At 69.3% G+C, this 55,168-nt stretch carries 55 protein-coding genes and 6 pseudogenes (2 of these 61 only partly in view); 29 read left to right on the forward strand and 32 right to left on the reverse strand.

Features of this window, described 5'->3' with window-relative positions; all coding sequences use genetic code 11:
* From AS97_RS44795 to AS97_RS44830, 8 genes are all read left to right on the forward strand, one after another.
* Positions 1-45, forward strand: partial view of an NAD-dependent malic enzyme gene (locus tag AS97_RS44795; protein ID WP_247204706.1) — the 3' portion only. Its footprint begins 1,422 nt before the window's first position; only the last 45 of its 1,467 coding nucleotides appear in the window; the start codon falls outside the window, past its left edge; the stop codon is at positions 43-45.
* Positions 38-1,648 (forward strand): malate synthase A, encoded by a 1,611-nt coding sequence (aceB, locus tag AS97_RS44800; RefSeq protein ID WP_059147339.1) that lies wholly within the window; start codon positions 38-40, stop codon positions 1,646-1,648. Before AS97_RS44795 ends, aceB begins: the two co-directional genes overlap by 8 nt.
* A 104-nt stretch (positions 1,649-1,752) precedes the next feature.
* Positions 1,753-2,142 (forward strand): gamma-glutamylcyclotransferase, encoded by a 390-nt coding sequence (locus tag AS97_RS44805; protein ID WP_059147338.1) that lies wholly within the window; start codon positions 1,753-1,755, stop codon positions 2,140-2,142.
* A 223-nt stretch (positions 2,143-2,365) separates the two neighbouring features.
* Complete coding sequence (locus AS97_RS44810; protein WP_059147337.1) at positions 2,366-3,193, forward strand: TIM barrel protein; 828 nt, start codon at positions 2,366-2,368, stop codon at positions 3,191-3,193.
* 22 nt (positions 3,194-3,215) lie between these two features.
* Positions 3,216-4,130, forward strand: coding sequence for a 2-hydroxy-3-oxopropionate reductase (locus AS97_RS44815; RefSeq protein ID WP_349017647.1), 915 nt, complete (start codon positions 3,216-3,218; stop codon positions 4,128-4,130).
* Position 4,131: 1 nt separating this feature from the next.
* Positions 4,132-5,913, forward strand: a complete 1,782-nt coding sequence (gene gcl, locus AS97_RS44820; RefSeq protein WP_210566936.1) for a glyoxylate carboligase — start codon at positions 4,132-4,134, stop codon at positions 5,911-5,913.
* A gap of 180 nt (positions 5,914-6,093) precedes the next feature.
* On the forward strand, positions 6,094-7,308 hold the full coding sequence (locus AS97_RS44825) for a glycerate kinase (RefSeq protein WP_210566937.1): 1,215 nt from the start codon (positions 6,094-6,096) through the stop codon (positions 7,306-7,308).
* Positions 7,309-7,713: 405 nt separating this feature from the next.
* Positions 7,714-8,070 carry a hypothetical protein gene (locus tag AS97_RS44830; protein WP_059147334.1) on the forward strand — a complete coding sequence of 119 codons (357 nt, stop codon included), beginning with the start codon at positions 7,714-7,716 and terminating at the stop codon, positions 8,068-8,070.
* A 101-nt stretch (positions 8,071-8,171) separates the two neighbouring features.
* Here the strand turns inward: AS97_RS44830 and vph are convergent, their stop codons facing one another.
* Genes vph through AS97_RS44845 form a run of 3 tightly spaced genes read right to left on the reverse strand, consistent with a single transcriptional unit; the run spans position 8,172 to position 9,940 of the window.
* Positions 8,172-9,035: a viomycin phosphotransferase gene (gene vph, locus AS97_RS44835; protein ID WP_210566938.1), complete on the reverse strand. Its 864-nt coding sequence runs from the start codon at positions 9,033-9,035 to the stop codon at positions 8,172-8,174.
* A 54-nt stretch (positions 9,036-9,089) separates the two neighbouring features.
* Positions 9,090-9,299: an integrase gene (locus tag AS97_RS44840; RefSeq protein WP_346160076.1), complete on the reverse strand. Its 210-nt coding sequence runs from the start codon at positions 9,297-9,299 to the stop codon at positions 9,090-9,092.
* A 38-nt stretch (positions 9,300-9,337) separates the two neighbouring features.
* Complete coding sequence (locus tag AS97_RS44845) at positions 9,338-9,940, reverse strand: TetR/AcrR family transcriptional regulator (protein WP_055554935.1); 603 nt, start codon at positions 9,938-9,940, stop codon at positions 9,338-9,340.
* Between the two features lie 90 nt (positions 9,941-10,030).
* Between AS97_RS44845 and AS97_RS44850 the strand changes: the two genes are divergently transcribed.
* A complete protein-coding gene (locus AS97_RS44850) occupies positions 10,031-11,170 on the forward strand; it encodes an acyl-CoA dehydrogenase family protein (RefSeq protein WP_210566939.1) in 1,140 nt (379 codons plus the stop codon).
* 60 nt (positions 11,171-11,230) lie between these two features.
* Positions 11,231-11,992, forward strand: coding sequence for an SDR family NAD(P)-dependent oxidoreductase (locus AS97_RS44855; RefSeq protein WP_210566940.1), 762 nt, complete (start codon positions 11,231-11,233; stop codon positions 11,990-11,992).
* A 633-nt stretch (positions 11,993-12,625) separates the two neighbouring features.
* On the opposite strand, the pseudogene AS97_RS49150 reads toward AS97_RS44855, so the two are convergent.
* Positions 12,626-13,024 (reverse strand): annotated as a pseudogene (locus AS97_RS49150) (hypothetical protein); the annotation flags it as partial.
* Between AS97_RS49150 and AS97_RS44860 the strand changes: the two are divergent.
* Together AS97_RS44860 and AS97_RS44865 are read left to right on the forward strand one after the other, a co-directional pair.
* Positions 12,942-13,523: a TetR/AcrR family transcriptional regulator gene (locus AS97_RS44860; protein WP_210567422.1), complete on the forward strand. Its 582-nt coding sequence runs from the start codon at positions 12,942-12,944 to the stop codon at positions 13,521-13,523. The pseudogene AS97_RS49150 and the gene AS97_RS44860 sit on opposite strands and share 83 nt — an antisense overlap.
* 148 nt (positions 13,524-13,671) lie before the next feature.
* A complete protein-coding gene (locus tag AS97_RS44865) occupies positions 13,672-13,908 on the forward strand; it encodes a hypothetical protein (RefSeq protein ID WP_210566941.1) in 237 nt (78 codons plus the stop codon).
* A 477-nt stretch (positions 13,909-14,385) separates the two neighbouring features.
* Here the strand turns inward: AS97_RS44865 and AS97_RS44870 are convergent, their stop codons facing one another.
* Positions 14,386-15,621 carry an epoxide hydrolase gene (locus AS97_RS44870; protein WP_210566942.1) on the reverse strand — a complete coding sequence of 412 codons (1,236 nt, stop codon included), beginning with the start codon at positions 15,619-15,621 and terminating at the stop codon, positions 14,386-14,388.
* Positions 15,622-15,744: 123 nt separating this feature from the next.
* Positions 15,745-16,203 carry a nuclear transport factor 2 family protein gene (locus AS97_RS44875; protein ID WP_059147329.1) on the reverse strand — a complete coding sequence of 153 codons (459 nt, stop codon included), beginning with the start codon at positions 16,201-16,203 and terminating at the stop codon, positions 15,745-15,747.
* Positions 16,204-16,680: 477 nt separating this feature from the next.
* Here AS97_RS44875 and AS97_RS44880 point away from each other — a divergent pair, with 477 nt between their 5' ends.
* Positions 16,681-17,031 carry a transposase gene (locus tag AS97_RS44880; protein WP_210566943.1) on the forward strand — a complete coding sequence of 117 codons (351 nt, stop codon included), beginning with the start codon at positions 16,681-16,683 and terminating at the stop codon, positions 17,029-17,031.
* 24 nt (positions 17,032-17,055) lie between these two features.
* Here AS97_RS44880 and AS97_RS44885 read toward each other — a convergent pair whose 3' ends face one another.
* Both AS97_RS44885 and AS97_RS48800 read right to left on the reverse strand, forming a co-directional pair.
* Positions 17,056-17,493, reverse strand: coding sequence for a GFA family protein (locus AS97_RS44885; RefSeq protein ID WP_210566944.1), 438 nt, complete (start codon positions 17,491-17,493; stop codon positions 17,056-17,058).
* A 153-nt stretch (positions 17,494-17,646) separates the two neighbouring features.
* A complete protein-coding gene (locus AS97_RS48800) occupies positions 17,647-17,775 on the reverse strand; it encodes a hypothetical protein (RefSeq protein ID WP_260613790.1) in 129 nt (42 codons plus the stop codon).
* 79 nt (positions 17,776-17,854) lie between these two features.
* Here AS97_RS48800 and AS97_RS48225 point away from each other — a divergent pair.
* Positions 17,855-18,106: pseudogene (locus tag AS97_RS48225) on the forward strand (transposase); the annotation flags it as partial.
* Positions 18,107-18,387: 281 nt separating this feature from the next.
* Here the strand turns inward: AS97_RS48225 and AS97_RS44890 are convergent.
* The 3 genes from AS97_RS44890 to AS97_RS44900 all read right to left on the reverse strand — a co-directional run bounded on the left by AS97_RS44890 (position 18,388) and on the right by AS97_RS44900 (position 21,167).
* Positions 18,388-19,473 carry an alkene reductase gene (locus tag AS97_RS44890; protein WP_059147326.1) on the reverse strand — a complete coding sequence of 362 codons (1,086 nt, stop codon included), beginning with the start codon at positions 19,471-19,473 and terminating at the stop codon, positions 18,388-18,390.
* A 63-nt stretch (positions 19,474-19,536) separates the two neighbouring features.
* Entirely contained in the window at positions 19,537-20,139 is a 603-nt protein-coding gene (locus AS97_RS44895; RefSeq protein WP_059147325.1) for an NAD(P)-binding domain-containing protein, read from the reverse strand.
* Positions 20,140-20,159: 20 nt separating this feature from the next.
* Positions 20,160-21,167 carry a zinc-binding dehydrogenase gene (locus AS97_RS44900; protein ID WP_059147324.1) on the reverse strand — a complete coding sequence of 336 codons (1,008 nt, stop codon included), beginning with the start codon at positions 21,165-21,167 and terminating at the stop codon, positions 20,160-20,162.
* A gap of 106 nt (positions 21,168-21,273) precedes the next feature.
* Between AS97_RS44900 and AS97_RS44905 the strand changes: the two genes are divergently transcribed.
* Positions 21,274-21,882, forward strand: a complete 609-nt coding sequence (locus AS97_RS44905; RefSeq protein WP_086706727.1) for a TetR/AcrR family transcriptional regulator — start codon at positions 21,274-21,276, stop codon at positions 21,880-21,882.
* 572 nt (positions 21,883-22,454) lie between these two features.
* On the forward strand, positions 22,455-22,592 hold the full coding sequence (locus AS97_RS48235; RefSeq protein WP_247204707.1) for a hypothetical protein: 138 nt from the start codon (positions 22,455-22,457) through the stop codon (positions 22,590-22,592).
* A 258-nt stretch (positions 22,593-22,850) separates the two neighbouring features.
* On the opposite strand, the gene AS97_RS44915 is transcribed toward AS97_RS48235, so the two are convergent.
* The 5 genes from AS97_RS44915 to AS97_RS44940 form a co-directional block, all read right to left on the reverse strand.
* On the reverse strand, positions 22,851-24,035 hold the full coding sequence (locus tag AS97_RS44915) for an IS701 family transposase (RefSeq protein ID WP_210566945.1): 1,185 nt from the start codon (positions 24,033-24,035) through the stop codon (positions 22,851-22,853).
* Between the two features lie 483 nt (positions 24,036-24,518).
* On the reverse strand, positions 24,519-24,902 hold the full coding sequence (locus AS97_RS44920) for an aminotransferase class III-fold pyridoxal phosphate-dependent enzyme (protein WP_210566946.1): 384 nt from the start codon (positions 24,900-24,902) through the stop codon (positions 24,519-24,521).
* 142 nt (positions 24,903-25,044) lie between these two features.
* Positions 25,045-25,953 (reverse strand): helix-turn-helix domain-containing protein, encoded by a 909-nt coding sequence (locus AS97_RS44925; RefSeq protein WP_247204708.1) that lies wholly within the window; start codon positions 25,951-25,953, stop codon positions 25,045-25,047.
* Between the two features lie 138 nt (positions 25,954-26,091).
* A complete protein-coding gene (locus AS97_RS44930) occupies positions 26,092-27,189 on the reverse strand; it encodes an integrase core domain-containing protein (RefSeq protein WP_210566948.1) in 1,098 nt (365 codons plus the stop codon).
* 332 nt (positions 27,190-27,521) lie between these two features.
* Entirely contained in the window at positions 27,522-28,010 is a 489-nt protein-coding gene (locus AS97_RS44940) for a TetR/AcrR family transcriptional regulator (RefSeq protein WP_059147322.1), read from the reverse strand.
* A 202-nt stretch (positions 28,011-28,212) separates the two neighbouring features.
* Between AS97_RS44940 and AS97_RS44945 the strand changes: the two genes are divergently transcribed.
* Positions 28,213-29,748, forward strand: coding sequence for an MDR family MFS transporter (locus AS97_RS44945; protein ID WP_210566949.1), 1,536 nt, complete (start codon positions 28,213-28,215; stop codon positions 29,746-29,748).
* A gap of 658 nt (positions 29,749-30,406) precedes the next feature.
* On the opposite strand, the gene AS97_RS48240 is transcribed toward AS97_RS44945, so the two are convergent.
* Together AS97_RS48240 and AS97_RS48245 are read right to left on the reverse strand one after the other, a co-directional pair.
* Positions 30,407-31,021 (reverse strand): helix-turn-helix transcriptional regulator, encoded by a 615-nt coding sequence (locus tag AS97_RS48240; protein ID WP_247204709.1) that lies wholly within the window; start codon positions 31,019-31,021, stop codon positions 30,407-30,409.
* Positions 30,973-31,596, reverse strand: coding sequence for a hypothetical protein (locus AS97_RS48245; RefSeq protein WP_236669640.1), 624 nt, complete (start codon positions 31,594-31,596; stop codon positions 30,973-30,975). Before AS97_RS48245 ends, AS97_RS48240 begins: the two co-directional genes overlap by 49 nt.
* A 3-nt stretch (positions 31,597-31,599) precedes the next feature.
* Between AS97_RS48245 and AS97_RS49155 the strand changes: the two are divergent.
* Together AS97_RS49155 and AS97_RS44955 are read left to right on the forward strand one after the other, a co-directional pair.
* Positions 31,600-31,704 (forward strand): annotated as a pseudogene (locus AS97_RS49155) (IS5/IS1182 family transposase); the annotation flags it as partial.
* Between the two features lie 140 nt (positions 31,705-31,844).
* Positions 31,845-33,500: an IS1182 family transposase gene (locus AS97_RS44955; RefSeq protein ID WP_210564157.1), complete on the forward strand. Its 1,656-nt coding sequence runs from the start codon at positions 31,845-31,847 to the stop codon at positions 33,498-33,500.
* Between the two features lie 64 nt (positions 33,501-33,564).
* Here AS97_RS44955 and AS97_RS44960 read toward each other — a convergent pair whose 3' ends face one another.
* On the reverse strand, positions 33,565-34,425 hold the full coding sequence (locus AS97_RS44960) for an alpha/beta hydrolase (RefSeq protein WP_125757148.1): 861 nt from the start codon (positions 34,423-34,425) through the stop codon (positions 33,565-33,567).
* A 200-nt stretch (positions 34,426-34,625) separates the two neighbouring features.
* Between AS97_RS44960 and msrA the strand changes: the two genes are divergently transcribed.
* Positions 34,626-35,141, forward strand: a complete 516-nt coding sequence (msrA, locus tag AS97_RS44965; protein ID WP_059147318.1) for a peptide-methionine (S)-S-oxide reductase MsrA — start codon at positions 34,626-34,628, stop codon at positions 35,139-35,141.
* Positions 35,142-35,231: 90 nt separating this feature from the next.
* Here msrA and AS97_RS48805 read toward each other — a convergent pair whose 3' ends face one another.
* The 5 genes and pseudogenes from AS97_RS48805 to AS97_RS45005 form a co-directional block, all read right to left on the reverse strand.
* A complete protein-coding gene (locus AS97_RS48805) occupies positions 35,232-35,477 on the reverse strand; it encodes a creatininase family protein (protein WP_282615715.1) in 246 nt (81 codons plus the stop codon).
* 13 nt (positions 35,478-35,490) lie between these two features.
* Entirely contained in the window at positions 35,491-35,988 is a 498-nt protein-coding gene (locus AS97_RS44970) for a creatininase family protein (protein WP_260613103.1), read from the reverse strand.
* Positions 35,989-36,013: 25 nt separating this feature from the next.
* Complete coding sequence (locus AS97_RS44975) at positions 36,014-37,081, reverse strand: alpha/beta hydrolase (RefSeq protein ID WP_210566950.1); 1,068 nt, start codon at positions 37,079-37,081, stop codon at positions 36,014-36,016.
* A 234-nt stretch (positions 37,082-37,315) separates the two neighbouring features.
* Positions 37,316-39,350: pseudogene (locus tag AS97_RS49160) on the reverse strand (LuxR family transcriptional regulator).
* Positions 39,351-39,501: 151 nt separating this feature from the next.
* Positions 39,502-40,035, reverse strand: coding sequence for a TetR family transcriptional regulator (locus AS97_RS45005; protein ID WP_125757156.1), 534 nt, complete (start codon positions 40,033-40,035; stop codon positions 39,502-39,504).
* Positions 40,036-40,192: 157 nt separating this feature from the next.
* On the opposite strand from AS97_RS45005, the gene AS97_RS45010 reads away from it, so the two are divergent.
* Positions 40,193-41,635 carry an aldehyde dehydrogenase gene (locus tag AS97_RS45010; protein ID WP_086706723.1) on the forward strand — a complete coding sequence of 481 codons (1,443 nt, stop codon included), beginning with the start codon at positions 40,193-40,195 and terminating at the stop codon, positions 41,633-41,635.
* On the opposite strand, the gene AS97_RS45015 is transcribed toward AS97_RS45010, so the two are convergent.
* Positions 41,605-42,201: an SDR family NAD(P)-dependent oxidoreductase gene (locus tag AS97_RS45015; protein ID WP_247204710.1), complete on the reverse strand. Its 597-nt coding sequence runs from the start codon at positions 42,199-42,201 to the stop codon at positions 41,605-41,607. The genes AS97_RS45010 and AS97_RS45015 overlap by 31 nt on opposite strands.
* On the opposite strand from AS97_RS45015, the pseudogene AS97_RS45020 reads away from it, so the two are divergent.
* Positions 42,100-43,302: pseudogene (locus AS97_RS45020) on the forward strand (NAD(P)/FAD-dependent oxidoreductase); the annotation flags it as partial. The gene AS97_RS45015 and the pseudogene AS97_RS45020 sit on opposite strands and share 102 nt — an antisense overlap.
* Positions 43,303-43,543: 241 nt before the next feature.
* Positions 43,544-43,744 (forward strand): hypothetical protein, encoded by a 201-nt coding sequence (locus tag AS97_RS45025; RefSeq protein ID WP_185929787.1) that lies wholly within the window; start codon positions 43,544-43,546, stop codon positions 43,742-43,744.
* A 253-nt stretch (positions 43,745-43,997) separates the two neighbouring features.
* Here AS97_RS45025 and AS97_RS45030 read toward each other — a convergent pair whose 3' ends face one another.
* The 3 genes and pseudogenes from AS97_RS45030 to AS97_RS45040 all read right to left on the reverse strand — a co-directional run bounded on the left by AS97_RS45030 (position 43,998) and on the right by AS97_RS45040 (position 46,126).
* Complete coding sequence (locus tag AS97_RS45030; RefSeq protein WP_059147314.1) at positions 43,998-44,552, reverse strand: hypothetical protein; 555 nt, start codon at positions 44,550-44,552, stop codon at positions 43,998-44,000.
* Between the two features lie 311 nt (positions 44,553-44,863).
* Positions 44,864-45,581: pseudogene (locus tag AS97_RS49165) on the reverse strand (MBL fold metallo-hydrolase).
* Positions 45,582-45,844: 263 nt separating this feature from the next.
* A complete protein-coding gene (locus AS97_RS45040) occupies positions 45,845-46,126 on the reverse strand; it encodes a YbaB/EbfC family nucleoid-associated protein (protein WP_059147310.1) in 282 nt (93 codons plus the stop codon).
* A gap of 168 nt (positions 46,127-46,294) precedes the next feature.
* Between AS97_RS45040 and AS97_RS45045 the strand changes: the two genes are divergently transcribed.
* On the forward strand, positions 46,295-46,693 hold the full coding sequence (locus tag AS97_RS45045; protein WP_059147309.1) for a 6-carboxytetrahydropterin synthase: 399 nt from the start codon (positions 46,295-46,297) through the stop codon (positions 46,691-46,693).
* A gap of 27 nt (positions 46,694-46,720) precedes the next feature.
* Here AS97_RS45045 and AS97_RS48270 read toward each other — a convergent pair whose 3' ends face one another.
* Positions 46,721-46,927: a glycoside hydrolase family 2 protein gene (locus AS97_RS48270; protein WP_059147308.1), complete on the reverse strand. Its 207-nt coding sequence runs from the start codon at positions 46,925-46,927 to the stop codon at positions 46,721-46,723.
* Positions 46,928-47,139: 212 nt separating this feature from the next.
* On the opposite strand from AS97_RS48270, the gene AS97_RS48275 reads away from it, so the two are divergent.
* Positions 47,140-47,514: a hypothetical protein gene (locus AS97_RS48275; protein WP_247204712.1), complete on the forward strand. Its 375-nt coding sequence runs from the start codon at positions 47,140-47,142 to the stop codon at positions 47,512-47,514.
* Positions 47,515-47,528: 14 nt separating this feature from the next.
* The gene (locus AS97_RS45055; protein ID WP_210566954.1) at positions 47,529-47,705 is read left to right on the forward strand and encodes a hypothetical protein; all 177 of its coding nucleotides are present in this window, start codon (positions 47,529-47,531) and stop codon (positions 47,703-47,705) included.
* A gap of 94 nt (positions 47,706-47,799) precedes the next feature.
* Here the strand turns inward: AS97_RS45055 and AS97_RS45060 are convergent, their stop codons facing one another.
* The 3 genes from AS97_RS45060 to abc-f form a co-directional block, all read right to left on the reverse strand.
* On the reverse strand, positions 47,800-48,360 hold the full coding sequence (locus AS97_RS45060; RefSeq protein WP_059147307.1) for a CGNR zinc finger domain-containing protein: 561 nt from the start codon (positions 48,358-48,360) through the stop codon (positions 47,800-47,802).
* 42 nt (positions 48,361-48,402) lie between these two features.
* Positions 48,403-50,064: an ABC-F family ATP-binding cassette domain-containing protein gene (locus AS97_RS45065; RefSeq protein WP_210566955.1), complete on the reverse strand. Its 1,662-nt coding sequence runs from the start codon at positions 50,062-50,064 to the stop codon at positions 48,403-48,405.
* 79 nt (positions 50,065-50,143) lie between these two features.
* Entirely contained in the window at positions 50,144-51,775 is a 1,632-nt protein-coding gene (gene abc-f / locus AS97_RS45070; protein ID WP_210566956.1) for a ribosomal protection-like ABC-F family protein, read from the reverse strand.
* A 335-nt stretch (positions 51,776-52,110) separates the two neighbouring features.
* Here abc-f and AS97_RS45075 point away from each other — a divergent pair, with 335 nt between their 5' ends.
* From AS97_RS45075 to AS97_RS45085, 3 genes are all read left to right on the forward strand, one after another.
* Positions 52,111-52,827 carry a molybdopterin-dependent oxidoreductase gene (locus tag AS97_RS45075; RefSeq protein ID WP_185929786.1) on the forward strand — a complete coding sequence of 239 codons (717 nt, stop codon included), beginning with the start codon at positions 52,111-52,113 and terminating at the stop codon, positions 52,825-52,827.
* Complete coding sequence (locus AS97_RS45080; RefSeq protein WP_079059684.1) at positions 52,781-53,449, forward strand: cytochrome b/b6 domain-containing protein; 669 nt, start codon at positions 52,781-52,783, stop codon at positions 53,447-53,449. The genes AS97_RS45075 and AS97_RS45080 overlap by 47 nt, the downstream gene beginning before the upstream one ends.
* Positions 53,450-53,628: 179 nt before the next feature.
* A protein-coding gene (locus tag AS97_RS45085; protein WP_125757136.1) for a tannase/feruloyl esterase family alpha/beta hydrolase crosses the window boundary here: on the forward strand, positions 53,629-55,168 show its 5' portion. Its footprint extends 74 nt past the window's final position; the window shows 1,540 of its 1,614 coding nt (coding positions 1-1,540); its start codon is at positions 53,629-53,631; its stop codon lies off the right edge, out of view.

The following is a 55,168-nucleotide window of genomic DNA, read 5'->3' on the forward strand; positions in this document are numbered from 1 at the left end:
CAGGACCAGGACCGCGCCGAGCTCTCAGGAGGAAACAATGCCTGACATCGAGGTGACCGGCGCCCACGTCGAGGGGGCCGAGCGAATCCTGACGCCGCAGGCGCTGGACTTCGTGGCTGGTCTGCAGCGCCGCTTCGGCGCGCGGCGCGAGGAGCTGCTGGTGGCGCGCACCGCGCGGCGCGAGGAGATCTCTCGCACCGGCCGGCTGGACTTCCTCCCCGAGACCGCGGAGATCCGCGCGGCCGAGTGGAAGGTCGCCCAGACGCCTGCCGCCCTGCTCGACCGCCGGGTGGAGATCACCGGTCCCACCGACCGCAAGATGACCGTCAACGCCCTCAACTCAGGCGCGCAGGTCTGGCTGGCGGACTTCGAGGATGCCACCGCTCCGACCTGGTCGAACCTCCTCCAGGGCCAGGTGAACCTGATCGACGCCTTCGAGCGCCGGATCGGCTTCACCTCACCCGAGGGCAAGGAGTACCGCCTGCGGCCGGACGCGGAGCTCCCCACCGTCGTGGTCCGCCCACGCGGCTGGCACTTGGAGGAGCGTCACCTGCTCGTCGACGGCAAGCCCGTCGCCGGCGCCCTGTTCGACTTCGGCCTGTACTTCTTCCACAACGCGCAGCGGCTGATCGCCCGGGGCGCGCAGGATCCGAACAGCGGCTCGTACTTCTACCTGCCGAAGACCGAGAGCCACCGCGAGGCGCGGCTGTGGAACGAGGTGTTCGTGCACGCTCAGGAGGCGCTGGGCATCGAGCGCGGCACCGTGCGCGCCACGGTCCTGATCGAGACCATCACCGCGGTCTTCGAAATGGAGGAGATTCTGTACGAGCTGCGCGAGCACGCCGCCGGCCTGAACGCCGGCCGCTGGGACTACCTCTTCAGTGTCATCAAGAACTTCCGCGACGCCGGTGAGCGCTTCATCCTGCCCGACCGCGACACCATCACCATGACGTCGCCGCTCATGCGCGCCTACACCCGCCTGCTGGTGCAGACCTGCCACCGGCGCGGCGCCCATGCCATCGGCGGCATGGCCGCGTTCATCCCCTCGCGCCGCGACCCCGCGGTCAACGAGGCGGCTCTGGCCAAGGTCACGGCGGACAAGAGCCGCGAGGCCGGTGACGGCTTTGACGGCTCCTGGGTGGCTCACCCCGACCTGGTGCCGGTCTGCCGGGCCGCCTTCGATGCCGTTCTCGGCGACCGGCCGAACCAGAAGGACCGGCCCGTCGAGAACGTCGTGATCACCGCCGAGCAACTGCTCGACGTCGCCGGCACCGAGGGCGTCTGCACCGAGCCCGGCCTGCACAGCGCCATCGCGGTCGGCCTGCGGTACATCGAGGCGTGGCTGCGCGGCCACGGCGCGGTCGGCATCTTCAACCTCATGGAGGACGTTGCCACCGCCGAGATCTCCCGCTCGCAGATCTGGCAGTGGGTGCACAACGACGTTGTGCTGGAGGGTGGCCAGAAGGTCACCGCCGAGCTGGTACGCCGCCTCGTCTCCGAAGAGCTGTCCAGCCTGCGTGAGTCGCTGGGCGACGCCGCGTACGACGCCGGCCGCTGGCAGCAGGCCGGCCCGCTGTTCGAGCAGGTCGCCCTTGACGGTGATTTCGCCGACTTCCTCACCGTGCCCGGCTATGCCCTGCTGGACTGACCGGCCGCTTTCGCGACCCATCGGCCACTGCGCCCCGCTCATATCCGACCTCCCCGCCCGACGACGACTTTTTCGTCTCAGCGCAACTCAGAGAGAAGGTCCCCATGGCACACATGTTCCTGAACGGCCAGGCGATGGAGGGTGGCCCGTTCCACCACCACCTCCAGGGCGCCCCTCTGGTGCACAAGACCCGTACTGCTCCCGGCTACCGCTTCTTCTCCATCCGCGAGACCTGCCCGGGTCTGCTCCCCGACGCCTCCGTCGACACAGCCGTCGAGGGCGAGGTCTACGACGTGCCCATGGATGTGCTGCGTGACGAGTTGCTGCCTACCGAGCCGGCCGAGCTGGAGTTCGGCATCATCAAGCTCGAGGACGGCTCTGCCTGCTTCTCGATGATCCTTCGCCGGGGCGAGCTGGAGCGGGGCCTCCACAAGGAGATCACCGAGTTCGGCGGGTGGCGCGCCTACCTGACGGCCCTCGGCCGCGATGCCTGATCCGGGGTTCGCAGTAGCTGACGGCGATCCACGCCGGTGCGGCGCGTCGTGCCAACGCCTGGGGGCGTCCCCGAGCGCTGCCCGAGGGGCGTCCGTCGGTGCCCCCGCGGCATCTTCGGGTTCATCGGGGACATTTCGTGCATGGAATCTCTTGATGGCAGCCCGGATCCACAGATAGTCATTCCAAAAATCAGAATCGCACTTCCAGGAAGCGGAAATAGAGATGCATCAGCTTCGGTATGAGGTCAACCTGTCCATCCTCTTCACCGAACTCCCACTGCTGGAGCGTCCGGCCGCGGCGAAGGCCGCCGGGTTCGAGGCGGTCGAGTTCTGGTGGCCGTTCGCTGGGGCTGTGCCGTCCGACCGGGACATCGACGCGTTCGTCGATTCCGTGCGTAACGCGGGTGTCCAGCTCGTAGGGCTCAACTTCTTCGCCGGCGACATGGCAGGCGGCGACCGCGGCCTGGTGTCGTGGCCCGCCCGGTCCGCCGAGTTCCGTGACAACATCGACGTCACTCTCGGGGTCGGCGAGCAGCTCGGCTGCAAGGCGTTCAACGCGCTGTACGGCAACCGGGTGGAGGGCGTCGGCCCCGAGGCGCAGGACGACCTCGCCGCGGAGAACCTGGCCCTCGCGGCCAGGGCCGCGCAGCGGACCGGCGCGACGGTCCTGGTCGAGTCGGTCAGCGGCGCTCCGGCCTACCCGCTGCTCACCGCGGCGGACTCGATCGCCGTCATCGACCGGGTCGAGCGCGAGAGCGGCGTGGACAACATCGGTTTCCTCGCCGACCTGTTCCACCTGACCGTCAACGGCGACGACGTCGACGCCGTGATCGCGGCTCATGCCGCCCGCATCGGCCACGTGCAGATCGCGGACGCGCCGGGACGCGGCGAGCCGGGCTCCGGCCAGATCGGCCTGGAGGACCGGCTCGCCCGGCTGGAAGCCTCCGGTTACCGCGGCTGGGTGGGTCTGGAGTACAAGCCGACCGTCGCCTCGGCCGACAGTTTCGGCTGGCTCCCCCGGGAGCGCCGCGCTGGCCGAACGGCCCTTTGAAGATCCGGTCCGCACGCAGAAAATCGACCAAGGAGAAGCGTTGAGTACCACCCCTCGGAAGATCGCCTTCATCGGCCTCGGCATCATGGGCAGCCCGATGGCCGCCAACCTCGTCAAGGCCGGCCACACCGTCACCGGCTACAACCGCAGCCAGCCCGCCATCGACAAGCTCGTCGCCGCCGGCGGCAAGGGCGCGGGCAGCGTCGCCGAGGCCGTTGCCGACGCCGAGGTCGTCATCACGATGGTCCCCGCCGACCCGCAGGTCGAGGAGGTCGTCCTCGGTGAGGGCGGTGTCCTGGAGAACGTGAAGCCGGGCACGCTCGTCATCGACATGAGCAGCATCACCCCGCAGACCTCCGTCAAGGTCGCCACCGCCGCCAAGGAAAAGGGCGTGCGGACCTTGGACGCCCCCGTCTCCGGTGGCGAGGCCGGGGCGATCGAGGCTGTTCTGTCCATCATGGTCGGTGGCGAGGCGGACGACTTCGCCGACGCCAAGCCGGTTTTCGACGCCATGGGCACCACGGTCATCCACGTCGGTCCGACCGGCGCTGGCCAGACCGTGAAGGCCGCCAACCAGCTCATCGTCGCGGTGAACATCCAGGTCGTGGCCGAGGCCGTGGTCTTCCTGGAGAACGCGGGTGTCGACCTGCCGGTCGCGCTGGACGTCCTCGCGGGGGGCCTGGCCGGTTCGACCGTGCTGAACCGCAAGAAGGCCAACATGGTCAACCGCGAGTTCGCTCCGGGCTTCCGGATCGACCTGCACCACAAGGACATGGGCATCGTGACCGCCGCCGCCCGCGCCGTCGAGTCGCCGCTGCCGGTCGGTTCGCTGGTCGCCCAGCTCGTCGCCTCGTCCCGCGCAAGCGGCGACGGCTCGCTCGACCACTCCGCATTGCTCCGGGGTGTCGAGCGCCTCGCCGGACGAGAGGTGAACTGACATGGCGCGTATGACAGCGGCCCAGGCCGCGGTGGAGATCCTCAAGCGTGAGGGTGTCACTCACATGTTCGGGCTGCCCGGCGCGGCGATCAACCCGTTCTACGCCGCGATGCGGACCAACGGCGGGCTGACCCACGTCCTGGCCCGGCACGTCGAGGGTGCTTCGCACATGGCGGAGGGCTACACCCGTGCCAAAGCCGGCAACATCGGCGTCTGCATCGGCACCAGCGGCCCAGCCGGCACCGACATGATCACCGGCCTGTACTCGGCCGCCGCGGACTCGATCCCGATTCTGTGCATCACCGGACAGGCGCCGGTGTCCAAGCTGCACAAGGAGGACTTCCAGGCCGTCGACATCGCCTCGATCGCCAAGCCGCTGACGAAGGCGGCGACCACCGTCCTCGAGGCCGCTCAGGTCCCCGGTGTCTTCCAGCAGGCATTCCACCTGATGCGTTCCGGTCGTCCCGGCCCGGTGCTCATCGACCTGCCGATTGACGTCCAGATGACCGAGATCGAGTTCGACATCGACACCTATGAGCCGCTACCGGTCTACAGGCCGGTCGCGACCCGGGCCCAGATCGAGAAGGCCCTGGACATACTCCAGGCCGCCGAGAAGCCTCTGATCATCTCCGGAGGCGGTGTCATCAACGCGGACGCCTCCGACCTGCTGGTCGAGTTCGCCGAGCTGACCGGCGTGCCGGTCGTCCCCACCCTCATGGGCTGGGGCACGATCCCGGACGACCACGAGCTGATGGCCGGCATGGTCGGTCTGCAGACCTCGCACCGCTACGGCAACGCGGCGCTGCTGGAGTCGGATTTCGTCCTGGGTATCGGCAACCGCTGGGCCAACCGCCACACCGGCGCGATCGACAAGTACACCGAGGGCCGCACCTTCGTCCACGTCGACATCGAGCCGACCCAGCTCGGCCGCGTGTTCGCACCGGACTTCGGCATCGCCTCGGACGCCAAGGCCGCCCTGGAACTCTTCGTGCAGGTCGCGAAGGAACGCAAGGAGGCCGGGGCGCTCAAGGACCGTTCCGCGTGGGCGGCCGGTTGCCAGGAGCGCAAGGGCCGACTGTTGCGCAAGACTGACTTCGACAACGTGCCGGTCAAGCCACAGCGGGTCTACCAGGAGATGAACAAGGCATTCGGCCGTGACACCCGCTACGTCACGACCATCGGTCTGTCACAGATCCAGGCCGCACAGCTGCTGCACGTCTACGGACCGCGCAACTGGATCAACGCCGGACAGGCCGGCCCGCTGGGCTGGACCCTGCCGGCCGCGCTCGGTGTCGCCACGGCCGACCCCGAGAGCCAGGTCGTCGCGCTCTCCGGCGACTACGACTTCCAGTTCATGCTGGAAGAACTGGCTGTCGGCGCGCAGTTCAACATCCCCTACATCCACGTCGTCGTGAACAACGCGTACCTGGGCCTGATCCGCCAGGCGCAGCGTGCCTTCGACATGGACTACCACGTCCAGCTGGCCTTCGAGAACGTCAACGCCCCCGAGGTCGACGGCTACGGCGTGGACCACGTGAAGGTCGCCGAGGGGATGGGCTGCAAGGCGATCCGGGTTTTCGACCCGAACGAGCTCGGTGCCGCGTTCGACCAGGCCAAGAAGCTCATGACCGATTACCGCGTCCCGGTGGTCGTCGAGGTCGTCCTGGAGCGCGTCACCAACGTCTCCATGGGCGGCGCCGGCCTCGACTCGATCAACGAGTTCGAGCCGGTCGCCCTCCAAGCCTCGGACGCGCCCACGGCGGTGCTCAACACGCTCGACTGACCGGCCCCGCGCCCGCAGTCGCGTAGCGTCGGAAAACTCCTCCCGGCGGCGTGACCACATCCGGTCGTGCCGGGGCCGCCGGGAGGCGCCCTCCCTCCTTCCTCACCTCGTCATTCTTCGTTTCGAACCGCTCCGAGCAGCTTCCCGGAGCCCGGATCTCCCGGAAGTGAGATCGTGCAGATGATCCAGTCGGCACCCGCCGGCGGCCATGTCGTCATCGCGTCGGACAAGTTCAAGGGCTCGCTGACCGCCGTCGAAGTCTCCGACCACATCTCGGCGGGCCTGCGCGCAGTGATCCCGACCCTGCCGGTCCGCACCATCCCCATCGCTGACGGCGGCGAGGGCACCCTCCGGGCGGCCCTGTCCGCCGGCTTCCTCCGCGTCGACGTCACCGCCGACGGGCCCACCGGGGAACCGGTGCAGGCCGCCGTCGCGGTCAAGGACCGTACGGCGGTTGTAGAGCTGGCGCAGGCGTCAGGGCTGCACCTCCTGCCCGACGGCAGACCGGACGCCCTGAACGCGTCCAGCTACGGCGCCGGGCAGCTGATCCGGGCCGCCCTGGACGGCGGGTGCAGTCGCATCGTCCTCGGGCTGGGCGGCAGCGCCTGCACCGACGGTGGCGCGGGCCTCGTGCAGGCCCTCGGAGGGGCCTTGCTCGACAGCTCCGGGACCGAACTGCCGCGCGGCGGGGCGGCTCTGGCCAGGCTGCACACCATCGACCTGACCTCCTTGGACCCACGCCTGCGCCAGGCGGAGGTCATCATGGCCGGTGACGTCGACAATCCGCTGCTCGGTCCGCTGGGCGCCGCCGCTGTGTACGGCCCGCAGAAGGGCGCCACGGCGGAGGACGTCGAAGTGCTGGACGCAGCCCTGGCTCACTGGGCCAGGGCCACCGCCGCGGTGGTGGGCGACGAGCATGACCGGCGACCCGGCGCGGGAGCCGCCGGCGGCGTGGGCTTCGCAGCCATGGCCTTCCTCGGCGTTCAGCCGAGCGCGGGCATCGAGATCCTCATGGATCTGCTCGGCTTCCGCCAAGAGCTGGCCGGAGCCCGGCTGGTGATCACCGGCGAGGGGTCGCTGGACGCGCAGAGCCTGCACGGCAAGGCACCCGTCGGCGTGGCCGGCGCTGCTGGCACCCAGGGCGTCCCGGTGGTCGCGGTCGCCGGCCGCACCGAGCTGTCCGTCGAGCAACTGCGCAGCGCGGGCATCCGGGCCGCCTACTCCCTCACCGACATCGAATCCGACTCCGCACGCTGCGTCCGCGACGCCGGTGCACTGCTCGAACAGCGCGCCGCCGCGATCGCTGCGGACTGGCTGCTCGACCCGCCCTCGGCCGCCGGCCCGCACCCGGGCGATCACGCTGACCACCTGGAGAGGTTCCCCTCCGATGCGTGAGGCCACCGCTCACCGCGGTCGGGCAGGGCGGCCAGTCCGTCGCAGACGAGTATCAGCACGTCACGAACGCCCCGGTAGCCGTCCGTGGTGACCGCGATGGCCACGTAGACGGGCCGGTTGGCGACATGACCGGCCCCGGTACCGGTGGGCTCTCGTATTCAACTGTCGCCTGTTCCCCGTGGAGCCCAGCCTGCTGGTGACCGTGGGCGGCTGTTCGGCTCGGCGGCGACGGCGTCCAGGTGTTCGCGGGTGTGGGCGGACCAGGTCTGTGCCGATTGTGCGGAGGGAAGCCTTCTCCCGCAGCTGGTCCGCGATATGTATGCGCTCCTTCTCGCGCAGGGACCGCCGTCCGGAAACAGAAGCCGGTTCGGCCGGAGTCGGTCCGTCCCTCATTATGCTCATCACATGGCCTTAACACTCGCCCTGAACTACCCCGCCGCGGTACCCGCGGGACACAAGATCGAGGTCACCGAGTTCGTCGACATACGGCCGGAGAAGAAGCGCCACAAGCCCCTGACCTGGATGGACCCGTGTCAGTACCCGGTCATACTCGACCTGGATACCGGCATCCGGTACATGAACCATGTGCACGCGAGCCGAGGGGGCAACGGCGGCCTGATGCTCCATCCCTATCCGCTGGTCCCCCGCGGCGACCTCCAGGTGAGCCGGGTCTATCAAGCGGTGGTCAAGGCGTGCGCACTCGTGATGGTGGAGGGCTATGACAACCAGCACACCACGCTCCTGGTGGAGCCGGTGGAATAGTCCGAGTCGTCCCGGCAGCGGTGACTAGTGCTGTGACCGCGTAGGTTCGCCGGGTTGGTGTTGACGTGACGTGCTCGATGAAGCGGATGTGCTGGTATGCCTCAGCGGTAGTCGGCCAGGCCGTCCGCGAGTTCTTCTTCGTCGTTGTCGCGGACGGCGTAGAGGGCTTGCTGCAGGGCGAATGTGCCGCGGATCGCGGCGATGCGGGTGCGGAGTCCGTGGTTTGACCAGTTGCCCAGGGCGAGCACTCGCTCCAGGAGCTCGGGGCCGTAGCTGGCGCCGATGGCTGCGAGGTCTTCGGCCGGATCGCTGAGTGTGACATCGTCCCAGTCGAGTACGCCGGAGAGGTGCGGCAGGCCCTGCGTCCACTCCCACAGGACGTTTTCGGCACCGAGGTCGCCATGCACCACTGCTCGGGGGAGATGGGGGAGGCTGTCGAGTGCTGCGAGTTCCTGCTCGGCCCGTAGGCGCCCGCTGTCGGACATGAGCTGGAACAGTACCGCGCGCACGTTCTCCGCGAACTGTCGCCACCGGTCTTCTGGCGCCTGAGGGAGAACTGCTCGTACCGTCTCGTCGGTGCCGGCACGCGCCAGAGCGGACAGCAGCGCGGCGTACTGCGCCGCCACGGTGTCGACCATGCGGGCATCGTTGAGTGCGTCAGTCTCCAGCGGTTCCCCGGGAACGCGGCTGAGTACCAGGAACGGCACCTCGTCGGTGCCGTGGGCGCTGCCCTGAAACAGCGGCTCAGGTGTGCGGAAGCCGAGGTCGAGGGCGGCGAGTGCGTGAAGTGAGGCCGCCCGCTCGGGCAACCGGGCGGCCGCTGCCCGGGTGCGAGGCAGGCACACGACACGGTCTGAGCCAATGACCACCATGTGGAATTGCCCCTGACGTACTGCAAGGTCGTCCGGTTTGTCGTCGGGCAGCAGTCGGCTCAGCAGAGCACGCTGCGTCGTACGGATGCTCACGAGTGTGACCTCTGGATCCTTCGATGGGTCGGAGGCGATGTGCGCGACGTACTGTCAGGCCACGCCGGCGAGCGGGCGTAAGCCCCAGCGAATGCCCTTCTCGCTGCGGATACGGGACCGTTCTCGGCGTTGCGCGGCCAGGACGTCGGGATGCCGGGCGCTGGCGTTGCGCCAGCGCAGGTAGCGGTGCGGGGCGCGGGTCTGCGCGGGGTGGCCCGACGCCCGGCCCTGCACCAGCAACACCGGGCGAGCCGAAGCCCGCACACCCTTTCTCCGCTCGGCAACCCTCCAGGTCAGTGCGACTAGCGGGCCAAACCGCGCATCAGGAGCTCTGAGAGCTGAGCGTAGGCATCGGCATCGCCGAGGCCGGTGGCTGCGGCTACCTGGCGCTGTTGGATCCGCACCATCACGGCAGTGATGACGTCGGCGGCGAACGCCACGTGCACATCGCGGAACACACCCGCTGTGACGCCCTCGTCGATCAGCTGTTCCACGCGGCGGGCGGCCGCGCGTGTGTTGCGCTCGTAGATCTCCGCGGCAGGCTCGAAAACGGCCACGTCTTCGAAGAACTGAGGAGACAGCGGGCCGAGCTCGGCCGCCACAGAGTGGAGATACGCCGCCAGCCGGGCCGCGGGATCGCTCTCGGCGGCCACGGCGGCCTCGACGCGCTCGGTGGCTCCCCGGAAGAAGTGCACTACCGCGGCGCGGACCAGCTGCTCCTTACTGTCGGCCAACCCGTACAGGGTGCGCTTGGAGCAGCGAAGACGTGCCGCCACCTCGTCCAGAGTGAAGCGGGCGAAACCTTCCTCGGTCAGCAGCGCCACAAGCTCCTCGAACAGCTCGGAGCGCCGGGCGGAGCCCCGGCCTGTGAGCTTCGGGCCGGTTGGTGGGGAGGCCTTGATCATCTGGCAAGTATCCCAGAGGTGACACCACGACCGTTAAGCGCTACCTTGAGCGGTACTGACGTACCGCTTTAAGTACCGCTTGGAGCTGTGATGGCCGTCGACCGCATGCTTCCCACGCAGGAGGCCGAGGATCTGATCGACCTGACCCGCGAACTCGCCGAGAAGGAACTCGGCAAACGGGTCGAGGAGCACGAGGTGGACGAGCGCTACCCGGACGGGCTGTTCGCGCTGCTCGGCCGGGCTGGACTGCTGGGCCTGCCGTACCCGGAGGAGCACGGCGGCGGAGGCCAGCCGTACGAGGTATACCTGCAAGTTCTGGAAGAACTGGCGACCCAGTGGGCCGCCGTCGCAGTGGCCACCAGCGTGCACACTTTGGCCTGCTACCCCTTGCACGCCTTCGGCACCTCGGCACAGCAAGAACGCTGGCTGCCCCGCATGCTGGCCGGCGAATTCCTCGGCGGCTACAGCCTGTCCGAGCCCCAGGCCGGCTCAGACGCGGCAGCCCTGACCTGCAAGGCCGAACGCGTCGAAGACGGATACCGCATCAGCGGGACCAAGGCGTGGATCACCCATGGCGGCAAGGCCGACTTCTACGCTCTCTTCGCCCGAACGGCGCCGGGCACCCGTGGCATCTCCTGCTTCCTCGCACCAGGTGCGGCAGAGGGCCTCACCTTCGGCCGGCCCGAACGCAAGATGGGCCTGAATGCCATCCCGACCACCTCAGCGATGTGGGACGGTGCGGTCATTGATTCCGACCGACTGATCGGCGACGAGGGACAGGGCCTTGAGGTCGCGTTCAGCGCCCTGGACAGCGGGCGACTGGGCATCGCCGCCTGTGCCACTGGGCTCGCCCAGGCAGCCCTGGACACGGCCGTCGCCTACGCCAACGAGCGCACCACCTTCGGCCGCAAGATCGTCGATCATCAAGGTCTGGGCTTCCTTCTCGCCGACATGGCCGCCGCGGTGGACTCCGCCCGTGCCACCTATGTGGACGCTGCGCGTCGGCACGACCTGGGACGCCCCTTCAGCCGCCAGGCCAGCGTCGCGAAACTGGTGGCCACAGACGCAGCGATGAAGGTCACCACCGACGCCGTCCAAGTACTGGGCGGCTACGGCTACACCCGCGACTTCCCTGTCGAGCGATACATGCGTGAGGCAAAGATCATGCAGATCTTCGAGGGCACGAATCAGATCCAGCGACTGGTCATCAGCCGCTGTCTCGCCCGCTGACGCCCGAACACCCCGCCACCACCTCATCCCGCAGCCTCACGGCCTTCGCAAGGGAGAACCATGGACCTTTCCGGAACCGCGGCGCTGGTCACCGGCGCGGCCTCGGGTCTGGGCGCCGCGACCGCCGCCGCCTTGGCCGCGCGCGGTGCCGCCGTCTACGGCTTGGATCTCGAGAAGGCTGTTACCGCGGCCGGCCCGCAGCCGGACGGCATCACCCTGCTGGCCGCCGATGTCACCGAGGAGGAACCGGTCCGACGGGCGCTGGCACGCATCGACACTGACGGCGCGGAACTGCGACTCGCTGTCAATTGCGCCGGAATCGCTCCGTCGGCTCGCATACTGGGCCGCGGCGGCCCGCACAACCTTGACCTCTTCCACACCGTGCTCAAGGTCAACCTCCTGGGGACCTTCAACGTTCTGCGCCTGGCAGCCGAGACGATCGCCCGGTACGAGCCGGACAGAAACGGCCAGCGCGGGGTCATTGTCAACACCGCGTCAATCGCCGCGTTCGAAGGACAGGTCGGCCAGATCGCCTACTCCGCTTCTAAAGCCGGCGTCGCAGGCATGACCGTCACCGCGGCCCGCGACTTGGCCCGGCACGGTATCCGCGTGGTCACCATCGCCCCCGGCATCGTGGACACCCCCATGATGGCTGGCTTTGACGACGACGTACGAGCCAGCCTCGCGGGGAGCGTGCCCTTCCCCCAACGCCTCGCTCAGCCCAGCGAGTACGCGCTTCTGGTCACCGTGATCGCCGAGCACGACTACCTCAACGGCGAGACCATCCGTATGGACGGCGCCCTTCGGATGGGTGCCCGGTGAATGTCACCTTTCCGTAGGACCTCGGCAGAAAGAGCGGAAAGAACGTACTGTCGGCGCTGGGCTCTGTCCCCGGCGGATCGCAGCTGACGGAGGAACCAGTCCTCGGTCCGGGTTTCCTGCTGCCTTTCGGCTACCGGCATCCGGTTGGACAGGCCGCTGGACGAGATGCCTGTGGCCAGGCCCTTCGGGCGCGCCTGACGCACCAGGACACGCTTCCCGCAGAGCTGACCGACGTGTTCGGGAATCTCGTGCAGCCCCACCGTGGGCCACGCGAAGGCGAGACCGCCCAGCAGGCCACCTGCGGTTGCAGCTCCCCCTGCCCCTTCCTCCGGACCGCCCGCGCCTTGGTGTGCGCCGAGGCTCCTCGGATCACACGCCGCTTCTCCTCCTCGTCCACGCGATCACCTCTCGGGGCCCGCCCCTGGGGACCGCTGTCGTCTGAAGACAGCCCGTCTCCCGACGATGCCCGGGCGGTCTCGGCCTTTTGCTCGCTGTCGTCCCATACGGGCACGGCGCCGGCGGCGGGCAGCACGATCTGTTCCGCGTAGGAGCCGTAGGCGTACACCCAGGCGACCGGTCGCCAACGGCGAACTCGGTCACGCACGCGCCCAGCGCGCTCACCCGGCCGGCGCCCTCCATGCCCGGTACAAAAGGCGGTTCGCCGGTGGCCGCGTCGAGCGGGCGGGCGCCGGGGTCCATGCAGTTCCCCCCTGCCGCGGTTGTGTCCACCCGGATCTCTCCCGCTCCGGGCTCCGGGGTGGGCCGGTCGGTCAGCTGCAGCTGTTCCGGGCCGCCCAGTTCTTTCACGACGGTGGCCCGCGTCTCGCCTCCCTCTCTTCGGTCTGCATTCGCGACCTTCCCTCGTTTACAATGGACTGGCAAGTCCAGAATTTGAGGAGGGTCCGTGACCACCAGTGGAGCGTCCGCGCCGCGGCTGACCCCTAAGGGCATGGCCACCCGGCGCCGCATTGTGGAGGGGGCTGCCGAGGAGATCCGCGGGCGGGGCGTCACCGCGACGACGCTCGACGACATCCGCGCCCGTACCGCTACCAGCAAGAGCCAGATCTTCCACTACTTCCCCGGCGGGAAGGAGGAGCTGCTGCTGGCGGTGGCCGCCCGTGAGGCCGAGCGCGTCCTCGAAGACCAGGAACCGCACCTCAGCGGCCTGGGTACGTGGTCAGCGTGGCAGGACTGGCGTGACGCGGTCGTGCGGCGGTATGAGCGGCAGGGCGTCAACTGCCCGCTCGGCATGCTGATCACTGAGCTGGGCCGCGCAACTCCGGCCGCGCAGGCGCTCACGGGCCAGTTGATCAGACAGTGGCAGTCGGCCCTGTACACCGGCATCCGGCGCATGCAGGACAGCGGCGAGATCGACCGGCAGCTGGACGCCGACCGAACCGCGGCCGCGCTCGTCGCCGCGGTGCAGGGTGGCGTGACCATTCTGATGTCCACCGGTGCCATCACACACCTTGAGGCGGCACTCGATACGACGCTGACGCTTTTGCGCACCGCTGCTCCTACGGCGCGTTGACACGGGAACGGCTCCATGAGCGGACTGCTCGCATGGCGGCGGCCCTGCGAGCGGAGTTGAAGACCGTGCGCAAGGAGCATCAGAAACTGGCCACCGAACGGGACATCCCGCGCACGGCAACAAGGTTTTTCGCACAAGAGATGACCGGGTGAACCGCTGCCAGCTCCTTGAGGACCGTCGCCGGGCCTGGGGAGTGAAGCGGTTGTGTGCCGTGCTGGAGGTGGCCCGCTCCAGCTTCCGCAAGCCGCGGGCCGACCCCGCGGCCCGTGCCGCCCGCGAGCGGGCGGACGCCGTGCTTGCCGAGCAGATCAGGGCCGTGCATGCCGAGTGGAACGGCACCAACGCCTCGTCCCCGCATCACAGCCGAGCCGCGCGGTGGGGGTGAGCGCGCGAACCCCAAGCGTGTCGGACCGGTGATGCGGAAGTTCGGCATCGCCCGGCCGCGACTGCGCAGGCGCCAGGTCACCACCGTGCCCGAACCGTCCGCCGTACCCGTGCCGTACCCGTGCCGGACCTGTTCCGGACCTGTTCCGGTGCGACTTCACCGCGAGCGCGCCGAACACCAAGTACGTCGGGGACATCACCTACCTGCCGGTGGTTACGGCGAGCTTCTGTATCTGGCGAGGGTGATCGGGTGAAGACCGCAGCCTCGATCGGCGGGGACTCTGCCCTCGGGGCGATCACACGGTTCCGTGCACACAGCCGACTCGCGGTGGCCGCGAACTGGCCGCGGCGTCCGGGCTCCCTTCGATGCCAGGTCTGCGATCCATTCGCCAGGCACATGGCGGCGGTGACAACCTGCCTCGGATGACAACGGGCCTCCCGCTCCGGGGCCGGAGCGGGAGGCATGCCGGTTGCAGGGTCAGCGGAGCTTGCGGAAGGTTTTCCGGAGGTCGGAGGTGAAGGCTTCGGGGTTCTCGTAGTGGACGAAGTGGCCACCCTTCATGTGGGCATTGACGTTGACCACGTTGAAGGAGCTGCGCGTGAGCCCGTTCTCAAAGGCGGCGATGCGCTCTTCGACGGTGCTGACGGCGGGCGGATAGGCGTCGCCGAGGAGGAAGGTGAAGCCGGCAGGCGGCTCGACGATGGGCTGCCGGTTGTGGGAGGGCACCCACGGGTAGCGCACCGCGTTGCGGTACATGCGGATGGAGGTGCCGATGGACTGGGTCACCCAGAAGGTGGTGGCCTGGGTGAGGATGAAGTCGCGGGGGAAGTTCTCCTCGAAGTCGCCCCGCTTGTCGCTCCACTTCTTCCACCGCCGAAGCAGCCAAGCGAGCATGCCGATCGGTGAGTCGTTCAGGCCGTGGGTGAGGGTCGATGCGTCCAGCATGTGGACGGCGACGTGGGAGACGTAGGTGTCAACGAGGTTCTCAAGCCCCGCCCGCAGCTCCGGCGAGGCATCCTCGGGAATCTTGGCGCCGTCTGTCAGGTCCCAGAACCGCTCGTTGGCGAACTGGCCCGGAGGCATGTCCTGACCGTAGTGCAGGCCGATGATGCTGTCGGCGTACTTGTGGCCGAGTGCGCTCGTGACCAGGGCGCCGTAGTCGGAGCCGGCCACGCCGTACTTCTCGTAGCCCAGCACCTCGGTCATGAGCGTGTGCATGATGTCGGCGATCTTCCAGTAATTCAGGTCACCTCTGCCGACGGGGGTGGACCAGGCGAAACCGGGCAGGTCCGGCACGATGACGTCGAACGAGTCGGCCGGGTCACCGCCGTGGGCGGCCGGGTCTGTCAACGGGCCGATGAGCCCATAGCTGAACTCGCCGGGCCACGGCCAGCCAGGGTTAATGATCAGTGGTACCGGGTCGGGGCCCTTGCCGCGCTCGTAGACGAAGTGCACCGGTGCGCCGTCGATCTCGACCTTGTGCTGGTTGTAGGAGTTCAGCCGCTTTTCCTGAGCACGCCAGTCGAAGCCGTCCGCCCAGTACTCCACGAGCGGCTTGAGGTAGGCGGTACTGATGCCGTAGTACTCGTCCTCGTTGTCCAGGTCCTCGAAGAAGCGGGTCTTCTTCAGGCGGTCCTTGAGGTCGTCCAGGACGTCCTGGGCAACGTTGATCTTCCATGGTTCCAGCGCGCTGGTCCCGCTGTTGTCACTCATGGCAATTCTGCTTTCGTGAAGTCGGTGAAGAGGGGGGAGCTGTTGCCCTGGGGGCGGGTGCCACTGCATGGCGGAGTCGCGACCGGCCCCTGCCTGGGGGTGGCCCGCCCCGAGGCGGGGGAGTCAGTCGGTGAAGTCCAGGCGGACCCGGGTCTGCTTGAGCTCGGCGATGAACCACGTGCCGTTCGTCTTGGCAAAGCGTGCGTGGTAGTGGCCGAAGCCGTGCATGCGCCGGAAGGGGATATCCTCGGACGCCTCGGCGTTCTCGGGCCTGGTGATGATGTCCTCCATCGCCCATACGCCGTGAGCGGTGGTCGCCGAATCGACATCGATCTCGTCGGAGAACAGGTGGTGGACCAGGGTGACGCCGGGGCCGCCGCTGGCACCGACCGTCTCGGCGATCTTCTCCCGGCCCTCCATACGGAACCACACTGACCCATCCGGCTTGTGTGGTGTGAACGTACCGTCCGGTGTGAACAGGCCCGCAAGATCCTTCCAGCGCTGATGATCCGCGTAACGGACGTAGCGAGCCATCAGACGACGAAGATCCTCAGTGGCACTGAGACGCTCAACGGCATCCATAATTGATCACACTTCCTCCCGTGACGCGGACAGGCATCCACCCGCGAGGCGGTTTGCTCGGCTCGGTCCGTCAAGCGGACAGCGTGTCTCGCACACCGACGGGCGGCCTGGTGAGGGCTGTCGGCCAACCTGCTCGATGATGCGAACACCGCCGAGGAGGCCAACCCCCTTCTGGACTTTCTGGTCCACTCATCATGCGGCATCATAAATGGACCGGCAAGTCCAGAAAATGGGTAACGCGATCATGTTCTGGAGTGAGAACTGCGAATGCGAGGACCGGGCCACGGAGCACAAGGACGGCGCACGGTCCGGCCGCACCCGCAAAGCCCGACCGGCTCACCTTTCGGCGCGGGCGGCGCAGTCAGCGGTTGCACGCCGTGGTGCAGGTGATCGCACTGACGCCGGCAGGACGAGCCGGCGCGGCGCCCGCCTGGCCGCCGTCCTCAGCGCGGCGGTCAGCCGCCCCACCCCGCCGCTGTGGCTGATCCACGCCCTGCCCGACCCGCGCCGAAGACCCCGCGCGTCCTCGGCGTCGACGATTTCGCCCTGCGCAAGAGCCACGTCCACGGCAGCGCGCTGATCGACGTCGAGACCTGCCGACCCATCGACCTGCTGCCCGACCACGAGGCAGCGACCCTGACCCGCTGGCTGGCCGACCAACCCGGCATCGAGATCATCTGCCGCGACCGCGCCAGCGACCGAGCCCACGCGGACGCACGAGCCCGCCCGGCCGGAGATGCCTCGCAGCATCTGGAGCCCTGTCGATCGACACCCGCCGGCAGGGAGGGGGCAGGCGGGGCGCGGGGTCGCCATTGGGGGCGTTGGTGACGTCGCCGCCCAGTGGGCGGGCGGTCAACCGGCCGTGCTGTGCTCGGTCTCCGGCACCAGGGGCAGCCAGTGCACGGCGTTGTCACGGAAGGACGCGTGGATCGGCACGAGGTCTGGGCCGCTGGTGTCGTCAAGGGCGGTGACGTTGATGCCGATCTCTGGGATGTTGCTGTCGATCGCCGCGAGACGGCTGCCGCAGGTCGGGCAGAAGCCGCGCTTCGCCTCGCCTTCGAAGGTCTCGTACCAGGTTGGCTCGCCGCCCTCACCGGTCCAGGTGACTGTCTCGAATCCCACCCACCACATCACTGGTGTGCCGCCGAGCTTTTGACAGTGGCGGCAGACACAGGTGTGGGGGAAGACGGCCGACCCTCGGGTGGCGAAGCGCATGCGGCCGCACAGGCAGCCGCCGGTACGTTCCCCTGCTGTTTCGGCTCCCTGTGCGCCGGCGGGGGTGGCGTTCATCAGGTGATCTCCCGGGAACGATAGGCAAGTTGAGCCCATCAGTGTGCCATTGCTTCCATGATCGGCAGGAAGCTGTTGGCTGCTCTGGCGTGTCCCCGGCCGCGTGCGCCGATGGCGGAGGCGCACGGGCCGGGCGACAAAGGTCCGTCCGGATCAGGGACGTCCGAGGGCGCGGAAGGCCCGGCCAGTCTCGCGCCAGGTGTCGGTATTGAGGGTGCCGCGGTCGTCGATGACGCGTGGGGTGGCGGTTCGGGCGGCGAGTCTCAGCTGGCCGCCGCTCATCGTGGGGTCGAAGAGCCCACGATGAGCGGCGGTCCCGGAGCCTCGGGTCGGTGATCTCGTCGACGTGGCGCCAGGCGGCGTCGGAGTCGTCGCCGATACCCAGCTCCGGCTCGCCCGGCCCCTCGCCGCGGACCTCCGCCGGCCCTGGGAGAAACCCACCGCCTCCGACCGACTCACCCCGGACCGGGTCCGCCGGGGTTTCAGGAACATCCGCGCCCACCTCCCCTGCCCGACCCGCGTTCCCCACCCCCGAGGCACCGGCCCCGGACGGCCACCCGGCGCCAAGAACAAACACCGGGCACCCCGCTACGACGTCGGCAAGACCGTCCGCAGCTGTCCCGCGCACGGCCTGGCCGCCGCGTGTTTCCGCCACTATTGGGCCGCTCCAGGATGCCGCTGCCGCAGGATTACCTCCTTGTGTCCCTTCGCGGTCTGCGTCCGGACGGTGTCTGGGACGCGGTGCACTCCAAGGGCCTGCTGGAGTCGACTGTCGCCGCGTCCGCGCTCTACAACGAAGTCGTACTGATGGAGGTGTGCGAACGCCGATGCTCCGGGACGCGCGAGGGCTCTGCACGCGTCTTGCACGCTGCGGGCACTTCACTCGTTCCTTGCTCAGCCGGCGGTGAAGGCGGGGTAGTCGGTGTAGCCCTCGGTGTGACCGGCGTAGTGGGTGTCCCGGTCGCCGTCGGCCAGTGGGTGGCCCTGCGCGAAGCGCTCGACCAGGTCGGGGTTGGCGATGAAGGGGGCACCGAAGGAGACCGCGTCGACTATCCCGTGGTCGAGGATCTCGTTGCCGAGGGCCTGAGTGAAGCCGAGGTTGGCGACGATGTTGCCCTGGTAGTGGGCGCGGTAGCGGGAGAAGAGGGCGATGCGCTCCTCGATGGTGCCGGGGGTGCCCAGGAGGTGCAGGTAGGCCAGGTTGCTGTCGTTGAGCTTCCTGAGCAGCTGGTCGTAGTCGGCGAGTGTCTCCTCGTCCGCGGTGAACGCGGTTCCGCTGGTCCAGCCCGGGGACATTTTCACGCCGATGCGGTCGCTGCCCCACACGTCACTGACGGCGTCGAGGATGTCGAGGAGGAACCGGGCCCGCTTCTCGCTGCTGCCTCCGTAGGCGTCGGTGCGCTGGTTGAGACGGGGGTTGAGGAACTGCGGGATCAAGTGGGATACCTGGGCATGGAGTTCCACGCCGTCGAAACCGGCGCGGCGGGCGTTCTCGGCCGCATGACGGTAGTCGACGATGGTGTCGGCGATCTCAGCGGCGGTGTAGGCGCGCGGGGTGAGGGTGTCCTTCGGGCCGGAGGGAGTGAAGGACTTCTCGCCGGGGTTGATGGCCGAGGGTCCCGCGGGCAGGCGGCCGCCGAGGTGGTCGGGGTGGGAGGCCGCTCCAACGTGGCCGAGCTGGGAGATGATCCGTCCGCCCGCCTCGTGGACGGCTTCGGTGACCTTCGCCCAGCCGGCGGTCTGCGTGTCGGTGTAGATGCCGGGGACGTTGATGAAGCCGATCGCGTCGGGGCTGACCCAGGTTCCCTCGGTGACGATCAGCCCGGCGGTGGCGCGCTGTGCGTAGTAGGTCGCGTGCAGGTCGGTGGGGGCCAGCTCGCCGTTGTGAGCGCGGGCGCGGGTCATGGGGGCCATGACGACGCTGTTGGGGAGCTCCAGCGCGCCGAGGCGGACGGGCTGCAGCAGGGGCTGGGTGGTCATGAGTAACTTCCTGATGCCGAGGGGCGGATGGGGAGGAGAGCGAGGAATGGGCGAGGGCCCGGCTCAGTCCTGTTTGAGGGCGTGGAGGGCGGAGAGCGGGCCGCCGAGTTGCATGAGGCGTCCGCCCTCGCGCAAGGAGCCGAGGTCGACGGGGGCGAAGCCGAAGGCGGCGGTGAGGTCCTTGACGGTCGTCTTGGCGTCCACATCGTCACCCGCGAGGAACAGCACCTGGCGTCCGGCCTGGTGGCGCGGGTCGGCGGCGATGTACTGGCTGTAGAGGGTGTTGAACGCCTTGACGACGCGGGCTCCGGGCAGCAGTGAGGCGACATATTCGCTGCCAGTCAGCTCGCCCAGGTCAGCGATCTTCGGGTGCGGGGGCGGGGAGGCGAACTGATTGGTGGCGTCGATGACGATGCGTCCGTCGAAGTGCGGCAGGCCGGCTGTCGCGTCCGGGATCTGGGGCCAGCCGACCGCGAGGAGTACGAGTTCCGCCGCGGCGGCTTCCTCCGGGCTGCCGGCGTGGGCGAGCGGTCCGAGTTCGTCGACGAGCCCGGCCAGGGAGGCGGGGCCGCGGCTGTTGCTCAGTACGACCTGGTGGCCGTGGGCCACGGCGTGATGGGCGATGGCCTGGGCGATGGTTCCAGAGCCGATGGTTCCGATCTTCATGGCAGTGCCCTTCGTGGGGTTCAGGATGCGGGGCTGGTGAGCAGGACGGTTCCGCTCTTGCCGGGGCGGCGGACATGGTCGATGGCCTTCGCGAAGTCGGCGAGGTCGTAGCCGGCGGCGACCTCGAAGAGTTCCGGGGCGGTCGCGGCCAGCCGGGCGGCGAAGGCGACGTCCTCGGCCCGTTCCTCAGGTGTGCGGGCCATCCACTGGCAGATGGACACGCCCCGCACGGTCAGGGCCCGCGGTGTCAGTGCGAGCGACTCGAGCGGCGTGCTGCCGGAACCGAGCTGTCCGTAGGTGATCAGCGTGCCGCCGTCGTCGAGCAGCCCAGCCAGCTCACCGGTCAGGGATCCGCCCACCGCGTCCAGTACGACCTGAGCCCCCCGGCCGCCGGTCGCGTCCCGGACCTGAGCGCGCCAGTCCGCGTCGGCCGTCGAGATGGTCGGCAGTCCGGGGAAACGCTGCCGCAAGGTCTGCGCCCCCGTGGCGCCGCGTACCAGGTTGACCAGCGGGATGCCGTGCTTGAGCGCTGCGGCGCTGACCAGTTTTCCCACCGACGAACCGGCGGCTGTCTGCACCACCGGACCTGCCTGGCCGTGCTGGGCGTCCTCGACCGCCCGCAGCAAGGTGAGCAGGGTGAGCGGGTTGACCAGCATCAGGGCCGCGGTCTCGTCGCTGACGCCCTCGGGTACCGGCACCACCAGATCGGTCGGTGCCGTGAGGAGTTCGCTCCACGCGCCCGGCACCGGGAAGAACGCGACCCGCTGACCGGGCCGCAGATCCTGCACGCCCTCGCCGACGGTCTCGATGACGCCCATTCCCTCCAAGCCGGGAATCCGTGGCGTGGCGAACCGCTGTTGCGACTCACCCGGAAAGCCCTGCACTACCGCCAGGTCGCCGGGGTGGATCGGCCGGGACAGCACCCGTACCTGCGCCTGCCCTGCTGCGGGCGCAGCAGGGGGCGGCTGCTCGCTCAGGCGTAGTACCTGTCTGGCTTCTCCGCGCTGGTCGTGGGTGATGGCACGCATGACGCTCCCGCTCCGTGAATTATTAATGATGGGCATCATTGGAATCTGACTATGATGAGAGGTATCATCAAAAAGGTCAAATCGAGAGCGACGCGAGAGGACGGCAATGCCGCGGATCACCAAGGAGGACAAGGCCCGCAATCGGCAGAACATCCTCGAAGCGGCGGGCCGCATGTTTCGCTCGCAGGGGATCGACGCGGTTGGCATCGCCGAGCTGATGAAGGAAGCCGGACTCACCCACGGCGGCTTCTACAACCACTTCGCCTCCAAGAACGACCTGGTCGTGGAGGTGTACGGCGCCTCCTTCGCCGCCTCACTCGGGAGCCTGGCCCGGACGATCGAGGACGGTCCGGACCAGGGCGGCCCTCCGCTGAAGCGGGTCGTGGCCGGATACCTGTCCACGGCGCACCGTGACGCCCCGGACGGCGGCTGCCCTTCCGCTTCCCTGGTCACCGACGCCGGACGGCACAGCGAAGCCGTGCAGAGCGCGTACGCCGAAGGGGTCGAGGGTTATCTCCTCGGCTTCGCCGCCGAGTTCCTGCGCGAAGCCGAGGAGAAGGGTGACGAACTCGACCCGGGCGAGGCCCGCCACAGGGCCATCCGCCTGCTCAGCGAAATGGTCGGCGCGCTGATGCTCGCCCGGGCCGTACGCCACGTTGAACCCGAACTCTCCGACGAGATCCTGCAGACCGGCCGCAGCCAGGCCCTCGACTGATGCGACTCAGCTTGATTTCTCTCTACCAGGGTGAGTTCGGGGGTACGGCGCTGCGGATGGCCCACCGTGCCCCAGAGGGCGCGCCCTGCGCCGGAGATGCTCGCCGCCCGCTCGCTCCGCCCCCGCGCGGCGTACGCAGCCGCCAGCAGGTCGAGACCCAAGGAGATGCCGAATGGGTCATCAAGGATCCGCTTGCCCGTGAGCATCGCGCGGGCATGGGTCACGGCCTCGTGGGAGGGGTCCTGGAGCAGCGCGACGTCCGGTCAGCCACAGACCACTGCCGCCGACGCCTCGGCGTCCGGCGATCAGGGAAACCCACACCTGGCGCGAGTCGGCCCTGAGGCCGGATCGCGCCTCACAGCCCTGGGCTGTCATCTCGTCTGGCCTACGACCTGGATGGAGGAGGCTCGTCTCCCCGCGCATCGGACTGCCGAGGCTGCCCATGGTGGAGTGGCCCACCGGTCGACCGACCGTGCCGATGAGGGCCCGCGTGGCGTGCACTGGAAGACCCACCACCTCATCGAGTGGGCCAATGGCCCCGTTCATCCGGGTCGACGACGAGATCAGCGCCCATGGACCGCCTGTGGGGCGAAGCCAGTCGTCGTGGGTCGTCGTTGCTCTATCGCGTCGACGCGGCCAAGAGCCTCATGAACGCCGACTTCGCGGCGCTCGCCGATCGGCACTTGTGGGTGCACCCTGTTGCCATTTGACCGCTTCCCCGCACCGCGCCGTATGGAGCTTGACGGCCCGGAAGGCCTGCTCGCGTCATTCCTGCTCTGGGCAAGATCCGTTTGAAGACGGACCCTAGTACTGCAACGGTGTTTGAGCTGACTGCTGGCCAGTTCAGGGGCTGTGTCCGCGTCGTTTGTAGTGACTGGTGCGGGCCTGGTGCTGGCGTCTGCGGCGCCAGGTGGACCAGTGCAGGATGTGGGCGGCAGGTGTGGGACGGCGATCGGTAAGGCGGGTGATCAGGCGTCGGATCTCGGCGAGGCCGAGGTTGATGAGCTGGGAGGATCCGTTTCTGCTTTCTCCGCGTCCAGCTCGCGGGCCCGCAGAACGGTCAGGCACGCGTGGGCGGCCATGGCCAACGTCATGTGGCGGTGCCAGCCCGGGTAGCGGCGGACCTGGTAGTCGTCCAGGCCGCATTCCTGCTTCGCACTCTGGAAGCACTCCTCGATCGCCCACCGGCTGTCGGCGATGCGGATCAGCTCGTCCAGGGTGGTCTCGGCTGGGCAGTAGGCAATGTAGTAGGAGATCTCGTCCGGTCGGCTGACACTGCGGCGGGCGAGAACCCAGTGCCGGCGGTCGGGCCGGTGCCAGGGCCTGACCTCGACCCGTGCCCAGTCGTAGATGCGCCGTCCGTGGGCGCCGTCGCCACAGGAACGGCGTTTCCACTTCTGCCTCGCCAGGCCGGGAAACAGGTCGTGGACGGGGTGGTCGATGGCCCAGCGGGTCACGACGGTGTCGTGGCGGGTGGTGGCCATGACGTGGGAGACATCGGCCCGCTCCAGTTCCGACCGCCAGCCTTTGGAGAAGCCGTAGGCGGCGTCCGCGGTCACCCACCGGAACGGGATCTTCTCCGCGATCGCGCGGCGGACCATCGCCTTGGCCATCGCCACCTTCGTCTCGAAGGCCACCTCGTCGCCGATGCCGGCCCGGCGGCACCGGGCACGGTCGTCCGTCCAGGAGGTGGGCAGGTACAAACGGCGGTCGATCAGTGTCCGGCCGCCAGCTGCCGCGTAGGCGAGGAAGACGCCGATCTGGCAGTTCTCCGTCCGCCCGGCGGCGCCGGAGTACTGCCGTTGCACCCCCGCCGACCGCACCCCCTTCTTCAAGAAGCCGGTGTCGTCCACGATCAGGACGGCGTCCTGGTCACCCAGGTTGTCGACCACGTACCGGCGCACGTCATCGAGGACCTCCTCGGCGTCCCAGTCAATCCGGTTCAGCATCCTCTGGATGCGGTCAGGACCTGCGTGACCGGCTTCCTCCGCCAAGGTCCAGCCGTTCTTGCGCGGCAGCGGAGCGATCAGTCCCCGCATATAGGCCAGTGCCGACTCTCGCGGCTCCAACCTGTTGAAACGGTGCACGAACCGCTCGTGCACAGCGTTCAGTTCACTCGCCCACAACCTGACATCAGCAAGGTCCCCACCCATAACTAGAGTAACGACCGACCTGGTCAGCAGTCACGGCAAGCACCGTTGCAGTACTAGTCCAAGGCGAGGCGGACACACCGAAGTGCTGTCTGCCACTTGACGGATTGGGGATGAGGTAGGGCAGATAGAGGCCCCACGAGAGGTCGGGGACCCAGCCGACGATCAGTCCCCAACGATGCCAGTCAGCGGGTGTACAGCGCGATGCCCACAGCGGGCAGTGTCTGGAGGATGATGACACCTCCTGCGGATCGATACCGAGTGCGTCGATGCGGAGCATGCCGCACGGGTTTGTGTCGTGCTGTCCGCCGCTGGCCCCGGGGTGGGGAACGGCCGGGGCAGGCCGAGCCGCCCCTGGCAGTTGGCTCGGTCGGCATGACCTTGTGGCCGACCGTATGGGAACGGGGCGGCAAAGCGGGGCTTACGGCTACTTTGCACCCGGGGTCATTGGCAGGTCCTGGCACGAAGCGACGCGCAGCCGCTCCGTCAAGAGTCAGCCTGCGGCTCTGCTTGCGGTGTGATACGAGCTAGGACGTCGTCGAGCATGCCCAGCGCTTGCCTGGCCTCATCGAGTGTGACCGTCATCGGCGGTGTCACGCGAAGGACGTTGCCCAACAACCCGCCCTTCCCGATGAGTAACCCGCGCTCACGGCACTGCGCGAGAACGGCGTTCGTCGCTGCGACCGCCGGTACCTTGGTCTTCGGTGCGATGAGTTCGAACCCGAGTATGAGCCCGGTGCCTCGGACCTCTCCAATCAGCGAGTAGCGGGTAGCGAGTCCTCGCTGTCCGTCAAATAGAAAGCGGCCGTGCTGGCCACCGCGATCGCCGACCGCGATCCGCGCGCCGCCGCCGGAGCGGCCGAGGCCCATGTCGCCCAGACGGAGTGATGGCTGCGCGCCTTCATGCCGCCCATTGAGGAGGACTCCCCGGCCTGACGCGTTGCGTTGCGTTTGACGCGTCAGACCATTCCGCGTTCGCAATGCGCCTGTGGGCGCCGGAATCTGTGTCACCCTATGCGACCTGCGAGTGTTCGTGGATGAGGCCGCCGAGTCGATCGTGTCGACTGATGCGAGTGTGGTCCTTGGCGATGGGCGGCTCGGGGTCGGTGAGTCGGTCTGGTGCCTGTTGTCCGAGGAATCGATGCGGTCGGTGTCTGTTGTAGTGCTCCGCGTGCTCGCTGACGACAAGGCACAGGTGGCGCTCTCCGGTGATCAGGACGCGGTCGGTTGCCTCGCGTCGGCATGATGCGATCCAGCGTTCCGCGATGGCGTTCATTCGGGGCACCCGGGGCGGTGTCGGAATGACGTGCACGCCGATCGCCCGGAAGACGGCGTCGAAGCTGTCGGTGAAGTAGGTGCCACGGTCCCGGATGAGGAGGCTGATCGACTCTGCGCGGTCACCGAGGTCCACGAGGTAGTTCCGTGCTTGCTGGGTGATCCAGGGGCCGGTCGGGTGCCGGGTGATGCCGGCGATGTGCACGTGTCGGGTGCCGTGGTCGATGAAGAACAGCACGAACCAGCGGCGCAGGAAGACCGTGTCGATGTGGAAGAGGTCGGTGGCCATGATGGCGGAGGCCTGGGCTTTGAGGAAGGCGGGCCAGGACTGGTTGGTGCGCTGGGGTGCGGGGTCGATCCCAGCCTTCTGCAAGATCTCCCAGACGGTCGAGGCGCCGAGTTTGCGTCCCAGGCCGAGCAGTTCGCCGTGGATCCGTTGATATCCCCACCTCGGGTTCTCCCGCGCGAGGCGCAGGACCAGCTGCCGCAGTGCTTCCGGCGTCGGTGGTCGGCCCGGACGGCGGTGTGGATAGGTCCACTTCCGGGCCACGAGGCGTGGGTGCCAGCGCAGGACCGACCGTGGAGTGACCAGCAACGCCAGCCGTGCACGCTGCTGCTTGTTCACCATCCGGAGCAGCGCTGCCATGACAGCCCGATCGCTCCAGGAAAGTTGAGGTCGTGGCTGGATGCGTTGGGCGACACCGAGCTGGTGCCGGAGCATCAAGATCTCGACGTCTTTCGCCGCACTCGACCGTGTGCTTGCCGATAACTTCATCCGTGCAGGTCATGCGGCATGCTGGTATTCGTGGAGGAGGCCGCCGAGGCGATCACGTCGTCGTATGTCGAGGCGGGTTAATGTGTCCGGGTCGTCGATCGGCGCAGGTAATGGGTGCAGTGGGCGGGCGTTGGCGATGCCCTGGTGTGGTCGGTGTGCGTTGTAGAACTGCTCGAACTCTCGTAGGGCGTGGAGCAGGTGCCGGTGGTTCCAGATCAGGGTGCGGTCCAGGAGTTCCCGTCGGCAGGTCTGCACCCACCGTTCCATGATCGAGTTCATTCTCGGCATCCGAACGCCGCTGAGCACGACCTCGATCCCCGCATCCGCCAGGACGGCATCGAACAGGGCGGGGAACTTCCCGTCCCGGTCGCTGATCATGTAACGCGCTCGGCATCCTACGTCCTCAAGGTCCATGGCGAGGTTCTTCGCGGCCTGTGCCACCCACGCTGAGGTCGGGTGCGCGGTGGCACCCAGCACCCGGATCCGTCGGCTGGCATGCTCGATGACGGCCAGCACGTACATCCGAGCCCCGGGCAGGGTGACCGTTTCGAAGAAGTCACAGGCCAGCAGGGCATCGGCCTGGGAGCGCAGAAAGTCCGCCCACGTGCTGGAGGACCGCTCGGGTGCCGGATCGACGCCGGCCTCCTGCAAGATCTCCCAGACGGTGGAAGCGGCCACCTTAACGCCCAGGACGAGCAGTTCACCGTGCAGGCGCCGATACCCCCAGCCAGGATTCTCCCGCGCCAGGCGCAGCACCAGGGCCCGCACCGAGTGCACGGTCCAAGGCCGTCCCGAGCGCCTGGGCCGCGAGGCGGCAGCATGGCGGCGGGCGAGAAGGTCGCGATGCCAGCGCAGCACCGTATCCGGACGCACCAGCAGCCGCACCCCGCGGAGCACGTCCACGGGAAGCCGGTGCAGCAGCGCCGCCAGAAATGCCCGGTCGCTCGGCGTGAACCGCACCCGATCCTTGCCGAGTTGGCGCTCCAGCACCACGATCTGATGGCGCAAGGCGAGTATCTCGACAGCCTTGTCCCGATCGCCCATCGGTAGCAGGCGCAGCATGGCGAACGCATGCGTCACGCCCCAGTAAGCCAGTCGCAGCAGCACAGTCGATCATCTTGCCGCCGCGAGCGCCAGCCTCGCGAGAGCACCCGCTCGGGCGACTCCGCCGGTCGACCTCCCGTACACCGCGCACACCACCTCCCACCAGGGCGGATGATATTTTCGGCAAGCGCAACGTCGACTACGCGCGGGCCGCCGCCGAGGCAGGAGTGCACGAGCTGTTCGTGGACTTCGGGCAGACACCCGCCACCCTCGCCCAGCGCGTCGACCTGGCCGGCCGCTTCATCGAGGGAGCCCGCCACGGTTGACGGCGCTTAGCGCCACGAACGGCCCTCGGGAACACGTGGACACATGTGTTCCCGAGGGCCGTCGGTGTGTCAGGACGCTCCGAGGCCGTTCAGCAGGGTGTCGACGACGACATCCGCCGCCTGCCCGGGGCTCAACTCGGGCAGCTGCCGGGAGACGAGGTGCATGAGCTGGGGGAGCAGCGCGCTCGCCCAGCCCTCCGGGAGACCGGGGCGCAGGAGCCCTTCGTCGGTGGCGCGTTGAAGGAAGGCGTCGACCTCGCGGACGGACATGTCGCGGCGCGCGGAGACGCTGTCGTCGGCGAGCATGCGGGCGAGGTCGACGGGCCAGGTGCGGTTGACGGCGATGATGTTCTCGACGTAGCGGTGCAGGGCGACGGCGACGGGTGCCTCGCGTAGCCGTGCGTCCTCGATGGCCTGCTCGATGGCCGTCAGCCGGGACTCGTAGATGGCCGCGAGGAGGTCTTCGCGGGAGGCGAAGCGGCGGTAGACGGTGCGCCGGTCCACTCCTGCCTCGGCGGCGATGCTGGCGATGCTGGCGCCGGGGTCGGCGGCGAGCATGCGTGCTCCGGTGGTCAGGACGGCTTCCAGGTTGCGTGCTGCGTCGGCTCTCACCGCGCCGAGTCTAGTGGCGGAATGTGAAGCCTGAGACATCTAGCGCCTCTCGGGAGTAGAAGCATGCCTAGTAAGTGCTACAGTGAAGTGACAGATTAATTCTTTAGTGTCATATCACTGTGCACCACTTCCAGAAGGGCAAGTACCGATGTCGAAGGCATCCACCTCCCCCTCACCCAAGGCGGGTGGTGTCGCCGCCGCGATGAGCGCGCTGATCCTCGCTGTCCTCCTCGCGGCCCTCGACCAGACGATCGTCTCGACCGCGTTGCCCCGGATAGCCGAGGACCTGAACGGGTTCGACAACATCGCGTGGGTCAGCGCCGCGTACCTCCTCGCGTCGACGGCGGTCACCCCGCTGTGGGGCAAGCTCGGCGACATGTTCGGCCGCAAGCGGCTGTATCTGGCCGCGACCTCGATCTTCCTGATCGCCTCGGTGGCCTGCGGCCTGGCGCAGAACCTGCCCGAGCTGATCGGCGCCCGCGTACTGCAGGGCGTGGGCGGCGGCGGCATGATCGTGCTGACCTTCGCCCTCGTCGGTGACATCGTCGCCCCGGGCGAACGCGGCCGCTACCAGGGCATGTTCGGTTCGGTCTACGGCGTCGCCAGCATCGTCGGCCCCCTGCTGGGCGGCGTCTTCACCGACCAGCTGTCCTGGCGGTGGGCGTTCCTGATCAACCTGCCTGTCGGCATCATCGCCCTGACCATCGCCGCCCGGGCGCTGCCCGCGGCCACCCGGGGGGCCAAGGCACGTATCGACTATTCCGGCGCCACCATCCTGGCCGCCATCGCGACCGGCCTGGTCCTGATCACGTCCTTCGGCGAGCGCTGGGGCTGGGGCTCGCTGGCCATCGTCGGCCTGATCGTCGCCACCGTCGCGCTGGCCGTGCTGCTGGTGCCGGTCGAGCGCCGCGCCGCCGCCCCGGTCCTGCCGCCGGCCATGCTCGCCTCCCGGACCGTGGTCTTCTCCTCGCTGATCGGATTCTTCGCTAACGCCGCGATGTTCGCCGTACTGGTCTACCTGCCGACCTACCTGCAGATCGTCCACGGGGTCTCGGCCACGCTCTCCGGCATCCACATGCTGCCCCTGGTCGCCGGTCTGGTCGTCAGCCAGTCCCTGGCCGGGCGCTGGGCCTCACACGTCGACCGGCTGCGGGAGATCCTCCTGGTGGGTCTGCTCGCCAACCTCGCCGGGCTGCTCCTGCTGGGCACCATCGGCGCCGCCACCAATACGCTCGTGCTGAGCGTCTACTTCCTGATCACCGGTGTCGGCATCGGCATGGTGCCCATGGTTGTGCTGACCACTGTCCAGAACAGCGTGCCCGCCGCCGATCTCGGCGCCGCCAGCGCCGTGGTCACCTTCGCCCGCTCCATCGGCGCGGCCTTCGGTGTCGCCGTCTTCGGCACTCTCCTCAACACCGGCTTCGCCGACCGCACGCGCGGCCTGCCGACCGCCGGCGGCTTCGACGCCACCCGCCCCGACACCATCGGCCGGCTGCCCGGCGCCCTGCGCGACACCGCGCTGGACGCCTTCGCCCATGCCACGGCCATGGGCTACCTCTGGATCGCCCCGACCCTCGCCGTCGGCACCCTCCTCGCACTCTTCCTCAAGTCCGCGCGGAAGACCGGCAAGACGACCGACACCTCCGAGCCCGTAACCGCGCAGGACGCCGTTCCGGCCGCCTGACCCGCCCGACAACGCGCCCTCGACCGGCCGACGCCCTCGCCGGGTGCCGGTCGGCGGCGTTTCCGGACGCCAGCGGGGCTCGCATGGTGCCCACGCGCCGCCGTCCGCCGAGGCGCTCTCCGAGAGCCTCTTGAGCTGGGCCAGCCACAGAGCGTCCAAGCGCCGCGTCCACAGAGGGGACAACGCCGCGACCGCGGTGAACAGCCAGGCCTGGTACAGCTGCACACCGGTCCCGATGCCCGACCAGCCGAGCCGGTGATGCGGGACGTGTTCTCCCACGAAGATCTCGAACCGGTGCCCGTGGAACCACACTTCGAAGGTCCGGGCGAGCGGCCCGGCCCGGACCTCGGTGACGCACGGAACCCATTCCGGCCACCGCGTCACCTCGGTGAGCAGCGTGAACGCGGTGGCGGGCGGAGCGTGTACGACGGCCTGGGCCTGACAGAAGCTGTGGGCCTCGTCGGGCGAGAAGCCCGACGGCCAGTGGATGTCCGGATGGCCATCTGAGGCATCGAGCATCCGGTTCCCCTCTGGTGGTGCAGGGTGGCCTCAGGTGTGGCCACCGGGGGGAGGACGGCCGCTCGGACATCCCCGCGTCCACTGTGCGCGAAGGCCCGGAGCCCGGCATACGTCAAACGACTGAGGGAACGCCGGGTCCTCAGTCCTCTTCGGCGGGCAGGTCCAGGCCGGAGAGCGCGTCGCGCAGCGCGGCCCGCGACGTGATGCCCGGCTTGGGATAGATCTGGTACAGGTGCGTGCCGATGGTCCGATGCGACAGGAGCATCCGCTCGGCGATCTGCTTGTTGGCCAGCCCGGTCGCCGCGAGCGTGGCGATCTGCAGCTCCTGAGCGGTCAGCGCCACGGCCCTCGGCCTGGCGGCGGCGGGCGCGGACCGGCCGCCCGCCCGCAGCTCCACCGCGGCACGCGTCACCCAGGGCTTGGCCCCCAGGCGCTGGAAGGCCTCCAACGCCTGGGTCAGCTGCTCCCGCGCCTCCGCCATGGCACGCAGCCGCCGCAGTCGTTCGCCGTAGAAGAGGCGCACCCGCGCGATGTCGAAGGGCCAGCGCTCCGGATCGGGCAGGGACGGGGCCCGCTCGAAGAGGGCGGCCCCCGCCTCCCCGGGTGTGGTCAGCGCCTCGCAGGCCACGACCAGCATCTCCAGCCGGGGCGACGGCCCGGCCATCGAGGACTCGCGCATCGCTGCCGCGTGGGCCGCGGCCTCCTTCACCCGGCCGGTGCGGACGGCCGTCTCGACCAGATCATCGTTCCCCACATGGCGATCGGGACATAGGGGGCGACGGTCCTGGGCGGGCTGAGCGTGCAGGCGTGCTGGTACGCCGTCTCGAAGTCGCCACTGCCGAGAGCGGCCAGCGCCCTGGCATGGCAGGCGAAGGATCGGGCGCCGTAGGTCCCGCCGGGCATCGCCCACCGGACGATCTGCTCGGTCAGCGCGGCGCTGGTCTCCGCGTCGCCCTGGGCCGCGGCCACGGCCGCCTGGATGTACTGGAAGTACCACGCGTAGAACCGGTAGTCGTGGTCCTCGCACAGGGTGAGCCCCTCGGCCGCCAGCTGCGCGGCGTCGTCCCACCGGCCCAGGTGGAAGTAGTCCAGGCCCAGGTGCATCAGCGCGCCCAGGTGGCGGCGGACGGGCGCGGCGCCCGTGCGGCCCTGGTCCACCAGTCGGCGCGTGGCCCACCGGAAGTCCCCGAGCCGGTCCACGAACACCGAGGCCGTGCCGACGCGGATCACGAGGGTCGGGTCGTCCCCCACCGTGGCGATCATCTCCGTCAGCTGAGGCAGCACCGCGGCACCGGTGCGCGCCGGGTCGCCGAAGGTCTGGGTGATCACCCACAGCAGCACCGGTTCTCGGCGAACGTGCAGGTCATCATCGATGCCGACAGCCGCCTGGTCGTCGCACCGGCCCGGCCGGCGCCCGGGAACAAGGCCGACGCCCACCCCCTGGGACCACTACCCAGGAACCCACGCCAAGGCCTAAAACAACGGCATGACTCTGTTGGTGATGTTGTCGGGGTCATGCGGTAGTTGTCGGTGGGCTGGCACAGTGGCAGGGAGGCTGTTCCAGGGGGTGGGCTGCGATGTCGTTGCGACCGAAGAGCTATCAGCGGATCCCGGCGAAGACAGTGCGGACGGCGCGGGCCGCGTGTCCGAAGGGCACACCGGCGATGCTGATCCGGGATCGGTTGGACGTGCTGTTCGAGGACGAGGAGTTCGCTTCTCTGTATCCGGCCGACGGCCGTCCGGGTCTGTCACCGGGGCAGTTGGCGCTGGCGTCGGTGCTGCAGTTCGCCGAGAACCTCTCCGACCGGCAGGCTGCCGACGCGGTCCGCACCCGCATTGACTGGAAATATGCCCTCGGGATGGAGCTGGACGATGCCGGGTTCGACTACTCAGTGCTGTGCGAGTTCCGGGCCCGGCTGGCCGAGGGTGATGCCGCCGACCGGCTGCTGACGGTGATGCTGGAGCGGCTGGTGGAGGCCGGGTTGCTGAAATCCGGAGGTCGTCAGCGCACCGACGCCACTCACGTGATGGCGGCAGTCCGCACGCTCAGCCGGCTGGAACTGGCCGGCGAGACGCTGCGGGCCGCGCTGGAAGAGCTGGCCGAGGCCGACGGGGACTGGCTGCTGCCCTTGATCGAGCCGGAATGGGACAAGCGCTACGGGCGCAAGATCGAGATCGGGAAGGTCCCCGGTGGGAAAGCCGGGGTCACCGCCCTGGCGGAGACCTTCGGCCGGGACGGCCAGAAGATCCTGACCGCCGTGTGGGCACCCGACGCCCCACCCCGACTGCGGGTGTTACCGCAGGTGGAGATCCTGCGGCAGGTCTGGGTCCATCATTACTACTGGGACACCCACGGGCGTCTGCGCTGGCGCGACGGCCACGCACTGCCCCCGGCACACCTGCGGTTCGACTCCCCTTACGACACCGACGCCCACTACTGCGTCAAGCGGGACACCGCCTGGAGCGGCTACCGGGTCCATCTGACCGAGACCTGTGACACCGACCGGCCCGAAGTGGTCATCCACGTGGCCACCACGATCGCCCCGGTCCAGGACGGCGAACTCACCGAACAGATCCACGACGACCTCGCCGACGCCCGCCTGGCCCCGGCCGAACATGTTGTCGATGCCGCCTACATCACCCCGGCCCGGATCGAACGGGCCCGCCGGGTCCATGGCATCACCCTGCTGGGCCCGGTGGTGCCCGACCACAGCCACCAGGCCAAGAGCGGCAGCGGCTTCGACAAGTCCGCCTTCGCCGCGGACTGGGACAACAAGCAGGTCACCTGCCCCCGCGGGCACATCAGCCGGCACTGGGGACCACTGCGCATCAACGGCCACGACTACATCCAGGTCCGTTTCGACAAGGCCACCTGCCTTGCCTGCCCCGACCGCCCTCAGTGCACCACCTCCGCCACCCGTCCGCGTGCACTCGCGCTCCTGCCCACCCGTAAACTCCACGAGATCCAGACCCGCAACCGGCTGGACCAGCAGACCAAGGACTGGCAGCAGCGCTACGCGATCCGTGCCGGCATCGAGGCCACCCTCTCCCAGAACATTCGCACCTGCGGCCTGCGCCGATCCCGCTACCGCGGCCTGGCAAGAACCCACGTCCAGCACGTACTGACCGCACTGGCCTGCAACCTCACCCGCGTCGCCGACTGGATCGCCGAGCCGACCCCCACCCGCCACCGATCAACACGCTTCCACTCTCTCTGCACCACCGCCGCATGACCCCAGAAGATCACCAACAGAGTCACGGCATTGCCTTGAGGAGCCCCGCCGTCCTTCGAGGGTGTCAGCGGACGGTGGCGCGGGCGGCCTTCTCGATCACGTCGGCCACCAGGTGCGGGTGGGAGACGGCGACCGAGTGGGAGGCGGCGACCTCGGTGATGTGCGCGTGGGCGCGCTTGGCCATGAAGCGCTGGACAGCGGCGGGGATGTTGGGGTCCTGGGTGGTGACGATGTCCCAGCTGGGCTTGGTCTTCCAGGCCGCGCTGGTGGCCTTCTCCTCCAGGGCGGCCTGGGCGATGGGACGCTGTTCGGCGGCCATCAGGGCGGCCTGCCGCGCGGGGACGTCGGCGGCGAACTGGTGGCGGAACTTGTCCTGCCGGATGTACAGGTCGGTGGCGGTGGAGCCGTCGGCCTGCTGGTAGGTGACCGGGTCGAGGGCGTCGGGGAGGGTGGAGCCCGGGTACTTGGTGGTGAGCTCCAGGGCGGTCTCACCGGGGGCGGGCAGGAAGGCGGCGACGTAGACGAGGGCCTTGACCTCGGGGTCGTTCGTGGCGGCCTCGCTGATGACGTTGCCGCCGTAGGAGTGGCCGACGAGGATCTTCGGGCCCTTGACGTGGTCCAGGACCGTGCGCAGGGCGGCGGCGTCGGAGGCCGGGCCGCGCAGCGGGTTGGCGGCGGCGACGACCGGGTAGCCGTCGACGCGCAGGTCGGCGAGGACACCGTTCCAGCTGGAGCCGTCGGCGAAGGCGCCGTGCTCCAGGACGATGGTCGGCTTGGGGTGCTTGCCGGTGTCGGCGGCCTCGGCGGTCCTGGTCGCGCCGTCGGCGGTGCCGCTGAGGGCGAACGCTCCGAACGCGGCGCCCGCCGCGACCGTCGAGAAGACACCCGTCACCAGCCGCTTGCGGCCACCGTTGATGCTCACCACGACAAACCCCTCTCAGGAATTTTTCTCGGTACATACGGTGTTCCGGTCTTACCGGCGTTCGTCACCGCTTGGACTGGTGACGAATTTTTCAGGCGATTCATCACCTGTCAAGGTGGTGACGAGTGTGTGGGGGTTCCAGGCCGACGACGTGCGAGCCTGGAGCCCTGCGCGAACAGACGCGAACGGAAAGGTGGGGTGCCATGAGTGACGCCGAGGAGACGGCGCTGCTGGCGGGAGGCTGCTTCTGGGGCATGCAGGAGCTGATCCGGGCGCTGCCCGGTGTGGTGGGCACCCGGGTCGGCTACAGCGGCGACGACGACAAGCCCAACGCCACCTATCGCGACCACGGAAAACACGCGGAGTCGATCGAGATCACCTTCGACCCCACGGCCACCGACTACCGCACGATCCTGGAGTACTTCTTCCAGATCCACGACCCGAGCACGAGGAACCGGCAGGGCAACGACATCGGCCTCAGCTACCGCTCCGCCATCTTCTACTTCGACGACGAGCAGCGCCGTGTCGCCGAGGACACCATCGCCGACGTCGACGCGTCCGGGCTGTGGCCGGGACCGGTGGTGACCGAGGTGGTCCCGGCAGGCCCGTTCTGGGAGGCGGAGCCGGAGCACCAGGACTACCTCCTGCGCTACCCGGACGGCTACACCTGCCACTTCCCGCGCCCGAACTGGCGCCTGCCCAAGCGCAGCGAGTCCTGAACACCTGAGCACGTGAACACCGGCGCGGCCGGGAGGGCGATGTCCTTCCCGGCCGCGCGCCGTTGTCACGGGTTCGCCAGGCCCGTCGCCCTACTTAGCCCACGGATCCCGCACGATGATGTCCGCCAGCGCCGACGCACAGCCGGAGAGCATCCGCTCGCCCTTCTCCGGGCTCGCCGCCCGGGCGTCGCCCGTGACCCCGGACTCGGTGATCCGGTCGAAGGACACGGCCGTGTACACCGGTTCGGTGGACTCGGCGGGCAGTGTGATCCGCGGCCCGTGCGCCTCGTCCAGATGCTCGGTCCGGATCAGCTCGGGGTAGGCGGCCATCATCATGGACGTCTCCCCCTCACGCGTGCATGAGGCCGTCCTGGGTCTCCAGAGTGTCCCGTACGACCTCCCGTCCGGCGCCGAAGTAGCTGGCGAACGCGATCGGCGTCGACAGTTCCGCGGTCAGCTCGGTGGTGAGGGCGTTCAGAGCGGTCATGTTCCCGCCGTGCCCGTTGACGATCAGGATGCGCGAGAAATCCACCCGGATCACGGAACGGCAGATGTCCCGCAGCAGCGCGTGCAAGGTGGGCAGGCTGAGTGTCAGGGTGCCGCCGAAGGCCATGTGATGCTCCGACAGACCCGTCGGCACGGAAGGCGTCACCACCACACCGATGTGCTCGGCGGCCAGCACCGCCGCCCGGCGGCACACCTCCGTCGCCAGGAAGTCGTCGACGCCGGTGGGCAGATGAGGGCCGTGCTGCTCGGTGGCCCCGATGGGCAGCAGCACCACCGCGTCCCGCGCCGCGAGGGCACGCAGCTCGGCGGCGGTCAGACGGTTCCACTGGACTCCGCTCATCAGGGACTCCTGCGGATCTCGAAGCTCACAGATGGTCGGCGTCGACCACGGCCTGGGCGAAGACGGTGGGCGCCTCCTGCGGCAGGTTGTGGCCGATGTCCGCGATGGTGCGGTGCGCGTACGGACCGGTGAAGTGGTTGCGGTAGGTGGAGCCGTCGCCGGCCAGGGTGAACGGGTCGAGAGCCGCGTCCAGGGTGACCGTGGGAACGCCGATGGAGGGCTGGGCCGCGAGCAGCTTCTCGTAGCGGTCGTAGCGCTGCTCACCCTCGATGAGACCGATGCGCCAGCGGTAGTTGTAGAGCACGATGGCGGCGTAGTCGGGGTTCGTGAAGGCCTCGGCGGTGCGCGCGTAGGTGGCGTCGTCGAAGTTCCAGTTGGGGGAGACGAGGGTCCACACGTAGCGGCACAGCGCGATGCGCTCCTTCTCGTTCTCCATGGCCTTCTTGCCGCGCTCGGTGGCGAAGTACCACTGGTACCACCAGTTGTGCTCGACGGCCGGGAGGGCCGGCTCGAGCTGCGTCTTGACGTTGGTGATGAGGTAACCGCTGGTGGAGACAAGGGCCTTGACGCGTTCGGGCCACAGCGCGGAGATGATGTCGGCGGTGCGCGAGCCCCAGTCGAAGCCGGCGAGGACGGCCTTGTGGATCTTGAGGGCGTCCATCAGGGCGATGATGTCCAGCGCGATGGCCGACTGCTCGGCGGTGCGGCGGGTGTGGCGGGACAGGAAGCGGGTGCTGCCGTGACCGCGCAGGTAGGGAACGATGACGCGGTAGCCCTGGTCGGCGAGGAGCGGGGCGACGTCGACGTAGCTGTGGATGTCGTAGGGCCAGCCGTGCGGGAGGAGGACGACGGGGCCGTGGGCGGGGCCGGCCTCGGCGTAACCGATGTTCAGCAGGCCCGCCTTGACGTGCCTGATCGTACGGAACTCGGTGTGGGTGCCCGGGGTGATGGTGGGCACGGTGGGAACGGAAGTGCCGCCCTGCGTGGACGATGCGGTCGCGGCGGATGCGTTGGCCTGCAGGCCGGACGGCGAGACCGCGGCCGCGCCGGTGCCCAGACCGACGGCCTTGCTGAAGGTACGCCTGTTGATCATGTGAAACCCCTCCGTGGTGTGTTTCCGGTGACCGGCCCGAGCCCGGGAGACCTCCCGCTCGCGGCGCGACGACCCTCGCACAGTAAGTGTCACCTGTCAAACCGGTGACGCGGGGTGCGGGGTGGGGTCGGTGGCACATACTCTCGTCCGCAGCGAACCCGGACACATCAGTCATATGACGGTGAGCCGCGGGCGAGTCGTTCGACTGAGAGAACACACCTCGATGTCCTGCACTCATACGCCCTGTCCGTCCTCCAGCCTGGCCAGGGCGTCGCGCAGCGCGGCGCGCGAGGTGACGCCGAGTTTGGGGAACACCTGATAGAGGTGTGAGCTGACGGTGCGTGGCGACAAATGCATGCGTTCGCCGATCTCCTTGTTGGTCAGTCCGCTCGCGGCGAGATCGGCGATGCGGCGTTCCTGCCAGGTCAGTGCCGCGAGGTGTGCCGAGGAGGCGCGCGTGGCCGCACCGGTGGCACGGAGTTCGGCCCGGGCCCGTCCGGTCCAGGTGGGGGCGCCGAGCCGTTCGAACGTCTCAGCAGCCAGGGTCAGTGACAGCCGCGCCGCCTTCTTCCCCTGGGTGTGTCGGACGTGGATGCCATCGCCGAGGCCGGCGAAGGCGCGCTCCACCCGCTCCTGCACGCCCGCGCCGCGGCGCACCACGTCACCCCAGGCGTCCTGGTAGATGCGGGAGTTCGGAGGCACCAGGTCGCCGAGCGAGTCGAGAAGCTCATGAGCCCGTTTCCCAGTACGTCTCGTCGCTCGCGTACTGGCTGATGACCAGGAGCTGGTTGACCAGCCGTGCGAACACCTCGCTCGGTACTCGCACACCGCGGTCGCGGATGCTCTCGAGCGCCGCCAGGATCTGGCGATGCGAGGACCGTACGTCCCCGTCCTCGTACAGCGCGACGTAGACCGATGCGATCACGGCGGCCGGGGACTCGCTCATGCCGGACGTGATGTCGGAGCGGGCCAGCTGCTGGGCCCTGTCCAGCAGCTGGCGTGACCGGCGATGAACGCGGCGTCGCCCAGCCTGCGGGACCGTTCCTCGGGGCTCTCGCTCAGCTCCGCGGCCCGGGTCAGCCAGGCCACGGCGGCCTGCGAGCCACCCCGCCGGGTGGCGGAGTCCGCGGCCGCCTTCAGCGCGGCCGCGACCCTTTCGTCCGGGTCGACCGTGGAGGCCGCCAGGTGCATGGCCCGCCGCTCCACGTCGTCGCGGTGCACCTGGGCGAGGGCCGCGTGGGCCGCGCGCCGCTCGTTGGGCATCGCCTTCTGTACGACCGTCGAGCGCGCCAGGGGATGGCGGAAGACGAAGTCGCCGCTGAGCGGATCGATGTCCAGCAAGGCCGCAGGCCGACGCCTCGTCGGCGTCCACCATGCGATAGCGCGTGCCCCGGGTGCGATCGGCTGCCGTGCCCGCTCCCACGCCGTCCAGCGCACCGCACAGCAGCTCCGCGCGCATCGCCTCGCCGAGGGACTCGATGCGCGTGCCGTGCACCTGCTGCAGACGCCGGGGCACCGGCAGCGGCACTGAGGCATCGTGCGGGGCGACAGGTTCCGCGGCCGGACGTCCCCGGGTGACCGACGTGAAGGTGGGCGGGCAGTTCGAGCAGTGCCAGCGGGTTGCCCCGCGCCTGGTCCAGCACCAGACGGCGCACGCGTGTGTCCAGGCCTGGGCGGCGCAGGTCGAGAAGCCGCCGGGCTTCCTCGCCCGGAAGGGCCCTGACCGGCAGTGCGGGCAGGGCCGCGGTGTCGAACTCCGACGCCACGCCCGAGCGCAGAGCGACGACGAGCTTCACCGAGCTGCCGGCGAGCCGGCGCCCCGCGAACCCGATCACCGCGACGCTGGAGGAGTCCAGCCACTGGCCGTCGTCGAGGAGCAGCAGCGGCTTCGTCGAGTAGGCCAGGGACAGCAGGTCCAGGACGGCGATGCCGAGCGACATGACCGACGGCGGCTTTCCGGTGCTCCGCCCGAAAACGGTGTCGAACACCTTGCGGGTGCACCTGGTCCAAGCCCTCGACGGAGGGAAGCAGGGGATGGAGGAACTAGGGGATGGAGGAACTGGTGCAGACCGGCGAACGGGAGCCCGGACTCGGCCTCGGCTCCGGCGGCCCGGATCACTTCGTGGCCCGCCTGCCCGGCCAGCTGCGCGACATGGTCGAGCAGGGCGCTCTTGCCCACCCCCGCTTCACCCCTGAGGACGAGGGCCTGCCCCTCGGCGGCTGCCATGAACGTGGACAGCCGCTCCCGCTCACCGTCCCGGCCGATCATCGTCACAAGCGACTCCACCGCGCCTCACTCCCCTTCACGACCGAACCAGCCACGTGCGTGGACCTTTGAGCCTATGTGTGCGGAGTCCCGCTCTCTCGGCGAATCCGAGGCAGGACGGGTTGCGCTGCGGACCTCGGCATCTCTGCGCTGGTCAAGCGACCTGGCCCCGCACAGCCGGCGGGTCCTGGGACCGCTGACGTGGGACGCCGACCCCGTGCAGATACGTGTCGACCACCACGTCGGCCGCCTGCCCGGGGCTCAGGTGTGCCTGCCGGTGCGCGGCGAGGTTCACCAGCTCGGGCAACAGCGGCCCCGCCCAATACTGCGGCTGGTCCCGGCGCAGCAGGCCTTCGTCGGAGGCTCGCCGCCGGAAGGCCTCGACCTCGGCGACACAGGCGTCCCGGCGCCGGCGGATGGTGTCGTCGGCGAGCATGCGGGCGAGGTCGACGGGCCAGGTGCGGTTGACGGCGATGATGTTCTCGACGTAGCGGTGCAGGGCGACGGCGACGGGTGCCTCGCGCAGCCGTGCGTCCTCGATGGCCTGCTCGATGGCCGTGACGCGGGCTTCATGGATGGCCCCCAGAAGTTCCTCACGGCAGGCGAAGCGGCGGTACACGGTGCGCCGGTCCACACCTGCCTCGGCGGCGATGCTCGCGATGCTCGCGCCGGGATCGGCGGCGAGCATGCGTGCTCCGGTGGTCAGGACGGCTTCCAGGTTGCGTGCTGCGTCGGTTCTCACTCCGCAAGAGTACCTCGAATGTGCTCCTATTGAATATAAGTGCTACATTTGCGTGACAGTTTGATGGCCTGCTGCATCGAAAGCACCGGAAGAGAGAAAGCACATGATCACCTACGACCGGCTTTTCATCGGAGGTTCCTGGGTCGAGCCGAGCAACCCGCAGCTCCTCGACATCGCCTCGCCGCACGACCAGTCGGTGGTCGGCCGCGTCGCGCAGGCGCAGCCGGCGGACATCGACCGAGCGGTCGCCGCGGCACGGGCCTCCTTCGAGGCGGGGGAGTGGCGGCTGACCCCGCCGGCAGAACGGATCGCGACCCTCCGCCGCTTCAACGCCCTGCGCGAGCAGAACGCGGAGAAGATCGCGCACCTGATCTCGCTGGAGAACGGCTCCGCAGGCTGGTTCACCCGCGCCGGACAGCCCGGCCTGACCCGGCAGGCGAACGCCTACCTGAAGGCGGCGGAGGAGTTCGCCTGGGAGGAAACACTCCAGCCCTCCGACCCCACCTCCCCGGTACGCAGCGTGGTGCGCCGCGAGGCGATCGGCGTCGTGGCCGCGGTCATCCCATGGAACTCGCCCTTCTCCTCGGCCACTTCGAAGATCATCCCCGCCCTGGTCGCCGGCAACTCCGTAGTCCTCAAGGTCTCCCCGGAGAACTCCCTGAGCATGGGTTTTCTGGCCGAGCTCCTCGAGCAGGTGGGCCTGCCGGAGGGCGTGATCAGCGTCCTGCCCGCAGACCGGGAGACCAGCGAGTACCTGGTGTCGCACAGGGACGTCGACAAGATCGCCTTCACCGGCTCGACCCGGGCCGGCCGCCGCATCGCCGCGATCGCCGGCGAGCAGTTCAAGCGGGTCAGCCTGGAACTGGGCGGCAAGTCCGCCGCGATCATCCTCCCCGACGCCGACATCGAGAAGGCCGTCGCGGGCCTGAAGTTCGGCTCCCTGCTCAACAACGGGGAGTCGTGCATCGCCCAGACCCGCATCCTGGCCCCGCGCAGCCGGTACGAAGAGGTCGTGGCCGCACTCAAGGAACTCGTGGAGTCGCTGAAGGTCGGCGACCCGAACGACTCCGACACCTTCATCGGCCCGATGATCCGCCCCGACCAGCAGGAACGGGTGCGCAACTACATCCAGCTCGGCATCGAGGAGGGCGCCCGTCTGGTCGCCGGCGGCCCGCAGATCCCCGAGGGCCTGGAGAAGGGCAACTACGTCACACCCACCGTCTTCGCCGACGTCGACAACTCCATGCGGATCGCACAGGAGGAGATCTTCGGCCCGGTCCTGGTGGTCATCGCCTACGACGACGAGGACGACGCCGTCCGCATCGCCAACGACTCCGAGTACGGCCTCTCCGGCGGCGTCTGGTCCTCCGACGAGGAGCACGCCCTGGCCGTCGCCCGCCGCGTCCGCACCGGCACCATCACCGTCAACGGCGCCTCCGTCGCCTTCGACGGCCCGTTCGGCGGCTTCAAGGCGAGCGGTATCGGCCGCGAGTACGGCGCGGTCGGCCTCGGCACCTACACCGAGTACAAGACCATCACCGTCTGACCGACCCTGGCGGACCACACGCCACAAGATGACCGCCGACGGTGGCAGGTGCCCCGACCTGCCACCGGCGCGGCGTTTCCTGTGAGGCTCAGAGCACCGCGTTGTCGGCGGCCCCCGGGAAGTCCGTACTGAACGCCAACTCCCGGCCGACCTCGAACTCGGCCCGCACCTGGTCCAGCCTGACCCCGATACGCCGCTGGGCGTCGCTGTCCCAGGACGACCCAGTGGGCCAACTCCGGTGCGCTGACGGCCTGATGGATCGCCTCGGCGGCACGCACCGCGGCCTCGCGGTCCGCGGGCTCGGTGACGTCGAGCCTGACCGCCAGAGCGGTCTCCGGATAGCGCGCGGCCAGCTCGGTGGTGGCCTGCGTCGAGCTGGCCGTCGCCACGACCTGACCGCCGTGGGCCAGGACGTGTTCGGCGAGGGCCTTGCCCAGTCCACTGGAGGCGCCGGTGATGAGCCCGAGGCCGTCCTGGCGCACCGCGATCGCATGTCCGCCGACTGGAAGGACGACGGCCAGGTCGAGTGGGTCAAGTCGGCCGGCATCGACCTGCTGCGCGGCCATGGGCGGCTGGCGGGGGAGCGCGAGGTGTCCGTGGAGACTCCCGACGGCGACACCGTCCGGCTGCGGGCCCGGCACGCCGTCGCCATGTGCACCGGCAGCCGTGCGGCTCTGCCCCCGCTGCCCGGGATCGAGATCCTGCGGCCCTGGACCAGCCGGGAGGCGACCAGCGCCCAGCGGCTGCCGCAGCGTCTCGTGATCGTCGGCACTGGTGTCGTGGGTGTCGAGATGGACACCGCCTGGCAGGCCCTGGGCGAGCAGGGTAACCCTGCTCGGCCAGGAGGACGTGCTGTTGCCCCGGATGGAGCCGTTCGCGGGCGAGTTGGTGACCGAGCGCCTGCGGGAGGCCGGTGCGGACGTACGTTTCAACGTCTCCGTCGTCGGCGCGGAGCGGGTGGGCGGCGACGGCCACCGCGAGGTCCGTGTCACCTTGTCGGACGGCGGTGTGGTCACCGCCGATGAGATCCTCTTCGCCACCGGCCGCGCCCCGCGCTCGGAGGACATCGGGCTCGACACCGTGGGACTGAAGCCGGGGGACTGGCTCGCCACCGACGACAGCCTGACCGTCACCGCCGTCCCGGGGGGGACTGGCTGTACGCCGTGGGCGACGTCAATCGCCGCGCCCTCTTCACCCGCCACGGCAAGTACCAGGCCCGCGTCGCCGGGGCCGTGATCGCCAGCCGGGCGCGGGGCGAGGAACTCGACACCGGCCGCTGGGCCCCGCACAGCAGCACGGCCGATGTCGAGGCCGTCCCGGGTGTCGTCTTCACCGATCCCGAGGTCGCCTCCGTGGGTCTGACCGTCCGAGAGGCCGAGCGCACCGGCCGGGACGTCGAGGTCGCCGACTACGAGATCGGCCACCTCGCGGGAGCCGTCCAGTACCGCCCCGACTACCGGGGCCGGGCCCGGAACCTCATCGACCGGGATCGTCAGGTCGTCGTCGGCGCCACCTTCGTCGGACCGGGCGTCGCCGAACTGCTGTACTCGGCCACCGTCGCCATCACCGGGGAGGTGCCGGTCGAGCGCCTTTGGCACGCCGTACCCGCCTTCCCCACCATCAGCGAGGTGTGGCTGCGCCTGCTGGAGGCGAGGAGGGACTCATGACCACCGCACGGGACCTCACCGTCTGCTGGACCAGGCGAGTATCTCGCTCATCCGGCAGGAGCCTTACGAGACGGTCGACGACTGCCTGTGGCGCCGGGGCGGCGACCTCGCCGCGGCCTACGTCGGCGACTTGGAGAGGGCCGGGCTCCTCACCCGTCCACGGGGCCACGGGTTCCGGCTGCGGTCCGCGCGGGCCGTGCCGGCCGACACCGAGGCACGCCGCGGTGCGGAGGAACGCAGGGTGTCCGACGAGCCCGTCCTCGCCGCCCTGCTGGCGGAGGCGGGGATCGGGGAGGACTCGTCGGAGGCGCGCGAGAACCTCATCGGGGACGCGGTCGCGACGGTGCTGGCCGCCGTCGGCGACGCGGTGACGCGGCTGGAGGCCGTACGACTGCGGCGCGACGTCGAGAACGCCGCCTTCGAGAACATGTGGCGGGCATAAGGACCCCGCCGGCGGGCGCGCCCACGGGCGGAGTCATATCCGCGGGCGGTCCGAAAACGGATCCTGTCCTGGTCCTCGTCGACACATGAGTGAACCTTTCCCCCTCGCCGTTCGTGGAAGTAGGGGGAACAGGAAAGCCCCGTCGGTCCTGTCGTGAGGAGAAAGCGCGCTCGTGAAGATCGGTGTGGGGCTTCCCCATCAGATCCACGATGCCCGGCGGACGGGGTTCTGCGGGGAGGAACGGGCGGAGGTGTCAGTCGGAGTCCGGCTTCACCAGGGTGTACATGACGGAACGCTGTTGCTTGTGACGCCTGATACGTCCCTTGGCGACCAGGGATTCGAGGGTGTTCCGCACCACCTGAGGTGTGGGATTGCGGTCCGGGTGCTTCCCGAGCAGTTCGTCCCGCAGTTCCTTCGCCAGACGCGGCTCGTCGTACTTGGCGAGCAGGTCCACCAGAAGGTCACCGAGCAGAGGCTGGCGCGACTTCTCCTTCGCACCGGCCTTCGCCGTCTTGCCGGACGCGGCGGTCTTGACCGGTGCCGTGCGCCGCGAAGCGGCTTTGGCGGGGGCCTGTTCCGCCTCCGCGGCGACGGGCTCGTCCTGCAACTGCTCGGGCAGACGGGACGCGTCCGCAAAGTTCTCGTACCGCTCGGCGAGGTTGAGGATGTCTGCCAGGAGGGCTTCCTCCTGCTTCAACACCGTGATCCTCTCCGCCAGCTCCTGCTGTCGCCGGCGGTTTTCCTCCAGGTCCGACGCGGCTTGTGCAACGTACCGCGTTCGGAGCGTGGCGGCTGACTGGCTGGTCACAACCGTTCACTCCCTCGATATGAATGACGTTGCGCATGGTACCCACGGCGAGGGTCCCGTGCGGATAGGTGTCAACGCCAGGTGGTTCGCCTGGCATGCCCACCCTTCACGATAAGCGCTGATGTGCCTGCGCATGGAGGAAGTGTGGCCCTTCTTCGGCCACCCGGGGTCCGGCGACATCCCTCGCACGAGGTTCTCTACGGCCATACTGCTCGGTAAGTGTGTTGTTGAACGCGTTTCCGTGGCCGATCCGGGTCGGTCCGTCGTCACCTCGCGGCGTGCTCACGGGCCGTCAGGGCGGCCTCCTTGGCCTACCCGTGGTGCACGGGGCCGTGGCCGGGCAGGACGAGGTCCGCGTCCAGGCTCTCGATCAAGACCAGGGAGTCCAGCGCCCGGGCACGGTCGGTGTGGAACATGTCGGGCAGCAGCTGTGGGCCGCTGATACGTGACGTGGGATCCGCGGTCACCAGAGCGTCGCCCGTGATCAGGATGCCGCTTCGGGCAGGTGCTAGGCGCAGTGACCCTTGGTGTGTCCCGGTGTGTGCACGGGCACCGGCGCACCGGGCAGGTCCAGGGCTCCCGGCGCGGGGAAGGCCTGCGGCTCGCAGTCGGGAACATGGGTGGTCCCGCCGGCCCGGAGGGCGTGTACGGCCCACGGGAGCACACCGGGCCGCCATGCCTGCGCGAGCACCTGTCCGACCGTCACCTGGTCGAGGAAGTCGCGGCGGGCGTGCGGCACCTCGTCCTGGTGCATGAGGACCGGCACGTCGTACGCGGCGCGCAGGTGCTCGGCCGCGCCGATGTGGTCGTTGTGCGCGTGGGTGACCAGGACGGCGGCCACGGAGCGTGCGTTCAGCCCGACCTCCTCCAGCGAGGCGAGCACGACGTCGCGGTCGCCGGGGTAGCCGGCGTCGACGAGGTGCAGCTGTCCCCGTCCTTGACGATCCCCCAGTTGGTGTTGCTCCCGGACACCGAATAGACGTTGCTCTCGACGCGAACGATGTCGTCCTCACGCAGAAACTTCGACATGGCCGCTCCGATCCTCTCGTCGCGCCCAAACCTACCTGAGAAGAGTCACACGTGTGACTGCTGCTCGGGGAGCCACGAAGGATCGCCGTAGACCCTCAACGCCATGACGGCCTCGCGCACCTCTGCCGGCAGGGCGGCGGGCAGCGAGGAAGACCGCGTACCGGGACGGCTACGGCTCCACAGCGGCCCCTGGGGCCGTGCCCCCGTCGTGTCCCGGAGCACCGGGCCCGGGGCCGGCGGCAGCCGGAAGTCGGCGGCCGCCATCACGGCGACGGCCCGGGCCGCGACCTCGACCCGGGCCGTTTCAGGGCCGCCAGGACGCTGTCGCCGAGCTGCGGGGCCGTCAGGGCCCGGAATCGGTTGTCGACGAAGCGGATCCTCGTGACCTGGCCGCCTGCGCCCACCGTGACCTCCACGACGCCGTCTCTTGAACGCGCCGTCACCGACAGCGCCTTCAGCTGTTCCCGGGCCCTGGACCAAGCTCCGTACTGCTCGGCGAAGTCGGCAAGGACCTTCTCCAGACGGCTCCCCGGTGACGTCTCCATGGTCCACCTCTGCCTTCCGACATATGAAGGACACGAGACGACCGCACATGAGGTTCACATGTCGGAGAAACCTCGTGTGTGGACCCCGGCATTCCTCAGGGCATAGCCTCGATCACACGTGCGCCGGGCATGCTCCGCGCCGGACCGTCGCCACACCTGGAGGACCCCTTGTTCAGCATCACCGTACGTGACCACATGATGGTCGCCCACAGCTTCCGCGGCGAGGTCTTCGGGCCCGCCCAGCGGCTGCACGGGGCGACGTTCGTCGTGGACGCGACGTTCCGGCGCCCGGAGCTGGACGACGACAACATCGTCGTCGACATCGGTCTGGCCACCACCGAACTCGGCAAGGTGATCGGCGAGTTCAACTACCGCAACCTCGACGACGAGGAGCAGTTCCACCAGGTCAACACCTCGACGGAGTACCTCGCCAAGGTGATCGCCGACCGCCTGGCCGAGGCGATCCACGCGGGCACGCTGGGCGAGGGCGCCCGCGGGATCCGCGAGGTGGTCGTGACGCTGCACGAGTCGCACATCGCGTGGGCCGGCTACGAGCGCAGTGTGTGACGGGATCCCCATTCCTGTGAGTGCTGCTCAGCCGCGCACGGTGACCGGGGGAGTGTTGTACCCCTCGGCCCGCAGCTTCGGCCGGCCGGAGGGCAGGGCGGACGCGGGCCATGACAAGGTCACCGTGTGTGTCTCGCCTGGCAGCAGCCGCAGGTAGTTGTCGTCGTAGAGCGTCGGCAGGACCCGGGCGCCGTCCTCCTGCAGCAGGGAGAGCCGGACCATCGCGGCGACCATGGACCCGCGGTTGTGGACCGTTGCGGTCCGTACGCCGGTCTCCGTCGCGCGACACCCGCGTGAGGGAGGCCGACAGCTTGGCCTGCTGGACCTGGTTGAGGGCGCGTAGCGCCTCGGGTGTGCGGCAGCGCCAGTAGGTGTTGCGGGACAGCGTCTGGCCCCAGTCGTCCGTCAGGGTCAGCCGCAGCAGGCGCAGGTCCGGCAGGTCGCCCGTGGGCGCCGAGGTGAAGGCCACGGCCGAGGCCGCGGGGTCACGTCCACGCGCGCCTGCCGGGTGCTCGCGATCCGGCGGCCGGACAGGTCGTCTCCGCGGTGAGCTGCGGAAGCGGTATCCCGAAGCTGTCCGCGGTCTCGACCGGCTGACCGAGGAGGACGACGCGCTGGCCGGGGGCCTCGACGAGCTGAAGAGCGTCATCGCGCGGATCGCCGAGGAGCGCCGGGTCGGCGGATCGGTGAGCTGGGGGCACGCGATGAAGGAGGGGACGCTCACCTCCCACCGCGTCCGGGACCGGCTCACCGGGCAGTTCGCCGCCGAGGAACCGCTGCTCAGAGCGCTGCTCCCAAGGTCCCGGACGAGGATGTTCTGAGGCTTCGCAACGCGGTGACCGACGGGGTCCGGCGCGGCGGGCCGCACCTGGTCCTCGGCCTCCTGCAGTACCCGAAGCCCGCGGCCGGCCTGGACCACCTGTACGCCCGCCTGCCGCCGCCCGCGCGCTGGGCCCGGCGGATGCTGATGAACAAGTTCCGCAAGACCCTCAAGGACCTCGCAGCCGACTGACGCCGGCGTTCGCCCGGGACCGTGCGCCGTCCCGGTCAGGCGGTCGCGAAGGACCTCGCGATCGGCTGAGCCGGGGGACCGTACGCCGCTCCGGTCAGGCGTTCACGGCGGGCGCGGTCTTCTTGCGGGCGCGGTAGGCTGCGGCCTTGATCTTGTTGCCGCAGGACTCCATGCCGCACCACTGTCGCCGCATGCCCCGGGAGCGGTCGATGTAGACCCGGGTGCACTCGGGGTTGCCGCACTCCTTCATCAGGGGGACGTCCGGTCCGCTGAGCAGTTCGACGGCCTGCCGGGCGACGGTCGCCAGCGCCTGCTCGGGCGTCGCCTCGGTGTGTCGGCCCGTCCGGGTGAGCTGCGGCGTCACGGGGGTCTTGCGCGCGGCCGCGTTGACCACGGCGAGCGCCTCCCGGTCGAACTCCTCACCGAGCCGACGGTCGGTGACGAGCCGGTAGATGGCCTCGCGCACGGTCGTCGCCTCCCGCACGTCGTCCTCCTCGCCGGGCGTGATCGAGTCCACCAGCCCGGACTCCAGGTACCAGGCATTCAGCCGCTCCGGCGTCACGAGCATCTCGAACCGGGTCGAGCGCCGGGCCCGGAGGGTGGCCGCGAAGTCGAGGGCGGGGTGCGCGCATACGAATACATGGTCGAGATTCACATCACCATCTTGACAGGTGACTCCTGTCGGGCGCAAGAAGCGTCACCGTTTCAGGCAGTGCTCCCTCGCGAGAGTGCCCTCACCTCCTGGTTCCAGACGGAGTTCGCGGCCCTGCCACCGTCGCCGCAGCCAGCGGTCGTGGCTCGCCACGACGATCGCGCCGGGGCCCGCACCCAGTGCGGCCTCCAGTTCGTCGCACAGGCGCGGGGAGAGGTGGTTCGTCGGCTCGTCGAGCAGCAGCAGCTGGGGTGGGCGGGCCACCAGGAGGGCCAGTGCCAGGCGTCGGCGCTGCCCCACGGACAGCTGCCCGACCGGTTTGGCCAGGTCCGCCTCGTGCAGGAGACCGAGCGAGCTCAGCGGCACCCTCTCGGCTCGCGCCGGGCCCAGCGACAGCTCGTATGTGTCGCGGACCGTGCGGTCGGGCCGCTCGAAGACGGTGTCCTGGGTGAGCAGCCCCACCGTCAGCCTGCGTCGCCGGTGCACCGCGCCCTCGGCCGGGAGATGTCCGGCGAGCACGGCGAGCAGCGTCGACTTGCCCGCCCCGTTGCCGCCGGTGATCAGCAGCCGGTCCGTGGCCGCCACCTCGAGACCGTTCAGTGCGAGCCGGCCGGGTACCCGCACGTCGTGCAGGGACACCAGGGGCCGCGGCCCCTCCTCGGTGTGCGCGGCCAGTTCCCCGGCCGCGAACCGCAGGGGGCGCGGTGGCTCGGTGACCTGGGTGCGCTCCAGTTCCTCCAGCCGCCGGGTGGCATTGCGGACCCGCCGTGAGATCTGGTTCTGCACCCGCCCGGCCCGGTGGCCATACCCCATCTTCTCGTTGTCGGTACGGCCCCGGTCCGGCGCAACGCGGTGTGCGGTCACCCCCGCCGACCGGCGTACCTCCTCCAGTTCCTCCTGCTCCTCGGCGTACCGCCGCTCCCAGCGCTCCCGCTCGGCGCGCTTCTCCGACAGGTAGGCGCTGTAATTGCCGCCGTAGCGGACCGGGCCGTCCGCCGCCGGGTCGAGGTCGATCAGGTCGGTGCAGACGGCGTCGAGGAACGCCCGGTCGTGGCTGGCGATCACCACGGTTCCGGGCAGGCCGCGGATCTGCTCCTCCAGGAAGGCGGCGGCGCCGTCGTCGAGGTGGTTGGTCGGCTCGTCCAGCAACAGCGCCGACGGACGCCGTACGAGCAGCGCGGCCAGGGCCAGCCGACCGCGCTGTCCGCCGGAGAGCGAACCGAGCGTGCGGTCGTGCCCGAGCGGGCCGAGGCCCAGACCGTCCAGGACCAGGGCGGCGCGGCGGTCGGCGTCCCAGGACTTTCGGTCCTGGGCCTGTTCGAGGCGCCTGCCGTAGGTGTCGAGGAGTTCCTGGTGGCCGGGGTCGTCTTCCGGGACGCGGGCGAGCTCCGCGCCGAGCCGTTCGAGCTCGGTGAGGTCCTCGCGGGCTTCGCGCAGCGCCTCGTCGAGCACCGCGTCGATGGTGGAGTCGGCGGCGTACGGCATCTCCTGGTGGAGGTAGCCGAGGTCGGCCGGGCGGGTGACGCTTCCCGCGTCGGGTTCGTCGACACCGGCGAGTACGCGCAGGAGGGTGGACTTTCCGACGCCGTTCTCCCCGATCAGGCCGATGCGGTGGCCGGGGGAGGCGGTCAGGGAGACGCCGTCGAGGACGCGTCGGCCGCCAAGGTTGCGGACGAGGTCGTGGGCGAGGAGGGCGGGCTGGGGCATGGGGAACCGTCCAACGTGATCGGTGGTCGGCCCGCCGGGCACGGGGCCTCGGACGCGGGCCACGTCACACGTCGGCGGCTCACACCGCGGGAGCTCCCGTCTCCTTGAGTGTGCCGTCGGCCAGCCACAGCCAGCGGTTCACGCCGATCTCGGCGAGGAACCGCTCGTCGTGGCTGACCACCATGAAGGCGCCCTGGTAGGAGTTGAGCGCGCCCTCCAGTTGGCCCGCGCTGACCAGGTCGAGGTTGTTGGTCGGCTCGTCGAGCAGCAGCAGATGCGGGGCCGGCTCGGCGCACAGCACGCAGGCCAGGGTGGCGCGCAGCCGTTCGCCGCCGGAGAGCACCCGGGCGGGCAGGTGTGCCCGCGGGCCCCGGAAGAGGAAGCGGGCGAGCAGGTTCATCCGCTCCGCCTCGGGCCGCTCGGGGGCGAACGCGGCGAAGTTCTCCGCGACGGTGCGCTCCAGGTCCAGCAGGTCCAGGCGCTGCGAGAGGTAGGCGATGCGGCCGTTGCGCTTGATCTCCCCGCTGTCCAGGGCGAGTTCGCCGGTGATCAGACGCATCAGGGTGGTCTTGCCGGCGCCGTTGGGCCCGGTCAGCGCGATGCGTTCGGGGCCGCGGACGGTCAGGTCGACGCCGCCCGCGGTGAACACGTCCTTGTCCCCGAGGCGGACCTGCATGCCCTCGCCGAGGAAGAGGTTGCGCCCGGCGGGCACCTGGGTGTCGGGCAGGTCCAGAGTGAGGCGCTGCTCGTCGCGCAGAGCGCGTCCGGCCTCGTCGAGGCGGGCCTTGGCCTCGCTGACCCGGGAGGCGTGCATCGTGCCGGACTTGCCCGCGGCCTCCTGCGCGCCCCGCTTCATGTTGCCCGCGAAGATCTTGGGTAGACCGGCGTTCTTGAGGTTCTTGGCGGCGTTGTTCGCGCGGCGCTCGGCGCGCTCGCGGGCCTGCTGCATCTCCCGCTTCTCCCGCTTGAGTTCCTGCTCGGCGTTGCGGACGTTCTTCTCGGCGACCTCCTGCTCGGCGCGCACGGCCTCCTCGTACTCGGTGAAGTTGCCGCCGTACAGGCGCAGTTCGTCGCTGCCCAGCTCGGCGATGCGCTCCATGCGGTCAAGCAGGGCGCGATCGTGGCTGACCAGGAGGAGCGTGCCCTTGAAGTCCGACAGCACGTCGTAGAGCTTGTGCCGGGCCTCCACGTCGAGGTTGTTGGTCGGCTCGTCGAGCAGCAGTACGTCGGGGCGCTTGAGGAGCTGGGCGGCGAGGCCGAGCGAGACGACCTGGCCGCCGCTGAGCGTGCTCAGGCTGCGGTCCAGGGCGAGGTCGGCCAGGCCCAGGCGGCCGAGCTGGGCGTGGGTGCGCTCCTCGATGTCCCAGTCGTCGCCGATGGCGGTGAAGTGCTCCTCGCCGACGTCGCCGGACTCGACGGCGTCCAGGGCGCGGATCACCTCGTCGACCCCGAGCACCTCGGCGACCGTGAGATCGCCGGTCAGGGGGAGGCTCTGCGGGAGGTAGCCCACGGTGCCGCCGACGGACACCGCGCCGGTGGCGGGCTTGAGTTCGCCGGCGATCAGTTTGAGCAGGGTGCTCTTGCCGGATCCGTTGGGGGCGACCAGGCCCGTACGGCCGGGGTTCACGGTGAAGGACAGGTCGTGGAAGACCGGGGTGTCGTCGGGCCAGGCGAAGGAGAGGTTCGAGCAGACGATGGCGGCGTCGGACATGGAGGCGACCTCGAGCGGCTTGAGGGCAGAGATCAGACTTCTGCCCTGGGCAGACGTGGGAAAAGGGGTACGACGAGACGGACCACCTCGGCAGCGCTCCTGAGCGCCGGCCGGTGGCCGTCAGATCCGGATCTCACCCGGAGATGTCGTCTTCACCCACCACGTCTGTGACTCCTCGATACACGGTCAACGTCACCTCACAGCCTAGCAGCCGTCGATTCATACGTTTGTTGTTGACAGCTCCGACACCCCCATGCCAGCATCGTCACCAGTTAAACCGGTGACGATGTCGCGCAAGGCTCGGCAGAGTTCACACGTGTCCGAAGGAGCACACCATGGCGGAAAAGCCGAAGCCGAGGTCCGGGGGCGCCCCGGTGGGCCGGCGGGCGATGCTGGGCATGCTCGGCGCGGGTACGGCGGGGCTTGCTGCCGCGCCGTATCTCCAGCGCGGCTGGGAGAACTTCCTGGCCGCCGCCTCCGAGGTCGATGCCACGGGCCTGACCGGTCTGCTGCCCAATCCGGGCGGCTTCCGGTACTACAGCGTCGTCGGCTCGGTGCCGCACAAGAACGAGTCGAACTACGAACTCACGGTCGGCGGGCTGGTGCAGAAGCCGAAGACCTACACGCTCGCCGACCTGCGTGCGATGCCGCAGACGCGGGTCGTCCACGACGTCGTGTGCACCGACGGCTGGCGCGTCGAGAAGACGCCTTTCGACGGCGTGAAGCTGGCCGACATCCTCGATGACGCCGGGGTGCGTTCTCCGGGGGCGGCGATCCGGTTCACCTGCTTCGACGGCGCCTACACCGAGAGCCTCACCCTGGAACAGGCGCGCCGCTCCGACGTCCTGGTGGCGCTGAACATGCAGGACAAGCCCATCAGCCACGACCACGGCGGCCCGGTCCGCCTCTACGTGGCCCCCATGTACTTCTACAAGTCGGCCAAGTGGCTGTCCGGTATCTCGGTCACCGACAAGGTCGTCCCCGGCTACTGGGAGGAGCGAGGTTATGCGGTCGACGGCTGGCTCGACGGCGCCGACCGGCACAGCGCCTGACCCCTCCGAGAGGGTCCGCCGCTTCAGCACCGCCGAGCGCATGGTCCACCGGGCCACCGGCTTGCTGATGCTGGTGTGCCTGGTCTCCGCCGCCTGTCTGTATCTCGGGCCGCTGGCCCTGCTCGTCGGACGGCGGCATCTGATGGTCACGGTCCACCAGTGGTCCGGTATCTCGCTGCCCCTGCCCTTCCTGCTGGGGCTGTTGTCTCCCAGCTTCCGGGCGGACCTGCGCCGGCTGAACCGCTTCGCGGTGTACGACCGGCAGTGGCTGCGCGCCGTCCGCAGGCGCCGGAAGTCACCCGAGGCGCGCCCGGCCGGCAAGTTCAACGCGGGCCAGAAGCTCTACGCCGGCTGGATCGCCGGCGCCGTGCTGGTGATGATGTTCACCGGCCTGCTGATGTGGTTCATGGGCCTGCTGCCTTTCATCTCCCGCACCAGTGCGATCTTCGTCCACGACATCCTGGCCTGGGCGATCACCATCGTCGTGCTCGGACACATGCGCAAGGCGTTCGAGGATCCCGAGGCGCGGCTGGGGATGCGCACGGGGTACGTCAGCCGGTCGTGGGCTCAGCGGTACTACTCGCGGTGGCTTGGGGAAGAAGACCGGCCCGGCGTCGAATGACCTAACGCGTCCTTCATACGGCCCGACCGCTTGCGCTGGGGGCGGACCGTCAACTGACTGTTGTCGGGATGTGCGGCGCATCGCCAGAGTGAGCCATGCACATGTGAGCCATGCATAAGTGAGCCACGTACATGTGTCGCCGTGCTGAAGCGCACACCTACTTCTTGGATGGACAATCGATGAGACGACTTCTCACTGTTCTCGCGGCCGGTGTGCCGCTGGCCGCGGCGGTGTACCTGCCGACCGCCTCGGCGGAGACACAGAACTCCGCGTCCACGCCGCTCAGTTGCAGGACGGTCTCGGTGAAGGCCCCGGCCGGCACCGAAGTGGAGTCCGTGACGGCGGTCCGCCGGCCAGGCGGCACCATCACCGGTACCGGCATCCTGCAGGGGACGGTCACCGGCGTCCCGGCCTTCTGCGAGGTGACGGTCACCCTCACCCACCCGGGCGACAACGACCATGCCAAGGTGCAGACCTGGCTGCCCGTCAGCGGCTGGAACGGCCGCTTCCAGGCGCTCGGCGGCGCCGCCTACGGCGCCGGGGACAACGGCGCCGGCCTGGCCACCGCAGTCAAGAGCGGCTACGTGGCGACCACCACGGACGCCGGCCTCGGTGACGTTCTCGACACCAGCTGGGCGCTGGACAGCAAGGGCCAGATCAACACCGCCCTGCTGGAGAACCTCGCCTCCCGCTCCCAGCACGAGGCGGCCGTCGTCGGCAAGCAGGTCGTCGCCTCGGCCTACGCCAAGCGCGCCTCGTACTCCTACTTCACCGGCTGCTCCACCGGCGGCCGCCAGGGCTACGCGGAGGCCCAGCGCTACCCCGGCGACTACGACGGCATCCTCGCCGACGCTCCCGCGATCAACTGGGCGAAGTACGAGGTCGCCACCCTGTGGCCGCAGGTGGTCATGAACAACGAGAAGACCTACCCGACCGGCTGCGAGCTGGGCGCCTTCACCGACGCCGCCGTCAAGGCCTGTGACTCCCTCGACGGCGTCAAGGACGGCCTGGTCAACGACGCGTCCCGCTGCGACTTCGCCCCGCGTCGGCTGATCGGCACCAAGGTCGTGTGCGACGGCAAGGAACTGACCATCACCGCGGCCGACGCGGCTGTGGTCCGCAAGATCTGGGACGGCCCGCGCACCGCCTCCGGCAAGAAGCTGTGGTCCGGCGTCCCGGTCGGGGCCGACCTGATGGGTTTGGCGGGGACCGAGGTGGCGCCCGACGGCACCGTCAAGGGCAAGCCCTTCCCGGTACCCGCGCTCTGGGTCCAGCTCTGGCTGAAGAAGGACCCGTCCTTCGACATCTCGACGATCACCTACAGCCAGTTCACGCAGCTGTTCAAGCAGTCCGAGGCCGAGTACGGCAAGGTCATCGGCACCGACGATCCCGACCTGTCCGCCTTCCGCGAGTCCGGCGGCAAGCTGCTGACCTGGCACGGCCAGGCCGACGAGTTCATCCCCACCCAGGGCACCGTCGAGTACCGCGAGCGGGTCGAGCGGGAGCTGGGCAGCTCCAAGAAGGTCGACGACTTCTACCGCCTCTTCCTCGCCCCGGGCACCAACCACTGCGGCCTCAACGGCACTGACGGTTCGGCCGACGGCCTCGCCGCCCTCACCGCCTGGGTCGAACACGGCAAGGCGCCCAAGACGCTGCCCGCCACGCTGATCAACGCCGACGGTCAGCAGGTCGACCGGAACCTGTGCAGCTACCCGCAGG

The sequence above is a fragment of the Streptomyces sp. AgN23 genome (assembly GCF_001598115.1).
GTDB lineage: Bacteria > Actinomycetota > Actinomycetes > Streptomycetales > Streptomycetaceae > Streptomyces > Streptomyces antimycoticus.

What these genes read in the sequence shown, in the direction of transcription:
- AS97_RS45010 (WP_086706723.1), top strand. Translation starts at nt 40,193, where the DNA reads ATGATCACCTACGACCGGCTTTTCATCGGAGGTTCCTGGGTCGAGCCG.
- aceB (WP_059147339.1), top strand. Translation starts at nt 38, where the DNA reads ATGCCTGACATCGAGGTGACCGGCGCCCACGTCGAGGGGGCCGAGCGA.
- AS97_RS48800 (WP_260613790.1), bottom strand. Translation starts at nt 17,775, where the DNA reads ATGAGCGGCGGCCAGCTGAGACTCGCCGCCCGAACCGCCACCCCACGC.
- AS97_RS44900 (WP_059147324.1), bottom strand. Translation starts at nt 21,167, where the DNA reads ATGCGTGCCATCACCCACGACCAGCGCGGAGAAGCCAGACAGGTACTA.
- AS97_RS44905 (WP_086706727.1), top strand. Translation starts at nt 21,274, where the DNA reads ATGCCGCGGATCACCAAGGAGGACAAGGCCCGCAATCGGCAGAACATC.
- AS97_RS44955 (WP_210564157.1), top strand. Translation starts at nt 31,845, where the DNA reads ATGTCGTTGCGACCGAAGAGCTATCAGCGGATCCCGGCGAAGACAGTG.
- abc-f (WP_210566956.1), bottom strand. Translation starts at nt 51,775, where the DNA reads ATGTCCGACGCCGCCATCGTCTGCTCGAACCTCTCCTTCGCCTGGCCC.
- AS97_RS44810 (WP_059147337.1), top strand. Translation starts at nt 2,366, where the DNA reads ATGCATCAGCTTCGGTATGAGGTCAACCTGTCCATCCTCTTCACCGAA.
- AS97_RS48235 (WP_247204707.1), top strand. Translation starts at nt 22,455, where the DNA reads ATGGACCGCCTGTGGGGCGAAGCCAGTCGTCGTGGGTCGTCGTTGCTC.
- AS97_RS45065 (WP_210566955.1), bottom strand. Translation starts at nt 50,064, where the DNA reads ATGCCCCAGCCCGCCCTCCTCGCCCACGACCTCGTCCGCAACCTTGGC.
- AS97_RS44970 (WP_260613103.1), bottom strand. Translation starts at nt 35,988, where the DNA reads ATGAGCGGAGTCCAGTGGAACCGTCTGACCGCCGCCGAGCTGCGTGCC.
- AS97_RS44830 (WP_059147334.1), top strand. Translation starts at nt 7,714, where the DNA reads ATGGCCTTAACACTCGCCCTGAACTACCCCGCCGCGGTACCCGCGGGA.
- AS97_RS44945 (WP_210566949.1), top strand. Translation starts at nt 28,213, where the DNA reads ATGTCGAAGGCATCCACCTCCCCCTCACCCAAGGCGGGTGGTGTCGCC.
- AS97_RS45080 (WP_079059684.1), top strand. Translation starts at nt 52,781, where the DNA reads ATGCGGTCGACGGCTGGCTCGACGGCGCCGACCGGCACAGCGCCTGAC.
- AS97_RS44850 (WP_210566939.1), top strand. Translation starts at nt 10,031, where the DNA reads ATGGCCGTCGACCGCATGCTTCCCACGCAGGAGGCCGAGGATCTGATC.
- AS97_RS44825 (WP_210566937.1), top strand. Translation starts at nt 6,094, where the DNA reads ATGATCCAGTCGGCACCCGCCGGCGGCCATGTCGTCATCGCGTCGGAC.
- AS97_RS48270 (WP_059147308.1), bottom strand. Translation starts at nt 46,927, where the DNA reads ATGGTCGCCGCGATGGTCCGGCTCTCCCTGCTGCAGGAGGACGGCGCC.
- AS97_RS44890 (WP_059147326.1), bottom strand. Translation starts at nt 19,473, where the DNA reads ATGACCACCCAGCCCCTGCTGCAGCCCGTCCGCCTCGGCGCGCTGGAG.
- gcl (WP_210566936.1), top strand. Translation starts at nt 4,132, where the DNA reads ATGGCGCGTATGACAGCGGCCCAGGCCGCGGTGGAGATCCTCAAGCGT.
- msrA (WP_059147318.1), top strand. Translation starts at nt 34,626, where the DNA reads ATGAGTGACGCCGAGGAGACGGCGCTGCTGGCGGGAGGCTGCTTCTGG.
- AS97_RS44805 (WP_059147338.1), top strand. Translation starts at nt 1,753, where the DNA reads ATGGCACACATGTTCCTGAACGGCCAGGCGATGGAGGGTGGCCCGTTC.
- AS97_RS44915 (WP_210566945.1), bottom strand. Translation starts at nt 24,035, where the DNA reads ATGGGTGGGGACCTTGCTGATGTCAGGTTGTGGGCGAGTGAACTGAAC.
- AS97_RS45015 (WP_247204710.1), bottom strand. Translation starts at nt 42,201, where the DNA reads ATGGCCGCGCAGCAGGTCGATGCCGGCCGACTTGACCCACTCGACCTG.
- AS97_RS45040 (WP_059147310.1), bottom strand. Translation starts at nt 46,126, where the DNA reads ATGGAGACGTCACCGGGGAGCCGTCTGGAGAAGGTCCTTGCCGACTTC.
- AS97_RS44975 (WP_210566950.1), bottom strand. Translation starts at nt 37,081, where the DNA reads ATGATCAACAGGCGTACCTTCAGCAAGGCCGTCGGTCTGGGCACCGGC.
- AS97_RS44925 (WP_247204708.1), bottom strand. Translation starts at nt 25,953, where the DNA reads ATGGCAGCGCTGCTCCGGATGGTGAACAAGCAGCAGCGTGCACGGCTG.
- AS97_RS48805 (WP_282615715.1), bottom strand. Translation starts at nt 35,477, where the DNA reads ATGATGATGGCCGCCTACCCCGAGCTGATCCGGACCGAGCATCTGGAC.
- AS97_RS44860 (WP_210567422.1), top strand. Translation starts at nt 12,942, where the DNA reads ATGGCCACCCGGCGCCGCATTGTGGAGGGGGCTGCCGAGGAGATCCGC.
- AS97_RS44870 (WP_210566942.1), bottom strand. Translation starts at nt 15,621, where the DNA reads ATGAGTGACAACAGCGGGACCAGCGCGCTGGAACCATGGAAGATCAAC.
- AS97_RS44885 (WP_210566944.1), bottom strand. Translation starts at nt 17,493, where the DNA reads ATGAACGCCACCCCCGCCGGCGCACAGGGAGCCGAAACAGCAGGGGAA.
- AS97_RS45005 (WP_125757156.1), bottom strand. Translation starts at nt 40,035, where the DNA reads ATGCTCGCCGCCGATCCCGGCGCGAGCATCGCGAGCATCGCCGCCGAG.
- AS97_RS44875 (WP_059147329.1), bottom strand. Translation starts at nt 16,203, where the DNA reads ATGGATGCCGTTGAGCGTCTCAGTGCCACTGAGGATCTTCGTCGTCTG.
- AS97_RS44855 (WP_210566940.1), top strand. Translation starts at nt 11,231, where the DNA reads ATGGACCTTTCCGGAACCGCGGCGCTGGTCACCGGCGCGGCCTCGGGT.
- AS97_RS44920 (WP_210566946.1), bottom strand. Translation starts at nt 24,902, where the DNA reads ATGGGCCTCGGCCGCTCCGGCGGCGGCGCGCGGATCGCGGTCGGCGAT.
- AS97_RS45075 (WP_185929786.1), top strand. Translation starts at nt 52,111, where the DNA reads ATGGCGGAAAAGCCGAAGCCGAGGTCCGGGGGCGCCCCGGTGGGCCGG.
- AS97_RS44895 (WP_059147325.1), bottom strand. Translation starts at nt 20,139, where the DNA reads ATGAAGATCGGAACCATCGGCTCTGGAACCATCGCCCAGGCCATCGCC.
- AS97_RS44845 (WP_055554935.1), bottom strand. Translation starts at nt 9,940, where the DNA reads ATGATCAAGGCCTCCCCACCAACCGGCCCGAAGCTCACAGGCCGGGGC.
- AS97_RS44940 (WP_059147322.1), bottom strand. Translation starts at nt 28,010, where the DNA reads ATGCTCGCCGCCGACCCCGGCGCCAGCATCGCCAGCATCGCCGCCGAG.